Below are 55,649 nucleotides of genomic sequence, written 5' to 3' on the forward strand. Positions count from 1 at the left end.
GCCGACGGCGAACGCGGTGACGAAGACCCGTCCGCGTTCCCGCCCCGCACAGCACCAGCCCACGGCGACGGTGGCGACGAGCGCGGCGGCATCGGTCCGGCACCCCCCTTCGTCGGAACGGGCCCCATGCGATCAGGAGGACCGCGTGCTCATACCACGATGGCGAGGGGCCGCGGTCGCCGCGGTAGCCATATCGACATCCCTCGCCGCCATCGCCACCGGGCCCGCCGCGGCCCGCCCCTCCGCCACGCCCTCGGTCACCGTGTCCGATGGCCGTACCCAGCCGGTGTTCTCCTACCAGGACGCCATCCGGGAACACGTCATGGTCCAGACCCCCGTCGACAGCGACGGCGACGGCGCCAAGGACCGTGTGGCCGTGGACATCATCCGGCCCCGGGAGACCGAGCAGGGTCTCAAGGTCCCGGCCATCATGCTGGCCAGCCCGTACAACGACACCGTCGGCCGGGGCTTCGAGGCGGAGAAGAAGGCCTACGACGCCGCTGGCGCCCCGGCCACGTTCCCTCTCTTCTACGACAACTACTTCGTGCCCCGCGGCTACGCCGTCGTCGACGTCGACGTGACCGGCACCGGGAGATCCGACGGCTGCCCGACCATCGGCGGCGAGGCCGATGTCGCCGCCGCCACCTCGGCGATCGACTGGCTGAACGGCCGGGCCACCGCCTACCGGGCCGATGGCAGCGAGGCGAAGGCCACGTGGTCGAGCGGCAAGACCGGAATGATCGGCCACTCCTATGAGGGGACCCTGGCGAACGCCGTGGCGGGCACCGGGGTGAAGGGGCTGGAGACGATCGTCCCGATCTCCGGGATCAGCTCGTGGTACGAGTTCGCCCGGACGAACGGCGCCAAGCACTGGAATGGGTTCGGCCCCTGGCTGGCCGGTTCGCTGGACTCCGACCCGCCCGCCACATGCCAGGCGGTGCGCGACGCACTGGGCGCGGGCGAGGACGACGCCACCGGCAACTACAACGCCCACTGGAAGGAGCGCGACTACCTCGCGCCACCGGCTCCCCAGGTGAACAAGGTGCGGGCCAGCGTCTTCGCCGTCCACGACCTCAGCGACCCCAACGTGCGGATCGACCAATTCGCCGACTGGTGGGCCCCGCTGGCCGAGCGCGACGTACCGCGCAAGCTGTGGCTCGGACGCTACGGCCACACCGACCCGTTCGACTGGCCCGGGCGGCGCGCCCGCTGGGTCGACACCGTGCACCGCTGGTTCGACCACTGGCTGCACGGCATCCGCAACGGCATCATGACCGAGCCCCGGGTCGACCTGCAGACCGGTCCGGACACCTGGACCACCCAGGCCGACTGGCCCGCCCGCACCTCCCCGGCCTCCCTGCACCCGGTGGCCGACGGCTCGCTGGCGCTCCGTCCCGCCACCGGCACCGGGACCTTCACCGATCTCAAGCTGAGCGAGGCGGACCTCACCGCCGACCCGGCCACCGCCCGGCCCGGCCGGCTCGCGTTCCTCACCGAGCCGCTGCGCCCCGGCACACGGATCTCGGGCACCCCCACCGTGGATCTGAAGGTCACGCTCGACAAGCCGACGTCGAACCTCACCGCGCTGCTGGTCGACTACGGCGAGGACGAACGGATCGACTGGGCGCGCAACGATCCCCTGAACGGTATCCACGACGGACTGCGCGGGCTCACCGAGGAGTCCTGCCACGGTGAGAGCACCGAAGCGGACGACGCGTGCTACAAGAAGACGGCCAATGTGACGGTGCGCGCCCCCTCCGAGGTGATCGCCCGTGGCTGGATGGACGCGCAGAACCGCCACTCGCTGACCACACCAGAGCCACTGACCCCGGGTGCGTCCTACCGCGTCGCCTGGCAGACCCTGCCAGGCGACTACCAGGTCAAGCCCGGCCACCGGCTCGGCCTCGTCCTCGCGGGCACCGACGCCGACTTCCTCTACTTCGAGGACCCCACCGGGGCGAAGGTGACCGTCGATCTGGCCGCCAGCCGGGTCACCGTGCCGATGGCCGCACGGCGTGGATGAGATGCGCGCCCACCCCCGCTGACGGATCCCCCGCGCCACCCCCGTACCGGGCGGCCAGCTCGCCGTAGCGGATGTCCTCCGCGACGGCCAGCCCCAGGCCGCCCGCCAGGGTGGCGATCTCACCGGGCGTGAAGTGGCTGAGAAAGGGCTCACCCGCCTCAGCGGCCCAGGCGGCGCGGGCCTCGTGGATGGCGCGCTGCTCCGGTGGCAGCGCGCTCGGCGGCTCCCCGTAGTCGAACACCACTCCGGAGCCGCCGGGCAGGGCCGCGACGAAGCCGAGGGTGTCGAGCACCGCCGCCCGGGTCAGATACGGGACGACACCGAGCCAGCTGACGAACGCCGGGCGGCCCGGGTCGAACCCCGCCGCCGCCAGGCCGTCGGCCAGGCCCTGGCGTTCGAAGTCGACCGGGGCGAAGGTCAGCGAGGGCGGTATGGCGATCCCGGCGGCGGCCAGCCGGTCGCGCTTCCACTCCTGGGTGGCGGGGTGGTCCACCTCGAACACCCGTAATCCTGCGGCCTGTTGGGGTGCGCGGCAGCCGTAGGTGTCCAGCCCGGCTCCCAGCATCACCACCTGTCGTACGCCGCGTCCGACCGCGGCCGCCACCGCGTCCTCGGCGAAGCGCGCCCGGGCGGCCACGCCCAGCCGGATCGCCTCCCGCCCGGGGTCGAACGCCGCCGCGAGGACCGGATTGTCGGCGTCCGGGCCGAGGATGCGCAGGGCCAGCGGATCGCTGAACACTCTGCCGCCCTCCAGCCGCTGGTGTGCCGCGCGGAACGCGGCGGCGGCGCGGGCGGTGATGCTGGGTTCGCCGACCTGCATGGAGCGTCCCTCCCCAGGGTTCCGCCGCGGCGCGCACGGGACGCGCTCCGCCGCGCGGGGACCCATCGTCCCACCGCGGACGCCTCCCCGACGAGTGCGCCCGCCCCGCGATGTCACGTCGATCTCATGTCCGTACCGCAAGGGTTCGAGAGGGCTCATCGGGTGCTTCCGGTCTGCCGTTCCGGTGAAGCTCGGCACCGCTCCGCTGGGTGATCTTTTGTCGTGCATATAAATACGACAATCCACCCATTTGCCCCTCGTGAGTGCGGAGTGCAACGTGTTCCCTCCCCGACGTCACCGAACGGCGATATTCGCGGCCATCCTGCTCGCCACCGCCGCCGCCACCGCATGCGGCAGTGGTGACGGCCCCGCCACCACCGGCCACGCCGAGCAGAAGCCCTCCGAGACAGCGGGTGCGGCACGCGCCGAGCCGCAGAAGAAGTTCACCCTGGTGGCCACCGGTGATCTCCTCGCCCACGCCTCCGTCATCCGCCAGGCCCGCGCGGACTCGGGCGGTGAGGGCTACGACTTCCATCGCATGCTGGTCGGTGCGGCGCCCGTGGTCGCCCGGGCCGATCTGGCGATCTGCCACATGGAGACCGTGTACGGCGCGTCCGGCGGACCGTTCACCGGATACCCGACGTTCAAGACCCCGCCCCAGATCGCCGACGCGATCAGGAAGCTCGGTTACGACTCCTGCTCCACGGCCTCCAACCACACACTGGACGCCGGGACGGACGGCGTGACCCGCACCCTCGACGCCCTGGACAAGGCCGGTGTCCAGCACACCGGATCGGGCCGGTCCGCCCGGGAGAGCACCACCCCGGCCCTCATGGACGCCGGTGGCGCCAAGGTGGCCCAGCTCGCCTACGCGTACGGCACCAATGGCATCCCGGTGCCCGAGGGGAAGCCCTGGCTCGTCAACCTCATCGACGCCGAGCGCATCATCAAGGACGCCCGGGCCGCCCGCCGTGCCGGGGCGGATGTGGTCGTGGTGTCCACACACTGGGGCACCGAGTGGCAGCAGGCACCGGACAAGCTCCAGCTGTCCCTGGCCAAGAAGCTCACCGCGTCCCGGAGCCACGGCCGCCGCGACATCGACCTCATCATCGGCACCCACGCCCATGTGCCCCAGGCGTACGAGAAGGTCAACGGCACCTGGGTGGTCTACGGCATGGGTGACCAGGTCGCGGGCATCATGCCGGACGAGCGCGGGCAGATGGGCTCGGCGGCCCGCTTCACGTTCACCCCGCCCACCGCCGAGGGCAAGCAATGGGAAGTGGCGAAGGCGGAGTTCGTTCCGCACGCCGTGGACAACGACCCGATCTCCGTGGTCAACCTCCCCCGGGCGCTGCAGAAGAGCCCCGGAAACAGCCACTACACCCACGCCCTGTCCACCATCCGGGAAGCGGTCCTCAGCCGGGGCGCGCGGAAGGACGGCCTCACCATGGGGCGCTGACGCTCAGGACCACCTGACGGTCACGTGGCCGCGGGCTCCTGCTCGATGTGGAACGCCAACGCGTCGTTCTCCACGTCGACTTCGACCGGGCTGTGCGGCCGCAGTTCGCCGCCGAGCAGCATCCGGGAGAGCGGGTTGTCGACCTCACGCTGGATCGTACGGCGCAGCGGGCGGGCGCCGTACTCCGGCTGATGGCCGTGGCGGGCCAGCCAGTCGACCGCGGCGGGGGTGAAGTCGAGGGGGATGTCCTGGGCGCGCATCCGGCGGCGGGTCTCCTCCAGCAGCACATCGGTGATCTGGCGCAGCTGTTCGTCGGCGAGCCTGCGGAAGATCACGATCTCGTCGATGCGGTTCAAGAACTCGGGCCGGAAGTGTTCCCGCAGCGGGCGCAGCACCCGCTCGCGGCGGCCGGCCTCGTCGGTCTCGGCGTCGCCACCGCCGAAGCCGAGGACGGCGCCGCGCCCGGTGATGGCCTCGGAGCCGAGGTTGCTGGTCATGACGATGACGGTGTTCTTGAAGTCGATGGTGCGGCCCTGGGCGTCGGTCAGCCTGCCGTCGTCGAGCACCTGGAGCAGGATGTTGAACACGTCCGCGTGGGCCTTTTCCACCTCGTCCATGAGCAGCAGCGCGTACGGCTGTCTGCGCACCGCCTCGGTCAGCTGTCCGGCCTCCTCGTGGCCGACGTATCCGGGTGGCGCGCCGACGAGGCGGCTGACGGTGTGCTTCTCCTGGTATTCGCTCATGTCGAGCCGGACCATCCGGTCCTCGCTGCCGAAGAGCGCCTCGGCCAGGGCGCGGGCGAGTTCGGTCTTGCCGACGCCGGTGGGGCCGAGGAAGAGGAAGCTGCCGCTGGGGCGGTGGGGGTCGGACAGTCCGGCCCGGGAGCGCAGTACGGCGTCGGAGACGGCGGCGACGGCCTCCTCCTGGCCGATGACCCGCTTGTGGAGGTGTTCTTCCAGGCCGAGCAGCCGCTCGCGCTCCTCCTGGGTGAGGCTGCTGACGGGGATGCCGGTCTGCCGGGAGACGATGTCGGCGATGTCCTCGACGGTGACCTCGGAGACCCGGGAGCCGTGGAACTGGGCGCCGGATCCCTCGGTGATACGGGCGCCGAGTTCGGCGATGCGGTCGCGCAGCGAGGTGGCGCGCTCGTACTGCTCGGCGGCGACGGCCTGGTCCTTGTCGCGGGTCAGCTGTTCGACCTCGCGCTCCAGGGCGCGCAGATCGGTGCCACGGGCGCTGGAGCGCAGCCGTACCCGGGCCCCGGCCTGGTCCATCAGGTCGATGGCCTTGTCCGGGAGGAAGCGGTCGGTGAGGTAGCGGTCGGCGAGTTCGACGGCCGCGAACAGCGCTTCGTCGGTGTAGCGGACCTGGTGGTGTGCCTCGTGGCGGTCGCGGAGTCCGTGCAGGATGGAGACGGCGGCCGTGGGGGTGGGTTCGGGGACCATGATGGGCTGGAAGCGGCGGGCGAGGGCCGCGTCCTTCTCGATGTACTGGCGGTACTCCTGGAGTGTGCTGGCGCCGATGACGTGCAGCTCACCACGGGCGAGGGCGGGCTTGAGCAGGTTTCCGGCGTCCATGGTGCCGCCCTCGGAGCCGCCGCCCGCGCCGACGACGGTGTGCAGTTCGTCGATGAAGACGATGAGTTCGTCGGAGTGGGCGCGGATCTCGTCGATGATGGCGGTGAGGCGCTGTTCGAAGTCGCCTCGGTAGCGGGTCCCGGCCACGACGCCCGCGAAGTCGAGCTGGATGACGCGGCGGCCGAGGAGGATGTCCGGCACGTCGGCGTCGGCGATGCGCTGGGCCAGCCCTTCGACGACGGCGGTCTTGCCGACGCCCGCCTCGCCGAGCAGGACGGGGTTGTTCTTGCCGCGCCGGGCCAGGATCTCGATGCTCTGCTCGATCTCCTCGTCGCGGCCGATCACCGGGTCGACGCGGCCCTCCCGGGCCAGGTCGGTCAGATCGCGGCCGTACCGGTCGAGGGTCGGGGTGCCACGGCGGTCAGCCACCGGCCGCTGGTCGGCGCCGGGGACCGGGGCGGGACGGCCCGCCGGGGGCCCGCTGCGGGGTTCGAAGTGGGCGGCGTGGAGGATCTGCCCGGCGGTGGAGTCCCGGTTGGCGGCGAGGGCGATCAGTACGTGTTCGGGGCCGATGTACGAGGAGCCACGGGCCCGGGCGATCTCGTGGGCGTCGAGCAGCGCCCGCTTGACGGCGGGGGTGACGGCGACCGAGCCGCGTGGCGGGCCGTCCCCCGCCTGCCGGTCGATCTCGGCGGCGAGCCGGTCGGGGTCGGCCCCGGCGCGGGAAACCATGGTCCGGGTCGGTTCGGCGCTGAGCGCCGCCCGCAGGAGGTGTTCGGTGTCGAGGTCGGTGCTGCCGTGTTCGGCGGCGTACGACGCGGCGGAGGAGACGAGGTGGCGTGCGGTCTCGCTCATGAGCCGGCCGAAGTCGACATGGCGGTCGGACCGCTGCCCGCCGGGCCCGGTTCCGAGGAAACGTGCGAGGAAGTCGCCGAGTGGGTCTGGCCCGAAGTCGTCAGGGCCATCGTTCCCGCTGCCCATATCACTACTTTAGCGGTGGTTCGCGCGATGCTCAGCTTTCCGGGTGGCGGCGTTCGAGGACGACCAGGGCCGCGTCGTCGCCCTGGTGGCCTCCGATGTGGGCGAGCAGGTCGCGCCGCAGGTGGTCCACGAACCCCCGGGGGCCGTCGCCGTCCCAGGTCTGGAGCCGTTCTGTGAGCGGGTAGAAGGTGCCGTCGGCGTCGCGTGCCTCGATCACACCGTCGGTGTACAGGAGCAGCAGATCGCCCGGTTCGAACGGGTAGTCCTCGACCCGGTAGCGGCCGGCCGCCAGGTGGCCGAGGCCCAGCGGCAGGGCGGGGGCGCGGCCTTCGAGGGCCTTGACGGTGGCGTCGCGCAGCAGGAACGGCGGCGGGTGTCCGCAGTTGACCATCCGTACCACCGGCTGGTCGTCGGGGATCTCCAGGACGGCGGCGGTGACGAACGACTCCCCTGCCCCGGGCGCCCGGTCGGTGGGTTCGGTGCGCTCCGCGGACAGGGCGGCGTCCAGGTGTGAGACGAGTTCGGGCAGCGGTACGGGCCAGTGGGCGATGGCACGGAAGGCGCCGAGCACCAGGGAGGCGTCCGCGACGGCGGTGAGCCCGCTGCCGCGCACATCGCCGATGATCAGGCGGGTGCCGTACGAGGTGCGGGCCGCCGCGTACAGGTCGCCGCCTATCTCCGCGCCCGGCTCCGCGGCCAGGTACACGGAGGCGATGCGCAACGGTCCGACGCGGTCGGGCAGCGGGCGCAGCAGGACCTTCTGCGCCACGTCGGCCACCGCCCGGACCCGGCTCAGCTCGCGGGCGTGGCGGTCGAGCACGGTGCGGAAGAGCACGATGAGGGCGGAGACGAGGATCAGGGTGAAGAGTTCGGCCATCCGGTTGGGCGCGGTCAGCCGGTCCTGCCCGGCGTTGATGCCGATCTGGGCGCCCACCGCCACCAGGCCGATACTGCCGGTGAGCAGCGGTCCGGCGAAGGACGCGGTCATGGCGGGCGCGGCGATCAGCAACGGGCTGAGCCGGACGCTCGCGGGGCCGAACACGTCGCCCAGCACGATCAGGACGATGAGTGCCAGGGGGATCGCGACCAGGGCACGTCTGCCCGTCTGCCCTGGCCGGCCGAGTTCCGGGGGACCCTGCCGAATATCCACATCTACTACTTACGCCTCTCCCGGCCTCCCGCGCCACCCCCGTTTCGTCACACGTCCCTCGGTCACCGGATGCCGAGGCGGCGGCGGGCGATGGCCACGGCGGCCAGGCTGAGGGCCGCGAGAGCGGTCAAATACCAGGTGACGGCGAGCTTGTCGCCGGTGACATCGACGAGCCAGACGATCACTACGGGGGTGGTTCCGCCGAAGAGCATCACACCGAGGTTGTAACTGATCGACATCCCGGTGGCGCGGCTGGAGCGGGGAAACAGGTCGGACAGCAGCGCGGGCAGCGCCCCGAAGTATCCGGCCTTCAGCAGGCCGATCAGGAACATCACGGTGAGCATCACGCCGAATCCGGGGTGTGCCACCAGGAAGGCGAACACGGGACGGATCAGCAGCAGGATCAGCACGGCGGAGGTGGCCATGACGCGGATCCGGCCGGTCTTGTCGGAGAGGTGGCCGACCAGGGGTGTCACGACGGTGAGGACGGCGCCGGTGACCATGGTGGCGGCGAATCCGGTGGAGGCGGGCAGGTCGAGTTCCTTGACGGCGAAGACCGGCATGTAGGTGATCAGGTAGGTGATCGCGGTGGAGACGGCGAGGGCGGCGATGGCCAGCAGGACCCGCCCCTTGTGGTGGCGCAGCACCTCCGTCACCGGGTCGTTTCCGGTCCCGGTGTCCTCGGCGGGGGCGGGGGCTTCGTCCACGTAGCGCCGGATGAAGTAGCCGACGGGCCCGATGAGCAGGCCGAAGAAGAACGGCACCCGCCAGCCCCAGGACTCCAGCTGCCCTGGCTCAAGGGTGCTGGTGAGCACGGTGCCGAAGGTGGCGGCGAGCAGGGTGCTGACGCCCTGGCTGGCGAACTGCCAGCTGGACATGAAGCCGCGCATCCGGGGCGCGTGCTCGACCAGGAACGCGGTGGCGCTGCCGAATTCGCCGCCCGCCGAGAAGCCCTGGATGAGCCTGGCGAGCAGGATGCCGAGCGGTGCGGTCAGGCCGATGGTCGCGTACGTGGGCATGACCGCGATGAGCAGGGTGCCGAGCATCATCAGCTTGATCGACAGCATCAGCGCGGCCTTGCGGCCGACCCGGTCCGCGTACCGGCCGAGGACGACGGCGCCGAGCGGGCGTACCAGGTACGAGATGCCGAAGGTGCCGAATGCCAGCAGCAGCGAGACGGTGTCGTCCGTGGACGGGAAGAACAGCTTGGCGATGGTGGCGGCGAAGAATCCGTAGATCGCGACGTCGAACCATTCGAGCGCGTTGCCGACCGACGCGGCGATGATGACGCGATGCGGCCGGAACGGGGTGTCGGGACCGGCGGGGCCAGTGGGAGGTGTCGCCTCGGAGGCTGCGGTGGTGCCGGGGTTCGTCGCTTCCAAGGCGGGCTCCAGGGTGTGCGCGGTGTCGGGTCCGGTGGTGTCGGGTCCGGGTGGTGTCGGGTCCGGTGGTGTCAGGTCCGGGTGGTGTCAGGCTCGGTCCGTGTCCCCGAGGTCCCAGAACAGGCCTGCCATGATCTGGAGCGCTTCGCGGGCGAGTGGCGCGAGCAGGTGCTCGTCGGGCGCGTGCTGCGCGCAGGCGGGGTAGGAGTGCGGCACCCATACGGTGCACAGGCCCAGCTCGTCGGCGAACGCGTCGTTCGGGATGGTGCCGCCGAGGTTGGGCAGGATCGCGGGCGGGGCGCCGGTGGTGCGCTCCACCGAGCCCGCGGCCCAGCGCACCCAGGAGTGGTCGGGGTCGGTGCGGGTGGCGGCCATGGTTCGGCCCACCTCGACGTCGACCATGGGGTAGCCGTGCTGGTCGAGGTGGTCGCGCAGGACCTTGCCGAGGTCGGCCACGTCGGTGCCGACCACGAACCGCAGCTGGCAGTGGGCGACGGCGGCCCCGGGGATGGCGCCCACGGGGGCGTCCGGGTTTCCGGCGCCGAGCGAGAGCACCTCGAACGTGTTCCAGCCGACGAGCCGCTCGGCCGGGGTCAGCCCGGGCTCGCCCCAGCCCTCGTCGATGGCCGGGTCCTCGGCGCCACCGCCGACCGGGATGTCGGCCAGCGCCCGCCGCACGGCGTCCGGGATGGCGGGCGGCAGCAGCGCGGGGACCAGGATGCGGCCGCGGCCGTCCACGATGGTGGCCAGCGCGCCCGCGAGGACGGTGGCGGGGTTGCGCAGCAGCCCGCCCCAGTTGCCGGAGTGGTGGGCGCCCTCGCGCAGGTTCACCCGCAGGGTGAGGTTGGCGCCGCCGCGTGAGCCGAGGAACAGCGTCGGGCGCTCCGCATGGACCCGGGGGCCGTCGGAGGCGATCAGCAGATCGGCGGCGAGGTCGTCGCGCAGATCGGCGCAGAGGGCGCGCAGCCCCGGGGAGCCGACTTCCTCGCCGGTTTCGATGAGCACCTTGAGGTTGAAGCCCAGGTGGCCGCCGCGGGCGCGCAGGACGTGTTCCAGGGCCGCCAGGTTGACAGTGTGCTGGCCCTTGTTGTCGGCGGAGCCGCGGCCGTACCAGCGCTCGCCCTCCACCACCAGGCGCCACGGGTGGAGGCCGGTGCGCCACCGGTCCGGCTCGGCGGGGACGACGTCGGCGTGTCCGTAGGTGAGGACGGTCGGCAGGCCCTCGCCCTCGTGGCGTTCGGCCACCAGGAAGGGGCCGTGGCCGGGAGCCGGGTTGTCGACGATGCGGGCGGTGGCGCCCAGTCGTTCGACGGCCGGGACGATTTCCTCTTCGAGATACGTCCGCAAAGGGCGGAGTGACGCCGGATCGCCGCTTTCGGTGGGGAGGGCGACCCGTCGTGACACATCCGCGAGAAACGTACCGGAGTCGAAGTAGTCGCAGGCGTGCTGAATTGCCGCTGAACGCGTCACCGAGGGCCTTCCTGTCGCGGGGTTCACTTGGTGGGGTTCACCTGACGGGGAAATGAATTCCGGCAGGACACCGGTATGCCGACAGAAGGCTAGTGAGGCCGCTTCGGGGGCACAATTGTCGGTCCGAGAAGGCAGCGTTGCCCGCGCGGCAAGGCGGCCCCTGACCTCGCCGGTGCGCGGCCGGGCGGGTAAGGTCACCCGGCATGCACCTGTCCGGGACCTCGCTGCGCTGTTTCCTGGAGGTCGCGCACACCGGTTCCATCAGCCAGGCGTCGGCGCGGCTGCATGTGGCGGCCTCCGCCATCAGCCGCCGGATCGCCCGGCTGGAGCACGACATCGGGGTCCCGCTGTTCGAGCGGCAGCCGCGCGGCATGGTGCTCAGCGAGGCCGGTGAGCTGCTCGCCGCGTACGCCCGGCGCAGTCGTCTGGAGTCCGAGCAGATCGTCGCCGACCTGCGCGGACTCGGCGGTCCTTACCGCAGCACCATCCGGCTGGCCGGGTCCGAGGGCTTCGGCCGGGACGTCCTGCCGGAGGCGGTCGTCACGTTCCGCGAAAGCCATCCCGGGGTGCGGTTCCGGCTCCGGGTCACCTCGCCGTCGGGCGCCACCCAGGAGGTCCGGGACGGGGCCGCCGATCTCGCCCTCACGTATTCGCTGGGCCCCGAGGAGGGCATCAGGGTGGAATACGCGCAAACGCATCCGATCCACGCCCTGATGCCCGCCGGTCATCCGCTGGCGGATCGGGACGAGATCGCGCTCGCCGATCTGCTGCCCTATCCGCTGGCGCTCATGGAACAGGGCACGACGGTCCGGCAGCTCTTCGATATCTGCGTCGCCGCGGAAGGCCTGGAATTCGAGCCCGCCTTCATCAGCAATTACTCCGGGGCGCTGGACGGATTCGTCCGCAAAAACGGCGGTGTGACGCTCGCCGGATATCTGACCTACCGGGGCAGGCTGGAGGCCGACGGGCTGGCCGCGGTGCCGCTGTCCAACCCCGAGCTGTCACGGCGCAGCGTGCAGATCCAGTCCATGGCCCGCCGCACCCTGCCCGCCGCCGTCTCCGCCTTCCTCGACCATCTGGTCGGGCGGCTGGAGACGGCGTGACCGACAAGCTCGCCTAGAACGGGTAGTGGGCGTGCTGGGTGGCCAGGGTGATCCAGCGGGTGTCGGAGAACGCCTCGATGCCCCAGCGGCCGCCGAAGCGCCCGTACCCGGACTGCTTGATGCCGCCGAACGGAACCTGTGGCTCGTCCGCCACCGACTGGTCGTTGATGTGCACGATGCCGGTACGGATACGGCGCGCCACCCGCAGCCCGTGGGTGCCGTTCTCGGTGATGATGCCGCAGGTCAGCCCGTGGTCGGTGGCGTTGGCCAGGGCGATGGCCTGGTCGTCGTCCGTGAAGGTGGCGACCACGCACACCGGGCCGAAGGCCTCGGTGTGGTAGAGGTCCATGTCCTCGGTGACCCCGCTCAGCACGGTGGCCGGGTGGACGGACCCCTCGGGGGCTGTGCCGCCCGTGAGCACGGCCGCACCCTTGGCCACCGCGTCCTTGACGAGCGCCGCCACCCGCTGCGCCGCCTCGGGGCGGACCAGCGGGCCGACCACGGTGGTCGGATCGGCGGGGTCGCCGCAGGGCAGCGCGGCGACCTTGGCGGTGAACTTCGCGGTGAACTCCTCGGCGAGGCTTTCGTGGACGAGGACGCGGTCGCCGGACATGCAGATCTGGCCGGAGTTCATGAACACGCCGAAGGCGGCGGCGTCCACCGCGTAGTCGACGTCGGCGTCGTCCAGCACGATGATGGCGTTCTTGCCGCCCAACTCCAGGATGGCGGGCTTGAGATGGCGTGCGGCGTGGGCGCCGATGACGCGGCCGACGCCGGTGGATCCGGTGAAGTTCACCATCCGTACCCGCTCGTCGGCGATCAGGGCCTCGGCCACCTCGGCGGCGTCCTCGGGGGCGTTGGTGACCACGTTGAGCACCCCGTCGGGCAGCCCGGCGTCGCGCAGGACGTCGGCGACGAAGAGCCCGCAGGCGAGCGGCGCGTCCTCGCTCGGCTTCATGACCACGGTGTTGCCCGCCGCGAGCGGCGCCGCCACCGAGCGGACACCGAGGATGACCGGCGCGTTCCACGGGGCGAAGGCGGCGACGACACCCATCGGTTCCCGCACGGCCAGGCCCAGCGCCCCGGCCTCCTGGGCGCTGAGCACATCGCCGCGCGGCGCGGTGATGGCGGCGGCGGCCTCGCGCAGGATGTTGGCGGCCAGCGCCACGTTGAAGTGGGCCCAGGGCGCGGTGCCGCCCGCCTCGTGGCGCATGAACTCCGCGGCCTGCGCGGCGCGGGACTCCAGCAGGTCGGCCGCGGTGAGGAAGATCTTCCGGCGCGCGAACGGGGCCATCGCGGCCCAGTCCGGGAAGGCCGCGTCGGCCGCGGCCACCGCGCGAGCCACGTCCTCGGGCCCACCGGCCGCCACGGTGGCGTACACCTCGCCGGTGTAGGGGTTGAGGTCGTCGGCGGTGCGGCCCGAGGCGGCCGGAGTGTCCTTGCCGCCGATGAACAGGTCGCGCGTGATGGTCATTCCGGTGTCCTTCGTGGTCGCGTGCCGAACAGCCTGTGCGCGCAGTGAACTTGGGTTCATCGCGGGTGTGCGCGCCAGTCTCCGCCGCCGTTTCGAGCTATGTCAATCTATGTCAATCGAGCGCGGCCGACCGCCGTTTCCGCCGTCCCGGCCACCGCACTCCCCCGGCCGAGGTGACCGCCACCACCCCGAGCAGGGCGAGCGCGGCGGCCGGGTAGAGCACGGCCCAGGGCGCGCGTTCGGCGTAGGGGTGGTTCTCGGCGAGGAGACGGCCCCACTCGGGGGACGGCGGCTGGGCGCCGAGGCCCAGGAAGCCGAGGGAGGCGAGTGCCAGCGCCACGGCGGGCAGCCGCAGCAGCGCGTGGCGCGCGACCGGTGGCAGCACGGCGGGCAGCAGATGGCGGCGGAGCACGTGGCGGCGGCCCGCGCCGAGCGCGCGGGTGGCGGCGAGGTGGGTGGCGGAGCGCTCCTGGCCCAGCAGGGCCGCGGTGTGCGCGGCCAGCGGCGCCCAGGCGACGGCGCCGACGGCGAGCGCGGGCGTGTACGGACCGGCCCCGGCCGTGCCCGCGACCAGCAGCCCGGCGAGCACGGGCGGGACCGCGTTGGCGGTCTCGACGAGCCCCCCGGACAGCCGGGGCACCATGCCGAGCAGCAGCCCCACGGCCAGCGCGCAGGCGCTCACCGCGGCGGCGATGGCCAGGGTGGTGAGCGCGCCGTGGCCCACCCGGGCCAGCAGATCGCGGCCGAGCGCGTCCGTACCGAACGGGTGCTGCCAGGACGGGGCGTCGAGGCGGGCCATGGGGTCCAGCGCCATCGGGTCGCGGAGCGCGCCGATGGCGACGACGGCGAGCAGGACGGCCCCGTACAGCAGCGGGAGCGCGCGGGCGGGTCGCCCGAACGGCCGGTGGAGGGAGGGCAGTTCGCCGTCGCGCAGCGCCGGGCCGAGCAGCAGCCGGGCCCCGAGCCGCGCCACGCCGCCCACGGCGGTGGCGAACAGGATGAGCACGAGGGTTCCGGTCTGGAGGACCGGCAGGTCCTGGGCGAGGGCCGCCTGGAGGGTGAGCCGCCCGAGCCCGGGGATGTCGAAGACCTGCTCGACGGCGACCGCGCCACCGGTGAAGCCGACCACGAACAGGCCCAGGTTGGGCAGGACTCCGGGAACGGCCCGGCGCAGCGTCTGCCGAGCGATGCGCCCGGCGGGCATGCCGCGCGCGGCGGCGGCCCGCACCCACGGCTCCGCGAAGGCGCCGGGCAGGACATCGTCCAGGATGCGGCCGAGCGCGGCGCCGACGGGCACGCCCATCGCGAGCGCGGGCAGCGGCAGCCAGGGCCATCCGTACCAGCCGACGGCAGGCAGCCAGCCGAGCCGCACCCCGATGACGGCGGCCAGCACGGAGGCGGTCAGGAACTCGGGCAGCGCGGCGAGGAACGCGCCACCACTCCCCGCGCCGCGTGGCAGCGGCAGCCGCCGCGAGCCGAGCCACAGGGTGCGCGCGCACACCGCGCCGGCCGTGGCCACCGCGACCACCAGCGACCCGGCCATCAGCAGCAGGGAACAGCCGAGGGCCTGGGCGACCATGGGGGCCACGTCCGTACCGGAGAGCCAGGACGTCCCCGCGTCGCCGTGGGTCAGGCCGCCGAGCCACCGGCCGAGGAGGTTCAGCGGCCCGGCGTCCAGGCCGATGTCGCGGCGGATGGCGTCCAGCAGCTCGGGGGTGGGATCGCGTTCGGCGCCGCGCGCCTTGAGCACGGTGAGGGCGGGGTCTGTCCGGGACAGCCAGGGCAGCAGGCCGATGCCGCACAGCAGCAGCAGGGCGAGGGCGGTGCGCCACAGCGTGCTGAACGCGGTGGACCGTCCGTTCGGGGTGGTGGCCGCGGTGCGGCGTATGCCGGTCAACGGTGGGTACCGGGGCCGATGAGGGTGCGCTCGTACGGGTCGAGCTCCACTCCCCGTACCGAGGTGCCGACGCCGTGGATGATCCGCTGGTGGACCAGGGGTACGACGGCGTCGGTGCGCATGATGGCGGTCTGGGCGGCGAGCGAGGCGGTGTGCCGCTCGGCGATGTCGGCCTGGGAGTCGGCCTTGGCGACGGCCCGGTCCACGGCCTTGTCGCACAGCCCGGCCAGGTTGTAGCTGCCTTTACAGGTGAAGTCGCTGGCGAGGTACGAGACGGGGTCGCCGGTGTCGAGCATGGTGTTGCGCGCGGCGACGATGGCGTCGAACTTGCCCGCGAGGGCGTCGGCCTCCAGCCGGGAGTACTCCCGGACCTGCAGCTTCACCGTGAATCCGGCCTTCTTCAGCTGCTGTTGCACCACCTGGGCGGCCTCGGGCAGTTCGGGCCGGTTGTCGTAGGTGCCGAGGGTGATCGAGGTGTCCTCGACGCGCGCGGCCGGGGCGCGGCCCGCGGGCGCGGGGTGGTCGCCGGTGGCCCAGGAGAGGGCGGGGCCGAACACGCCCTGCCCGGGGTCGGCGTGGCCCTCGTACACGCCCCGCGCGAACACGCCCGGCTGGGTGGCCTCGCGGACGGCGGCGCGGACCTTCGGGTCGGCGAAGGGGCCGGAGCGGGTGTTGAGGAAGAGGCCGGTGGTGCGGGCGGTGGGGACTTCCCGGACGGTGGGCTTGTCGAGGGTGGCCGCCTGGGAGACCGGAACGGCCTCGGCGATGTCCGCCTCGCCGGTGCGCAGCGCGTTGGTGCGGGCGGTGCCGTCGGCGATGAAGCGGACGTCGAGGCCGGAGACGTGGGCGAGGCCGCCCCAGTAGTCGTCGAAGCGTTTCAGGGTGGCCCGGGCGGTGCCGGTGGACCGGGCGAGGGTGAAGGGTCCGGTGGCGGTGCCCGCCGGGTCGGGGTTGCCCTTCTTCCCGTACGCCTTCGGGGACAGGATGGCCAGGCTCGGGCTGGAGAGCGTGAGCGGCAGCGCGGGGTAGTCGGTCGAGGTGGTGAACCGGACCCGCCGCTTCCCCGCCGCCTTGGCCGTGAGCTTGACCCCGGAGAGCGCGGCGGGCACCGGGTCGGCGTGCGCCGCGCGGTTCAGGGCGTTCGCGACGGCCTTGGGGGTGACGTCGGCGCCGTCTTGGAACTGGGCCTCGCGCAGGGTGAACACCCAGTCGCGGGGGCCCTCCTGGGTCCAGGACTCGGCGAGCGCGGGGGACGCGGAGCCGTTGCCGTCCAGGCGGGTCAGTCCCTCGGTGACGCCGAGCCTGCTGAGCAGGGTGGCGTCGGCGCCGTACGGGGAGAAGCGCTCGGCGGGCGGGAAGGCCATCGCGACCCGCAGCCGTCCGCCGCCTCCGACACCGGAGCCGCCCGTCGCGTCGTAGGCCGTGCCGCCCGGGGAGGCGAAGCAGCCGGTGAGCAGCGGGACGAGCAGCAGGGCGGCGGCCATCCGGCGACGGACAGGGGGCATGGGTCAGCTCCAGGTGCTGCACAGGGAGGGCAAAGAGAGATTACATGATAATCATTTCCAGCAGCCCGATAAGCCCGCACCCTGGAGGCCGGGCCACGAAATCAGGTCATGAGGGCAGGCCGTGGGGTCAGGTCATGAGGTCAGGCCATGGGGTGGTCAGGCCATGGGGACCTCGAAGTGCAGGACCCGGCTGCCCCCGGGCTCCTCCCGCTCGTCGCACACGGCCTTCCCCAGCGACCGCCAGAACGGCTCGGCACCGGGCACGCCCGGGTCGGTGTGCAGATAGACGGCGCGGTATCCGCCCTCGGCCGCGGCGAAGTCGAGCAGCGCGCGCACCATCCGGCGGGCCAGCCCCTGGCGGCGGTACTCGGGCCGCACGTACACCCGGCGCAGCTGGGCGGTCTCCCCCGAGGGATACCGCTCCGCCAGCCACGCGGGGTTGGGAGGATGGGCCGGACCCCGGGAGTCGAGGGCCGCGGTCCCGGCCACCGTCCCGTCCTTCTCGTCCACCGCGACCAGCAGCGTGTGCCGAGGCGAGCGCAGATAGGCGGCGTCGGGGTCGATGATGTCGGCGTGCCAGCGCGGCACATATCCCGTCCCGAAGTCGCGGTAGACGGTATCGAGCATCACGCCACGGGCGGCGTCGAGGTCGGCGGCTGTCGCGGTCCTGATGCTTATTTCATGCACCTGCAGATCGTACGCAATAACCCCCGGGTGCCATCAACCGGCCGGGCCACAGCGCCATGTCGACATCAGGCCCCGGCCCCCTGACCGGTGGCCAGGGTGCCGGGACCGGCGGGGACCGCGTCCGTCAGCGGCAGATCCCCCACACACTGCGCCACGCCATGCGCAGGGCCTCCAGGAACCCGGTGCGCCGCCGCACCGGGCCGGGCGCGGCCGTACGGGACGACAGCGCGGCGCCGGGCGGCGCGGGGTCGTGGGGTGTGGCCACGGGGGCGGCCTCGGGCGGCTCGACCGGGGGTGCGGTGGCGTCGGACTGGGCGGGGACGGCGGACGGGCGCGCGGCTTCGGCGCGCACCAGTGCGCCCATGGCGGCGTAGACGTCGATAGGCATGCGGGGGCTCCTGCGGTGTCGGACGGCGACTGGCTGATCCGGGGCAGGCCGTACCGCACCCGCGCTCCGCCCGTGCGGCGGCACATACGGGAGATGCGGGGAATGCGGGAGGGTTCGGGGGACGCGATACGGCCCGGTCCCCGCTCAGCAGCGCAGGACGACGTCCCGTGCGGGGAGCCGACGAGGCGTGGCCTCGACGGCGGAGCCGGGTACCACGGGGCCCGTCGTACGGTCCGCGGGACGGGCGCGGACGACGGCGACGGCGAAGTGCAGGGGCGCCGTGGGCAGGGAGCGGTGGGAGCCGACCGAGGTGGCGCAGGCGCTCCCGGGATGACCGGCCGGGTGGCGGCCCAGCTCGTGGGCGGCGCGGGCGGCGGGACGCGGGTCGGACGGATCGCCCTCCTCCGGCGACGCGGCCGGTGACAGGACGCCGGGCCCGCAGTGGTTCACGGAGGGCGGCGGCGGATGGACGGCGCCGAGGGAGAGCAGACCGTGCAGCAGGGTGATCGCCAGCAGCGCGACCATCAGGACGGTGCACGGCCGGCCGGGAGTAGCGCGGCGGTTCGTATCGCGGCCGTGCACCATGCGGCCTCCCTCGGTGGTCTCCTTCCAGAGAACCGCGAAGAGCGGAAGGCAGCACTCCGATAGCCCGAAAGAGTCCGGCATTTCACCCGTGTCGGTTACCTCCTCGAACGCACATACCAGCACATTCTGGTGAGGTGCGCCGAGGGAGGCGCGCTCCGGGGAGGCCTCAGTCCGTGGTCGCCGCGCCGGGCTCCGGCAGCGCGTCGAGCAGCGCGTTCGGCGCGGCCTGCCGCCAGGAGTCGACGAGGATGTCCCGCAGCTCGTCGAGGTCTTCCAGGGCGGCGAGCCGCACCCGCACCCAAGCGAAACTCGCCTCGTGGTCGGCGATCCAGAACTTCTCCGGCTCGGCGAGCGCGAGTTCGTCCCGCTCCACCCGGGGACAGCGCACGGCCATCGAGGTCTCGTCCTCGGGAAGCGTGGCGAACATCTTCCCGGCGACCCGGAAGGTGGGCATGGACCAGGCGATCTTCTCGGTCGTCTGCGGCAGCGACAGCGCGACCCGGCGGACATCGTCAGACGTGATCATGGCAATGACGGTAGAGCACCCCACCGACAACGCCACCGGGGCGAGCGGAATCCCAGGAGGGGGCCGCCTAGCTTCCGTACACGTACGGCGTGGTGGTGGTCAGCGTCGCGAAGCCGAGCCGCGCCAGGATCGGGCGGCTCTGGTCGGACGCGTCGACCTGGAGGTAGCGGTAGCCGCGCTCGGCGGCGATCCGGGCGCGGAACGTGATCAGCGCCCGGTAGAGGCCCCGGCCGCGCCACTCCGCCACGGTGCCGCCGCCCCACAGCCCGGCGAAGTCCGTTCCCGGGGTCAGTTCCATCCGCGCGGCGCTCACCGGCCGGTCACCGGCCAGGGCGACGACCGGGACGACCGTGTCCGGTGCCTCGCGCAGCCGGGTGAGCAGCCGGTGCCTGAGGTGATCGCTGTCGGTGCCGAACGCCCGCGCGTGGACGTCCACCATGAGGTCCACCCCCGAGGCGTCGGTGACCTGGAGCAGCCGGACGCCCTCGGGGAGATCGTCGGTGGTGGGCAGCCCCCGCACCGGCGCGACCATCACCGTCTCCTCGGGCTCGGCGGCGAAACCGGCCGCAGTGAGCCGCCCGCCGAGGTCGCCGGGGCCGTCATGGGCGTACAGCTTCCACTCGAAGGCACGCTCCCGGGCGGTGAAGTGCCGGATCTGCGCCGCGATGGCCGCGTCCGCCGTCGATGCGTCCAGATCCGACCAGCGGACACCGTTCCAGTCGTCGGCGGCGCCGGTCTGCCGTACCACCCCGTCCACGCGCTCGAGCAGGGTCCCGGGTCCGTCGGGCCCTGCCCCCTGTCTCAGCTGCCGGTCGAACAGTTCTCGTATCGCCTCAAGGTCCATCCGGTCACCCAACACCGGCGGCCTGGGCCCCGACAACTGGATTACCAACTGGGCCACTGGCGTCAGGAGAGCAGGCCGCCGAGCCGTTCGACCACGGCCGGGGCTTCCCGGCGCAGCGCGGCCAGATCCAGGCCTTCGTCGCCGAGGATCACCAGCAGGGCCTGTTCGCCGACGGCCAGGACGACGCTGTAGCCGCCGTTGCACCGGGTGACCACCTCGCGGAGGCTGCCCAGCCCCACTTCGGCGGCGGAGCGCTTGCCCAGCGCGAGCGAGGCAGCGGAGAGGGCGGCCAGGGACTCCGGCTGCACATCGGCGGTGTCGGCGGCCACCAGCAGCCCGTCGGCGGTGGCGATGATGCTCTCGGAGATGCCCAGGACCTGCCCGCGCAGACCGGTCAGTTCCTTGACGAGGTCGCCGGACTGCGCACCGGCGGCGGGTGGGGGGTTGGTCATGGGAGGGTCCTCCTAGGACTCCGGTGGAACTCCTGAAACCCGCGGTGTTCCCACGGGGAATGGGACCCACGGACGCCCGCGTCCGTGGGAGTTGGTGTCCGTCGACGGATCAGCCGGCGCTCTGCGGCCGCCGGTCGGCCGGGGTGCGTCTGGGCAGTCCGCCGCCGGTGGGGGCCGCCGGGGCGCGCGGCGGTTCCGCGGTGGGGTCGCGGGGCGCGACACGGGGCGCGGTGGCCGGGGGCCGCGGCGCTTCCGGCTGGATGAGCTGGAGCGCCTGCATACGGGAGAGGTCGAGCATCACCGCGTAGACGCCGCGGCCCAGCGCGAACGCGATGTCCCGGGGCGTACGGCGTCCGTCGGCGCTGAGCAGGATGTCGCGGTAGCGGGTGGAGAGCCGCCCGATCCCGGCGGCGGCGCGGGCGGACGGCCGGACCCGCTGCTGGCCGAACTCCCGTGCCGAGCCGAGGGACTTGGCCAGCGTCCGCACCCGTCGGCTGGTCTCCTCGGTGAGCCGCCGGGGGTCGGTGCCCTCCCGGTGGCTGAGCCGGGGGCCCGGGGTGTCCGGGTCCACCTGCCAGTTGTCGGGGGTGCTGAGCGCCATCGCGAAGGCGGCGTCGTAGAGGGCACCCACGCAGAGGACTTCGAGTTCGGCGGCGCCGATGTGGCCCTCTTCGACGAGCGTCGCGTCGAGGTGTCCGCCGGGACCGGCCGCGGTGCAGGCGGCGTCCCACTCCGGTTCGCCGATCCGCCGGGACTTCAGCAGCAGCGCCTCCGCGGTGGGCGCTCCGGGGGTCTCGATCGCCCGGATCGCCCCGTGGTGCAGATGAATCGTTCCGCCGATCGGACCGGAGATGGTCACGGCTCCGCTGAAACGATCCTGCTGGAGCGAAAGCAGCAGGCCGGGGACGTTGCGCGGCGAATTGCGGTGGCTGGTGGTGCCGTCGTTCATGTCAGTACGGCCTTCGCCTGGTCGGCCATGTGCCGCATGGCGAGGGCGAGATTGGTGCGGTCGCGGTCGGCCGACGCGCACAGCAGCAGGGGGTCCTGGCCGCGCGGCACGACCTGGGTGATGTGGTGGAAGCGCGTACTGGTGACGACCACGCTCTCCAATTCGCCCGCCGCACCGGCCTGGTTCAGCCGGTCGCTGATCAGACTGACCGCCTCGGCGAGTTCCTCGCCCTGGCCGACGGTATCGGCGTCCCCCACCGTGGCGTAGTGGAGTCCGGTGACCGCGTCCACCAGACGGACGCCCATCACTCCCGGAGACGCGAGCGCTCCGGAGAGCGCCGCTTCGGCTGCGTTCACCTGTGACCTTTCGCTGCGCACCATCAGGCACGTTAGTTTAAGCATCATCTTGCACAAGTTGGACCACTCGGCTACTAGTTATGGTTCCCGCGCTATCGTCTGGCGACAGCTTTGGTAACAACCGGGACCGGGCCAGCAGCCACGCGAAGGAAGCACATGAACATCGAGAGCGCCCTCAAAGAAGCGATGGCCATCGACGGGGCCCTGGGGGCCGCGCTCGTGGACTACGAGAGCGGCATGTCGCTCGGGTCGATCGGCGGGGGCCAGGAAATCGACCTCGAGATCGCCGCGGCGGGCAACACCGAGGTCGTCCGCGCCAAGGTCCGTACGCTCGCCACGCTCGGCATCACGGACGCCATCGAGGACATCCTGATCACGCTGGGCTCGCAGTACCACCTCATCCGGCTGATCTCCGTCAGCCACGGGTCGCTCTTCCTCTACCTGGCCCTGGACCGGTCCCGGGCCAACCTGGCGCTCGCCCGGCACGGGCTGAAGCGCATCGAGCACGAGCTGAACGTCTGACGTCGCGGCCATGACGGATCTCGACGTACTCAGAGTGTTCTGCGGCCCCCACGGCCACGGCGGCAACGCACTCGGCGTGGTGCGCGACGGCGGCGCCGTGCCCGGTGAGCGGGCGCGGCAGGAGCTGGCCGCCCGGCTGGGCTTCAGCGAGACCGTCTTCGTCGACGATCCAGAACGCGGCGTCGTCGACATCTACACCCCGAGCGTCCGGCTGCCCTTCGCGGGCCATCCGCTGGTGGGCGCCGCCTGGCTGCTGGACCTCCCCGAGCTGCTTCCGCCGGTCGGCGAGGTCCCGGCCCGCCAGGACGGCGAGTTCACGTGGATCGGCGGCCACCCCGCGTGGGCATCCGGGCGGCGCACCCAGCAGTACGCCTCCCCCGCCGAGGTCGACGCCCTGCCCGCCCCTCCGGAGGGCGAGGGCTGGTTGTACGCGTGGGCCTGGCAGGACGAACCGGCGGGCCGGGTGCGCGCCCGCGCCTTCCCGCGCCGCGGCGACGGGATCGTGGAGGACGAGGCCACCGGAGCCGCCGCGCTTATCCTCTCCGGCGAACTGGGCCGCGCCCTCAACATCACGCAGGGCGAGGGCTCCCAGATCCTGACCAGCCCCCAGCCGGACGGCTCCATCGAGATCGGCGGCCGCGTCACCCTCGCCGAGGTCCGCCGCCTGTGATCTGAGGGCGCGGCAGGAGAAGTGGCGCAGCCGCTGTCCTAAGTCAATCCACCGTCAGCGCAGCCTAGTTGGACGCCGCATAGCTGATCGCGATCCGCGCGCCGAGCCGGGCGTTGTTCTTGACGAGCGCGATGTTCGTGCGCAGGCTCTCGCCCTTCGTCAGCTCCACGATGCGGCCCAGCAGATAGGGCGTGGCGTCCTTGCCGCCGATGCCCGCCTCCGTCATCTCCGCGAGGGCCTGGTCGATGATGCCGTCGATCCGTTCGGCGGGGATCTCGTCCGCCTCCGGGACCGGGTTGGCGATGCTCAGCCCGGCCGTCAGGCCCAGGTCCCACTGGGCGCGCATCACGGCGGCGATCTCCTCCGGGGAGTCGGCCCGCAGCGGGGAGGTGAAGCCGCTCACCCGGGAGTAGAACGCGGGGAAGTCGTCGGTGCCGTGGGTGAGCACCGGCACGCCCAGGGTTTCCAGGGTCTCCAGGGTGAGACCGATGTCGAGGATGCTCTTCACCCCGGCGCTGATGACCGCCACCGGGGTGGTGGACAGCTCGGTGAGGTCCGCGCTGATGTCGAAGGACTGCTGCGCCCCGCGGTGCACCCCGCCGATGCCACCGGTGACGAAGGTCCGGATTCCGGCGAGCGCGGCGAGCCGCATCGTGCTCGCCACGGTGGTCGCGCCATGGCCGCCGCGCGCCATGACATGAGCGAGGTCGCGCACGCTGACCTTGCCCACGGACCTGCCGGTGGCGAGCAGTTCCAGATCGGCGCGGTCCAGCCCGATGCGCGGGGTGCCGTGGAGGACGGCGATGGTGGCCGGGACCGCGCCCTCGGCGCGGATGATGGCCTCGACCTCGGTGGCCATCTCGACGTTCTGCGGATACGGCATGCCGTGGCTGATGATCGTGGACTCCAGCGCGACCACGGGCCGTCCGTCGCGCAGCGCCTCCCGGACGTCCTGGGTGAGGGTCAGCCGGGGGTGGGGGGTGGTCATGTCGTCCTCCGCGGTGGGGCGTGTCGCGCGTCGTCGGCGAGACGCGGGGTGAGCGCGTCCTCGACGAGGCGCGGGGTCAGATCGGGCCGTACGGTGGCGGTGGTCGCCACCGTCAGCGCGGCGGCGGCGTGGCCGTAGCGGGCGGCGGCCACCGGGTCCTCGCCGGTGAGCAGGGCGTGGACGAACGCGCCGAGCATCGCGTCACCGGCGCCGGTCACGTCCTGGACCTCGGCCGGGGGCGCGTCCAGGTAGGTGACACCCTCCTCGGCGCCGCTGAGCAGCGAGCCTCGCTCGCCGAGCCGCACCCATACGTACTGGACGCCGCGCTCGTGCAGCGCGGCCGCCGCCTCGGTCAACTCCCCGTCGCCGCCGGTGTCGTAGCCGGTTTCGTGGCCGGTGAGGGCGCCCAGCTCGGCCACGTTCGGGGTGACGGCGAAGACCGGGCGCCCGGCGGCGAGCAGCGGGGCGAGCAGCGCCGCCTTGGGCACGCTCACCGGGTCGATGACGGTCTGCACCCCGGCGGCGCTCGCGATGTCCAGCGCGTAGGCCAGCGCGGCAGAGGAGAGATTTCCGTCGAGGACCAGCATGCTCGCGTTGCCGATGAGTTCGCGCGCGGGCTGCAGATGCTCGGGGCCGAGCCCGTCGGTGGCGGCCATGTCGGCGATGGCCACGGCCAGTTCGCCGTCGGCGTCGAGCACGGCCGTATAGGTGCCGGTGGGGTGCGTACTTCGGTGGACGTGGTCGATCCGTACGCCGGTGGCCTGGGTCTCGGTCAGCAGCCGCTCCCCCGCCGGGTCCTGCCCGACGGCGGCGATGAGATGGGTCGGGGTGCCCAGCCGGGCCAGGTTCTCCGCCACGTTGCGGGCCACGCCACCGGGGCTGGTGTGGGCGTGGCCCGGATTGCTGGTGCGGTACGCGAGCGGCGCCAGGCCGCGCACCTTGACGTCGACGTTGGCGCCGCCGACGACCACCACCGCGTGCTCCTGGCGGAGGATGTAGCCGCGCCCGAGGATGGCGCCCTTCTTGCCCAGGTTGGAGAGGTGGACGTTGACCGCCGCCCGGGTGGTGCCGAGGGTGTCGGCGATGGCCTGGGCTCCGCACAGGGGGTCCCGGCGCAGCAGCGCGAGAACTTCCCGCTCCCGTCGCGTCAGCATCATGTTCAGGACAATAAAGGAAACTTAGCGCGATAAACAGAGGGTGACTGAGGAGCAACCCGGTGGGGCAGGAAATGACGGGAGAACAGGTGATGACATCCTGTGGGTCCACGGCTTGCCGGACCCGCTCGGCGGCAGCCGGGGGATGTGTCCGGTAATGAGGAAGAAGGCCGATGAGACTCTGCTTTCTGGTGGAGGAGCGGTATCGCCGCGACGGCATGCCGCAAGAGGTGATCCATCGGCTCACCGCCTGGGGCCACCAGGTGGACGTCCTGCGGCCCGGCAGCTCCCTGATGCGGATATCCGACGCCGTACAGGCCGGAAGTCATGACGCCTGGGTGCTCAAGACCGTGTCCGGCGGGCCCGGTCTGATGCTGCTGGAGGCCGCGGCCTCGGTCGGGCTCACCACCGTCAACGACGCGCGGTCCATCCGCGGGGTGCGGGACAAGGCGCTGGCCGCGGCGATCGGCCGCAGCCGTGGCCTGCCGGTGCCGGACACCTACGCGGCGGCCCGGCCCGAAGCCCTGGCGGAGATACCGGACGCGGAGTTCCCGCTGGTGGTCAAGCCCGCCGACGGCAGCTCGGGGCGGGCGGTCCGGCTGGTGCCGTCGCCGGACCGGCTGGCGGCGCTCGGCCCCGAACTGGCCCAGGAGGGCATGCTGATCGCCCAGCCCTATGTGCCGAACTCGGGCATCGACCTCAAGGTGTACTGCGTCGGCGGCGAGTTGTACGCGACCGAGCGCGGCTCGCCGCTCGGCCCGGACCCGGAGGCTCGGGGCCGCCGGGTCGCGCTGTCCCCCGAAGTGGCCGCGATCGCCGCCGAGGTCGGCACGGTGTACGGGCTCGATCTGTACGGCGTCGACATCCTGCTGGGTCCGGACGGCCCGGTGGTCGTCGACGTCAACGACTTCCCCAGCTTCAAGGAGGTGCCGGACGCGGCCGCCCGGGTGGGGCGCGCTGTCCTGGAGCTGGCCCGGCGCGGCGGAACCGGCCCCGGCGCGGTGCTCGGCGCCCTGCCCGAATCGGTGCGGGTACCGGTGCAGATGCCCGCGGCGGTCGGGGGCACCGGATGAGGGTCGGTCTCCTCACCGCCGACCCGGACCATCAGCTCCTGGCCGACACGGCGGCCCTGCTGACGCCGTGCCATGAGCTGTTCGCGGTGAGCCCGGAGGCCGTGTCCGTGCCGGGTGCGCTCGCCGACGTCTATCTGCTGAAGGCGCGTACGCCGAAGGCGCTGGCCCTGGCCCGGTCCCTGGAGGAGCGCGGCGCGCCGGTGGTGAACTCCGCCGCGGCCACGGAACTGTGTCAGGACCGGACGGCGATGGCGTCGCTCGCGCGGCAGGCGGGTCTGCCGTTCGCGGAGACCCGTACGGTGTCCGCGCTCGCACGGCTCGACGCGGCGCGACTCGACACGGCGCGGCTCGCGTACCCCGTGGTGGTCAAGAGCCGCCACAGCCGCCGCCACGATCTGGTGGCCCGGGTGGACGGCCCCGAACGGCTGGCGGAGCTGGCCGCCGCATGGCCCGACGAGCCCGTGGTGGTCCAGGACTTCACACCCAACGACGGCTGGGACCACAAGCTGTGGGCCGTCGGGGACACGGTGTTCGCCGCGCTGCGGACCTCCGAGCTGACCGTCGGCAAGGAGGGCCGTCTCACCCTGCCGCTCCCCCTGGACGAACTGCCGCCCGGGTGGCTGGAGCTGGTGCGGCGGGTCGGCTCGGTGTTCGCGCTGGAGGTGTACGGGGTGGATGTGCTGAGCGGGCCGGACGGGCCGGTGATCGTGGACATCAACGCGTTCCCGGGGATACGGGGGCAGGCGGGCGCACCGGAGGCGCTGGCGGCCCTGACGGTGCGCGCGGCCGCCAGCGGGCCCGTACGGGTGCCGCTCCAGAAGCTGTAGGGGCTCCAGAGGCGCTAGGGGCCCCAGGGACCCTAGGGGCAACCCGTCCGGAAAATAGGGGTTGTAGCCATTCGGGGCGACGCGGCAGGGTTGAATCCGTGTGCGTGCGCGCGAGCGCACGTCGTTTTGGACCAGCGGCACGAAAGGACGTCAGGTGACCGCAAACCCCACCGGCACCAGTCTGTGGATCAGGCAGTTCCATCCCGCGCCGGACGCGACGACGCGACTCGTCTGCCTTCCGCACGCCGGCGGATCGGCCTCCTACTACTTCCCCGTGTCGAAGGCGCTCGCGCCGGGCGTGGACGTACTCGCCATCCAGTACCCGGGCCGCCAGGACCGCCGTAACGAGGAGTGTGTCGGCACCATCGGTGAGCTGGCCGACGCGCTGGTGCCCGAGCTGCTGCCGTACACGGACAAGCCGCTCGCGCTCTTCGGGCACAGCATGGGCGCGACGCTCGGCTTCGAGGTGGCGCTGCGCCTGGAGCAGAAGGGCGTGAACCCCGTGGCGCTGTTCGCCTCGGGGCGGCGCGCGCCGTCCGCGCACCGCGACGAGTCGGTGCATCTGCGCGACGACGACGGCCTGATCGCCGAGATGCAGGCGCTCAGCGGCACCGATTCGCAGGTCCTCGGGGACGAGGAGCTGCTGCGGATGGTGCTTCCGGCGATCCGCAGCGACTACAAGGCCGCGGAGACCTACCGGTACACTCCGGGCCCCCCGCTCGCCGCTCCCATCCACGTCCACGTGGGCGACAACGACCCCAAGGCGACGGTCGACGAGGCCCGCAAGTGGAGCGAGCACACCAGCGGCGGGTTCGAGATGCACACGTACGCCGGTGGCCACTTCTACCTCAACAACGAGGCACCTCGGGTCATCGCGTCCATCTCGCAGACGCTGTCCGCGCTGCGGCCCTGACCCGCACGGCACCTTAAGGCGTATCCGCCCGCCGGTCACCCCGGCGGGCGGTTGCCGAGGACGTTGCGGGTGTAGTCCTCGGCGGCGGCTTTCAGGCCCACGTCGCCCTGGCACCGTTCGGCCAGCAGCCAGCGGTGTTCCAGCACCTCGTAGTAGATCTGCGCGATGTCGGCGGAGCCGCGCAGCTCCAGGGGGACGGCGCGCACCGTCGGCCGGAACTTGTCGCGCACCCAGCGGTGGGCCAGTACCTCCGGGCGGGCGCCGAGCGGATCGCCGGGGGCGTAGTCATCCTGGGTGGCCATCCACCCCTCCAGGTCGTTCAGCAGGCTGCGGGCCTGGTTCTCCTCCGCGTCGAGGCCGGTCAGCCGCAGCAGCTGGCGCTGGTGGTGGCCCGCGTCCACGACCTTGGGCAGGAAGGTGACGGTGTCCCCGTCGGGTGAGCGCTCGATCTGCATCTCGGCCACGTCGAAGCCCAGCTCGTTCAGGCGCCGCACCCGCCGGTCGATGTAGCGGCGCTTGGCCACCGGATAGACGGACTGCCGGGTCAGCTCGTGCCACAGCGCGGTGTACCGCTCCTCGATGGCCTGGCCGAACAGCACCGGGTCGACCGAGGGGTGCAGCGAGCCGCTGGCCTCCAGGTCCATCAGCTCCCCGGCGATGTTCACCCGGGCCACCTCCACGTCGTACTCCCGCTGCCCCGTGGTGAGCTTCGGCTGGATCTGCCCGGTCTCGGCGTCCACCAGATACGCGGCGTACGCGCCCGCGTCGCGCCGGAAGAGGGTGTTCGACAGCGAGCAGTCGCCCCAGGCGAAACCGGCCAGATGCAGCCGCACCAGCAGCACGGCCAGCGCGTCGAGCAGCCGCTTGATGGTGCTGGGCCGCATGGTCGTCTCGAACATCGACCGGTACGGCAGCGACCCCACCAGATGCCGGGTGACCAGCACCGGCTCCAGCGGTTCCCCGTCGCTGTCGGTCCGCCCGGTGACCACCGCGAGCGCGTCCACGGCCGGGATGGCGAGCCGGTCCAGGTCACGCAGCAGCCCGTACTCGCGCACCGCCGCCCACTCCCCGACCTCCTTGACGGCGACCACCTCGGCGCCCGCCTGCGCGAACCGCACGACGTGGCGGGAGATACCGCGCGGCAGGGCGACCAGATATTCCTCCGGCCACTTCTCCAGCGGCGTGTTCCACGGCAGATCGAGCAGGGACGCGGGCTGCTCGGGCGAGGTCGCGGTGATCTGGAGCTCCATGGGACAACAGTGTGCGGCACAGATGTGCGACCTCCTCAGGGCGAGGGAGCGTCGTGTCCGATTTCCGCCAGCGCAGCGGGTCGGGATGGCGCACAGTAGGGGTGTGATGAGCGAAGACACGATGTACGAAGCGGTGTGCAGCCGTGACGCGCGCTTCGACGGCGAGTTCTTCTTCGCCGTCGCCACCACCGGGATCTACTGCCGTCCGAGCTGCCCGGCGACCACGCCCCATCGCAAGAACGTGCGCTTCTTCCCGACCGCGGCCGCGGCGCAGGGCGGGGGTTTCCGGGCCTGCCGCCGCTGCCGTCCCGACGCGGTGCCGGGCTCCGCCGAATGGAACGCACGGGCGGACGCCGTCGGGCGGGCCATGCGGATGATCGGGGACGGGGTGGTCGACCGGGAGGGCGTGGCCGGGCTGGCCGCGCGGCTGGGCTACAGCGCCCGTCAGGTGCAGCGGCAGCTGGGCGCGGAGCTGGGGGCCGGGCCGGTCGCGCTGGCCCGCGCGCAGCGCGCCCACACCGCGCGGATCCTGCTGCAGACGACCGGCCTGCAGGCCGCCGAGATCGCCTTCGCGGCGGGGTTCGCCAGTGTGCGGCAGTTCAACGACACCATCCGGGAGATCTACGCCGCCACCCCGACCGAGCTGCGCGCCGCCGGACCGGGCAGGACCGCCCGGTTCGGGGCGGTGGGGCGGCGCGCACCGGGGGCCGCCTCGGCCGGGGTGCCGCTGCGGCTCGCGTACCGCGGTCCGTACGCCACCGCCGAGGTGTTCGGCTATCTCGCCCGCCGCGCCCTCACCGGCGTGGAGGAGGTCGTGGGCGAGCCCGGCGACCGCACCTACCGCCGCACCCTGCGGCTGCCGCACGGCTGCGGTGTCGTGGAGGTCGACGAGCGCCCCGGCGACGGGTGGCTGGAGTGCCGGTTGCACCTGACCGAGCTGCGCGATCTGACCACCGCGAGCCAGCGGATCCGCCGCCTGTTCGACCTGGACGCCGATCCGTACGCGGTCGCCGAGCGGCTGGGCGCCGACCCCGCGCTGGCGCCCCTGGTGGCGGCGCGGCCCGGGCTGCGCTCACCGGGCGCCGCCGACGCGCATGAGCTGGCCGTCCGCGCCGTACTCGGCCAGCAGGTGTCGGTCACCGCGGGGCAGCGGCTGGGCAGCGCCCTGGTCGCCGCGTACGGCACGCCCCTCACCGAGCCCAGCGGCGGGCTCACCCATCTCTTCCCGGGCGCCGACGACCTCGCCGACAGCCCGCTCACCGACCTCGGCATGCCGGAGAGCAGGCGCGCGACCCTGCGCACGCTGGCCACCGCGCTCGCCACCGGGGCGGTACGGCTCGACACCGGGGCCGACCGCGACCGGACCGAGAAGGAGCTGCTGGCGCTGCGCGGCATCGGCCCGTGGACCGCCGGTTATATCCGGATGCGGGCGCTGGACGACCCGGACGTCCTGCTGGAGGGCGACGTGGCGGTACGGGCGGGGGCGCGCCGCGCCGGGGCGTTCCTGGAGGACTCCGAGCGCTGGCGGCCGTGGCGTTCGTACGCCATGCACCACTTCTGGAACGCCCCGGCCGCCCTCGCATGACCTGACTTCATCGTGACCACGCAAGGAAAGGACAGGGCCATGGCCCGCAGCACCACGAACACCACGTACACGACGCTCGACAGCCCCCTGGGCGAATTGCTGCTGGCTGGCACCCCGTCCGCCACCGCCCGCGGCGGCACCGCGCTGGCCTCCCTCTCGGTCCCCCAGCAGACTCGCGGGGCCACCGTGCGGGACGGCTGGCGGCGCGACGACGCGGCGTTCGCCGGGATCGTGGACCAGCTGCGGTCGTACTTCGCGGGCACGCTCACCCGCTTCGACCTGGAATTCGTCCCCGGCGGCACGGAGTTCCAGCAGCGGGTGTGGCGGGCCCTGGAGGGGATTCCGTACGGTACGACGGTCAGTTACGGCCAGATCGCCGAGCAGGCCGGTGCCTCGCGCGCCGCCGTCCGCGCCGTGGGCACCGCCATCGGGCGCAACCCGCTGCTGGTCGTACGGCCCTGCCACCGCGTCATCGGCGCGAACGGCTCGCTGGCGGGGTACGCGGGCGGTCTGGAGCGCAAGGAGCGGCTGCTGCACCTGGAGGGCGCCACGGCCGGGAACCGATGGACGCGCTGATCCCCCGGCCCCGGCTGCGCGTGGCGCCCGGCGCGGTCCATGTCCCCGGCTGGCTCACCCTCGACGAGCAGCGCGAACTCGTGGTGGCATGCCGAGCCTGGGCCACCGGCCCGGTGCCGATCCGGCACACCAGGCTGCCGAACGGCGGGGTGATGTCCGTGCGGACCGTGTGCGTCGGCTGGCACTGGCAGCCGTACCGCTACACCCGCACCGCGGACGATGTGAACGGCGCGCCCGTGGCCCCGTTCCCGGACTGGCTGGTGGCGCTGGGCCGCCGTGCGCTGGGCGACGCGTACGAGGACGAAGTGGCCGGGGGCGGCTACACCCCCGACACCGCGCTGATCAACTTCTATGACGGCCAGGCCAGGATGGGCATGCACCAGGACAAGGACGAGCGGTCCAGCGCGCCCGTCGTCTCGCTCACCATCGGCGACAGCTGCGTCTTCCGGTTCGGCAACACCGAGACCCGTACGAGGCCGTACACCGATGTCGAACTCGCCTCCGGCGATCTGTTCGTCTTCGGCGGCCCGTCCCGCTACGCGTACCACGGGGTGCCGAGGGTCCACCCGGGCACGGGCGACCCGGCGACGGGGCTCGCGACGGGACGGCTGAACATCACTCTGCGGGAGACCGGTCTGCCCGAGGGCGGTGCCTGATCAGGGGGAGTCCGCGTACTGGGCTTCTCCGTAGCCGAAGGACCAGTCGATCGAGGTGTTCTCGGTCAGGGTGATGAACACGTTGCGCGGCTCGGTCCCCGCGTACTCCTGGGCGAGTTCGGCGATCCTCCGGTACAGGGCCTGCTTCTGGGCGGGGGTGCGCCCGGAGCGCATGGTGAGCGCGATGTACACGATGCCCTCGTCGCGGGGCACGCCGAGGTAGTCGTCGTAGCGCAGTGTGCTGCTGATGCCGTCGTGGCTGGTCAGGACCTGGAACCGGTCGTCGGGGCGGCGCCACCCGGGCCGCTGAAGGCCTAGTTCGAGGCCAGGCGGCGGGCCCTGCGCAGGCCCGCGGTGACGTCCGCGAGGGTCGCGCAGTCCGTCACCGCCGCACCGGCTGGCAGGACCAGGTCCGTCGGGGGCCTGCGGGCGGCGACGGCGTCGGCCAGGTCGGACAGACCGGCGCGCAGCCGGGCGATCAGCTCCGCGTCGGGGTACGGCGCGCCCTGGTCGAGCCGGACACCGCACGCGGTGGCGGCGTCGACGATCTCCTCCAGCGCCGAGACCACCGGCGCCCAGGCGGCCAAGTCCCGGCCGAACGGCGGGTGTTCGGCGCTCGCCACCGTCACCGCGCGGCGTGCGTCGGCCAGTGCGCGGTAGGCCTCGCGGCGCAGCCGCAGCCGTTCCGCGTAGGGCGCTTCGGCGGTCAGCACGCGGTCCAGGTGGTCGCGGGTGGCGCGGACGGCGAGGGAGAGCCGGACGGACACCTGGGCGCGCGGGCCGCCGAGTCCGGGCAGGGCGCCCGCGGCGAGCACGACCACGCAGGCGAGCAGGGTGTCCGTGAGCCGGGTGTAGCCGGGGTCGGTGTCGCCGCCGAGGTAGACGAGGGAGAGCAGCAGCGGGGTGAGGACCGCCGTCTGGAGCGCGAAGTGGCGTACGGAGACGGGGATGAGCGCGGCGCACACCGCCGCCACCGCGACCGGCCACAGCCCGGCCACCCCGGTCGTGTGGCCGAGCAGCGTGGCGAGGACACCGAAGACGGCCACGCCCAGCGCCGTGCCGAAGGCGCGGGAGAGGGCGCGCGAGACCAGCGGGCCCATGTCGGGCTTGACCAGGAAGGTGGCGGTGGCGGGGAGCCAGTACCAGTGGTCGCCCGGCAGGGAGCGTGCGAGCACGGTGGACACGCCGACGCACAGGGCGACCCGGGCCGCGTACTCCCGTCCGGCGGCGCCGAGCATCCGGCGCAGCCGCTGCCGGGGGCCGGGTCCGACGGCGCCGACCGGGGGTGCGGGTTCGCCGTCGAAGACGCGGGCGGCGAGCACGATCGCGCGGTGGACGGCGATGCTGCCCGCGGTGCTGGGGACGGGGGCGGGGAGGCGGCCCGGGGGCAGTCCGGTGCGTACCGAGCGGGCGAGCTGGGCGGGGGTGCGGGCGACCCGGTCGGGCACAGGTTCGTTCTCCCACAGCAGGGTCAGCGCGGCTTCGGTCAGCCCTCCGGCCACCGCGAGCCGGTCCCGCAGCCGCCGTTCCTCCTCGTCGGGGCGCTGCCACGGGAGGCGGTGGCCGTAGAGGGCTTCGTACGCGGCGTCGTACGCGGAGGTCAGGCGGCGCCGCGCGGACTGGGCGCCCTCGGTGCCGACGACCGTCATCAGGTCGCCGAGCGCGTCGTACACGGCGGCCACCGCGCCGCGTTCGTCGGGCCCGGAGGCGGCCGCCGGGCGGAACCGGAGAGCCTTGGGCAGCAGTGAGGCCATCACGATGACCCAGGTGGCGCCGACGAGCAGCATGCCCGCGCGCACCGGCGGGGGCTCGGGCAGCGGCATCCCGGCGCCCACCACGGCGAGCACCATCAGCTGTACTCCGGCCGCCGAGCACACCGGCCCGATGGCGCTGAGGGCGCCGGATACGAGTCCGACGGTGGCCAGCGCGAGGGCGATCCACGGGCCGAGCCCGAGCGTGCTGAACGAGGCCCCGGTGAAGAGGCCGAGGGCTCCCGCGAGGGCCGGGAGCCCGATGCGTACGGTGCGGGTGCGGCGGGTGGCCGGGCGGTCGTTGATGTGCGCGAACATGGCGCCGAGGCCCGCGGTCACCCCGGCGGGCGTGTTGCCGGTGGCCACTCCCGCCGCCACCACGGGGCCCACGCCGAGCGCTCCGCGCAGCACCGCCGGCCAGGGCACGGGGCCCCGCAGGGCCCGCACCCCGCGCAGGGGGTGCGTCAGCCAGTCGGGCAGGGCGGGGAGCGCGCGCAAGGATTCTCCGTCTTCCGGTTCGGTGTGATCGGTACGGTCCTCGACGTTACGTGAGCCGAGCGGACGTTGCGTAACCTGTACGTTTCCGCCATGTGAGCCGGGGATGGTTGACAACCGCCGATGCCGGGGCATGTGCCCGCAGGCCGGGCGGCGGAGGCCGGGATCATGGTCCCGGCGCTCGCCGATGACCTGGCACTTTTGGATTTTGACCGGGTTTACTCACAACGCCTACCCACTCGCGCACATGCCAGGCTCATATGTGACCCTCATTGGCCATCTTTGAACTCAGCGTGTTGTGCTGTGCACACAAGGCCAACTAGCCTCCGTGTCGCCGCCTGCAGAACGGTCGTTTACCAACCGGCTCACCCGATGAGCCCGTTGCCCCCTGCTCCGGCAGCCCCCGCATCGCCCGGCCCGACCCCCCAAGCGTGGAGAACTCCGTGCACGTGACGTCAGATCAGGACCGCCCTGCGATCACCCTGGCCACGTCATGAGCACCCCGGGGAACGTGGTCATCGTGGGCGCCTCGGTGGCCGGGCTCACCACCGCCGTCACGCTGCGCTCACTGGGCTACGGCGGGCGGCTCACCCTGATCGGCGACGAGCCGCACACCCCCTACAACCGGCCGCCGCTGTCCAAGCAGATCCTCGCGGGCACCTGGGAGCACGACCGGATCAAACTCCGCACGGACGAGGAACTGGACGCGCTCGACGCGGAGCTGCTGTTCGGCAGGTCCGCCACCGGGCTCGACACCCTCGCGGAGCGGGTGCTGCTGGACGGCGGCGACAGCGTCCCGTACGACACCCTGGTCATCGCCACCGGTGTCACCTCGCGCGGCCTGCCCGACGCCCACCACCTGGCCGGGGTCCATCTGCTGCGCACCCTCGACGACGCGCTCGCCCTGCGCGCCGATCTCCAGCGCAGGCCCACGGTGGCGGTGGTCGGGGCCGGGTTCCTGGGCGCCGAGGCCGCCGCGGCCGCCCGCCGGATGGGGCTGGACGTCACCATGATCGATCCGCGTCCGGTGCCGATGCGCCGCCAGTTCGGCGACCGGATCGCGGGGCTGGTCGGGCAGCTGCACCGGGACAACGGCGTGTCCATGCGCTGCGGCACCGGGGTGACCCGGTTCCTGTCGGCCGGTGGCCATGTCACTGGGCTCGAACTGACCGACGGGACGGCGCTCCGCGCCGATCTCGTCGTGGTCGCCATCGGCGCCGTCCCGGCGGTCGGCTGGCTGGACGGGTCCGGGCTGGCCCTGAACAACGGCGTGGAGTGCGACGCCGCCTGCCGGGCGGCGCCGGGCGTCTACGCGGCCGGTGACGTCGCCTCCTGGTACAACGAACACTTCGGCGCCCGCATGCGGCTGGAGCACCGGCTGAACGCGACCGAGCAGGCCCAGGCCGTCGCCCGTAACCTGCTCGGCGACGACGTGCCGTTCGCCCCCGTACCGCATTTCTGGACCGACCAGTACGACGCCCACATCGAGGCGTACGGCATCTTTCCGGCCGAAGCCGAACTCGCCGTGCTCCACGGCGCACTGGACGACCGCCACTTCGTGGTCGCCTACGGTCACCGGGGGCGGGTAGTCGGGGTGCTGGGCTGGAACAGCCCGTGTGAAGTGCTCGAACTCCGCCAGCTGGTGGCCGACAAGGCGCCCTGGTCGTCGATCGAGCGCAGCGCGCCCCCGGTGGGAGCGCTCGTGGGGGCCTTCGGCCCGGGCGGGTGACGCGGTTCGGGAGGGCCACGCGGCGCGGGCAGGTGCCCGGCTCTGGCGGGTGCCCCGGCCGACACTTCCCGGTCAGCCACCGGTGACCGCGACGTCACGTTTCGGCCATACGTCACGGCAAGTGTGGGGCGGGTGCTGGTCCGTCGTGTTCTCGTCCAAGGTGTCACCATCGCTCCGCACCACTGCCGGCTTCTCGGGTTCGCGGGCTCGGTCGCCCTCGCCGCGGGTGGCGCGACGGCCGGAGCGCTGCCCGTGGGGGATGCCCTCACGCCGGATTCCGGAAGAGCCGCGCTCGGCCTGGTCAGTACCTACTTCGGACTGGTGCTGCTGGTGGCGGCCTGGTGGTGGCTGGGGCGCGAGGTGCGCGGTCCGCGGCCGCCCGGCGTCCGCGGTCTGCTGGTGACGCTCGCCACCTGGGCGGCCCCGCTGCTGCCCACTCCCCCGCTGTTCAGCCGGGACGTGTACAGCTACCTCGCCCAGGGCGCGATGGTGCACGCGAACATCGACGTCTACACCCATGGCCCGGTGCGGCTCGGCGGGCCGATAGCGGCCGAAGTGGCGCCGGTGTGGCAGCACACGCCCACCCCGTACGGCCCGGTCTCGCTGGCCTTCGAGAGCGCGATCGCGCACGCCTCGCGCGCCGAACTGGTCCTGGGCGTCTTCGGGTTGCGGCTGATGGCGCTGGTCGGGGTCGCGCTGATGGTGCTCGCCCTGCCCGTGCTGGCCCGCCGCTGCGGCACCGACCCGGGCGCGGCGCTGTGGCTGGGCGGGCTGAATCCGCTGTTGCTGCTGCACCTGGTGGGCGGGGCCCACAACGACGCGGTGATGCTGGGGCTGCTCGGCGCCGGACTGGTGGCCGCGACCGGCCGGTGGCCCGCCTGTGGCGCCGTCCTGGTCACGCTCGCGGCCCTGGTCAAGGCGCCCGCGGCGCTCGGCCTGCTGGCGGTGGCCTCGCTGTGGGCGCGCCGGATGACGGGCCGGAGGCGACAAGTCGGCGTCTTCCTCGCCACGGCCGCGCTGGCGCTCGTCACCACGGGCGTGGCCACGGCCGTCACCGGCACCGGCTACGGCTGGATCGGGGCCCTTTCCACCCCCGCCTCCGCCGACAACTGGGCGCTGACCAGCGCACTCGGCCGGGCCACCGGCGCCCTGCTGCACGCGGGCGGCAGCGGCCTGGCGCCGCTGGCCACCCCGGTGTGGCAGGCGCTGGGGCTGCTCGCGACCGCGGTGGCGGTGGTGGTCGTCTGGCTGCGGCCACCACGCCGCGGCCCGCTGTACGCACTGGGGCTGAGCCTGACGGCGGTGGCCGTGCTCGGTCCGGCGATCCGGCCCTGGTACCTGCTGTGGGGGCTGTTCCTGATCGCCGCGGCCGCGCCCAGCGGCTGGGTGCGGCGGGCGGTGGCCGGGGTGAGCGGGGTCCTCGCGCTGGCCGTACTGCCCAGCGGCTTCGCCCCGGATTCCCGGCAGCTCACGTTCGCGGTGTGCGGTGGCGCGCTGGCCCTGTGCGTGCTGTGGTGTGCGCGCTGGGCGCCGGGGTTCCCCGCCGGGCCCGGGCTGGCCTCCGCGAAGGGCGCGCACTGGCCGGAGCGTTCGGCATGACGGGGCCCACCACGACCCGCGGACGGCTGCTGCTGGCGACCGGGCTCACCACGGCCGCGGCGCTCTTCCTGGCCTTCGTACCCCTGCACCGGGACTGGTTCGACCTGGGCGTCTACTACGGGGCCGTCGGCCAGTGGCTGCACGACGGCCACATCTACGACTTCACCACGCCCGGCGCCGACGGGGCCGACTACGGCTTCACCTATCCGCCGTTCGCGGCCCTGTGCATGCTGCCGATGACGCTGCTGAGCTGGCCGGCGGCGGTCAGCGTCAGCATGCTCCTCAACGTGGCCGCCTCGGCGGTCATCCTGACCTGGCTGATCGGGCCGGTCGTGCGCCGTCAGGGCTGGAACATGTGGTTCGCGTTCACCGTGGCGAGCGCGCTGTTCTCGCTGCTGGAGCCGGTCCGGGACACCTTCAGCTTCGGGCAGGTCAATCTGCTGCTGCTGGTCCTGGTACTGCTGGACGCCCGGCTGCTGGCCACGGGGAACGGCCGCTTCGCCGGGTTCGGGACCGGTCTCGCCGCCGCCATCAAGCTCACCCCGGCGATCTTCATCGTCTATCTCGTGGTCACCCGGCGGTGGCGGGCCGCCGCCGTCGCCACGGCCACCGCCATCGGCGCCACGCTGCTCGCCGCGGCGGCCGCGCCCGGCGCCTCCCGGGTCTACTGGACCGAGGCGCTGTGGGACACCGACCGCATCGGGGTGCTGTCGTACGTCTCGAACCAGTCGTGGGAGGGCGTGCTGGCGCGGCTCGTGGCCCCGGTGGAGCCCAGTGGCGCCATCTGGGCGGCCGGGGTGGTGGCGCTGCTGGCGGTGTGGGCGTACCGGGTGCGGCAGGCGGCCGCCGTGGGCGACGAACCGGCGGGCTACGCCCTCACCGGGATCGCCGCCTGCCTGGTCAGCCCTATCACCTGGGTGCACCATCTGGTGTGGCTGATCCCGGCGCTCATCGTGCTCGCCGAGTCGGGGATGCGGCCGGGTACGCCACCGCAGCGGCGGCGGACGCTGCTGCGGGTGGCGGCGGTGGTCTATGTGGTCCTCTGCAGCAGCCTGGTGTGGCTGTGGCGGTTCGACGCGACCGGCGTGACCGGCTTCCTCGGCAGCAACGCGTACGTGTGGATCTGTCTCGGGCTGCTGCTGGCGCTGCCGCTGCGGGAGGCGGCGCCCGGTACGGCCCCGGCGCCCGCCCCGGCGCCGCGGTCGGCCTCGACCGGGCGCCCGGCGACGGGATAGGGGGACGAACGATGCAGCCGACAGTGCCCGTCCAGCAGCCGCCACCCCTCCAGCGCACCGCGCCACTTCCCCTGTACCGGCGGCTTCCGCTGCGCCAGCTGCTGTGCCTGCTGCCGCTGGTCGCGGTCGCCGTCTGGGTGGCCCAGCACCGGTCGCTGATCGGTTCCGGTGCCCGTCAGATGTTCACCGCCGACCCGTGGTGGCTGCTGACGGCGGTCGCGACGACGGGTCTTGGCTGGGTCGCGGTGTCGTTCGCCCGGCAGGGCACGGTGCTGGAACGGCTTCCGGCCCGGCGGCTGCTCGCCACCCAGTTCGCGGCGGGCGCCGCCAACCATCTGCTGCCCTCGGGCATCGGGGCGAGCGCGGTCAACATCCGCTTCATGACGGGCTGCGGGCTTCCGCCCGCCCGCTCCTCGGCCGCGCTGGCCCTGTACTTCCTGGCCGAGGCCGTCACCCGGATCCTGCTGCTGCTCGTGCTGCTCGCCGCCTTCCCGGAGGCGCTGCGCATCGGTCCGGTGCTGCCCGAGCGGACCGCCGGGCTGGTGGTGTGGGCGGCCGTGGCGGGGGCGGTGGTCCTGGTGGCGGGGCTGCTGATGGTCGGCCGGGTGCGCCGGGTGATCCGGGACTTCCTGCGCACCGCGCTGGCCGACGCCCGCTCCCTGCATCTGCGGCCGTCCCGGGCGCTGGCCCTGTGGGGCGGTTCGCTGGCGTTCCCGCTGCTGCAGGCGGCCGGTCTGGTGGCGGTGGCGCTCGCGCTGGAGCTGGACGTATGGCCGCCGCATGTGATGCTCGCCTATCTGGCCGCCTCGGCGGTGGCCGCCCTGGTGCCGTCCCCCGGTGGCATCGGCTCGGTCGACGCGGCGCTGGTGATCGCGCTGGTCGCGGCGGGCGCCCCGGTCGAGGCCGCCACCTCCACGGTGCTCGCCTACCGCTTCATCACTCTGTGGCTTCCGCTGGTCCCGGGCGCGCTGGTGCTGGGCGCCCTGGTCCGTTCCAAGGTCCTCTGACCGACCGACGCTGGACGCCGTGCGCGGTGAGCACGTCGTCGCGGCCGAGGGCGATACGGGTGCCCAGGGCGGAGCCGGTACGGCCGAGGGTGCGGGCGAGCCATGCGGCGTCCTCGTGCGGGGCGCGGCGCAGCCGCATCCGGCGGGCCTGGAAGACCACCATCCGCAGGTCCAGGAGCGCGCCGGTGTCCGGCCGCAGCGTGGCGAAGTACAGCAGCCGCAGATCGTCCCGGTACCGCTCGTAGCCGCCGATGCCCTCGTAGTCGTCGATGAGGTCGCCGCAGCCGTAGAGGACCAGCTTGTCGCGGTAGATCTCCAGCGGGCGGGGGTGGTGGGAAGAGTGGCCGTGGACGAGGTCCACGCCGCCGTCGATCAGGGCGTGGGCGAAGCGGATCTGGTCCTCGGGGATGTCGTACCCCCAGTTGGTGCCCCAGTGGATCGAGACCACGACGAGGTCACCGGCCCGCTTGAGCTGCCGTACCCGGCGGGTGAGCGCGGCGGCGTCATCGGCCGTGTGCTCGGACACCAGGTCGACGCCGGAGCGGTCGCCGCGCGCCGCCCAGCCGGGCGGGATGCCGCTGGAGGCGGTCCCGCAGGCGAAGACCAGGACGCGGTGGTGGCTACCTGCCGGGACGGCCGCGGGGCGGCGTGCCGACCTCATGTCCCGGCCCGCGCCCGCCACCTGGATCCCGGCGGCGGCCAGCGAGTCGAGGGTGTCGTCGAGGCCGGGCCGCCCACGGTCCAGCACATGGTTGTTGGCCAGGGCGCAGACATCGGGCCGGGCCACGGCCAGACCGGGGAGGTTGGCGGGGCTCATCCGGTAGTGGATCTCCTTGCCGGGTGCGAACGCGCCGCCACGGGTCACGCTCGTCTCCAGGTTCACCACCCGGACGTCGGGCGCGGCCCGGTCCAGCACCGGCAGCGCCTCTCCCCACGGCCAGGAGAAGCCGACCGGCCTCGGGATGGGGCCGTTCGCCGCCTCCGCCAGCCCGACATAGGCCCGGGAGTCACGGATGTACGGCTCCCGCAGCGCCGGATCGCCGGGGTGGGGCAGGATCTGGTCGACACCACGGCCGAGCATCACATCGCCGCAGAGGGACAGCGTCACCGCGTCGCCGCGCATACTTCCACGTTAATGCGTCGCCTGTCCTGAATGTCATGGCGTCCTGAATGTCGCGGCCACAGTTCAACTAGGCTTTTCCGCCGTTTCTTCCGGGCGCCGTTGTACACGTCAGCCGGGCGGACGACACTGCCCCGGTTGCCCGCGCCACTTCGGACGCCACAGGAGACCGGATTCCCATGACATCGATGGACCGTCGAAGATTCATGCAACTGGCCGGTGCCACCACCGCCCTGCCCCTGCTGTCCGCGAGCATCGCGCGCGCCGCGGAGATACCGGCGAACCGCCGCACCGGCAGCCTGCGGGACGTGGAGCACATCGTCGTCCTGATGCAGGAGAACCGCTCCTTCGACCACTACTTCGGCACGCTGCGCGGGGTGCGGGGATTCGGCGACCCGAGCCCGGTGAGCCTGCCCAGCGGCAAGCCGGTGTGGCACCAGTCCGACGGCACGAAGGACATCCTGCCGTTCCGGCCCGACGCCGACGACCTGGGCCTGCAGTTCCTCCAGGACCTCCCGCACGGCTGGGGCGACACCCACGCCGCGCTCAACGACGGCGCGTACGACAAGTGGGTGCCCGCCAAGTCGGCCACGACGATGGCGTACCTCACCCGCGAGGACATCCCGTTCCACTACGCGCTGGCCGACGCGTTCACCATCTGCGACGCGTACCACTGCTCGTTCATGGGCTCCACCGACCCCAACCGCTACTACATGTGGACCGGTTACACCGGCAACGACGGGGCGGGCGGCGGCCCGGTGCTCGACAACGCGGAGGCCGGGTACGGCTGGACGACGTATCCCGAACGGCTGGAGAAGGCCGGGGTCTCCTGGAAGATCTACCAGGACATCGGCGACGGGCTGGACGCCAAGGGCGGCTGGGGCTGGATCGACGACGCCTTCCGGGGAAACTACGGCGACAACTCGCTGCTGTACTTCAACCAGTACCGGAACGCCGCGCCCGGCAACCCGCTCTACGACAAGGCCCGCACCGGCACCGACGCGCGGAAGGGCGACGGCTACTTCGACCAGCTGAAGGCCGATGTGAAGGCCGGGACCCTGCCCCAGGTGTCCTGGATCGCGGCGCCCGAGGCGTTCACCGAACACCCCAACTGGCCCGCGAACTTCGGCGCCTGGTACGTGGCCCAGGTGCTCGACGCGCTGACCTCGAATCCCGAGGTGTGGAGCCGTACGGCGCTGCTCATCACGTACGACGAGAACGACGGCTTCTTCGACCACGTCGTGCCGCCGTACGCCCCCTCCCCCGGGCGCGGCGCGTCGACCGTGTCCACCTCCGGTGAGCTGTTCCCCGGCTCGTCCGCGCAGGTCGCCGGGGCGTACGGGCTGGGGCAGCGGGTCCCGATGCTCGTGGTGTCGCCGTGGAGCAAGGGCGGCTATGTGTGCTCGCAGACCCTGGACCACACCTCGATCCTGCGGTTCATCGAGCGGCGGTTCGGCGTCCGGGAGCCCCAGATCTCGCCGTGGCGGCGCGCGGTGTGCGGCGATCTGACCTCGGCGTTCGACTTCGGGCGCACCGATCCGAGCATGCCGTCCATGCCGGACACCAGCGGCTACCTGCCGAAGGACCACAACCGGCACCCCGACTACGTGCCCACGGTCCCCGCCGAGCCCGTCCTGCCCCGGCAGGAGTCCGGTCGGCGCCCCACCCGGCCGCTGCCGTACGACCTGGCCGCCGACGCCACCTCGGCGGACGGCACCCTGCGGATCGACTTCGCCAGCCACGGCCGGGCGGGCGCCCACTTCCACGTCACCTCCCGCAGCCATCCGGGCGGCCCGTGGGGGTACACCGTGGAGGCGGGCAAGCGGCTGTCCGGTGAGTGGAGCGCGGTGCCGGGCAAGGACGGCTACGACATGGAGGTGCACGGTCCTGACGGCTTCCTGCGCCGGTTCGCGGGTGCGCTCGATGGCGCGGGCCCGCAGGTGAGCGCGCGGCACGACGGCCGGACCGGGCAGCTCAGGGTGGTCCTCAGCAACCCGGGCCGCACCACGGTGCGGCTCACCGTCCGGGACGGCCACCTGGGCGGGCAGGCGGACACCTACCGGCTGCGCCCGGGCGCGCGGGTGACGCACACCGCGGATCTGCGCCGCAGCCACCAGTGGTACGACGTGACGGTGGTGTCCGACCATGACCGCACCTTCGTACGCCGCCTCGCGGGCCACGTCGAGACGGGACGCTCGGGGCTGAGCGACCCCGCCCTCGCCACCGGCTGAACCGTCCCCCCGCTCCGGGCTCACGGCGGTGAGCCCGGAGCGCCGGGTCAGGGCAAGGTCCAGATCTGGGTCGTCACGACGTAGAACACCACGGCCCAGAACACGGTCACCGCGGCGACGATGCCGAGGCCGATGAGGTTGGTCCTCGCCTTGGGCTGGTCAGGCGACGGCCGCAGCCACCGTTTGAGCAGCCGGTTCACGTAGTAGGGCATCGTGAGGAAGCTCATGATGAAGCTCGACAGCAGGTTCCCCACCAGCAGCCCGAGCCAGAGCGGCAGGTGGAACGGGGACAGGGCGAGGGTCAGCAGCACCACGGTCGGATACAGGCCGACCCACACGGCGATGGCGGTTTTGGTCTCGGAGGGCGGAGGCGCTTCCTTGCCGTTCTCCTCGAAGGCGAACCAGCTGCCGAACGAGTTGTCGATCGTGCGCAGTTCGAAGTCCTTGAACTTCTCGCCTTCCGCGAGGACTTCGCGCCGCTTGGCCGACGTCAGCCAGGCATCGAGGTGCTCGGCGTTGTCGAACCGGTACAGCGTGATCCATTCGTCCTGAAGCCCCTCGATGGGGCGGAAGAGTTCGGTCCCGCGAAATCCCTCGAACTTGCTTTCCTCCTGGTTCAGATGGCGCTGCCATTCGAGGAAGCCGTCGACGTGGTCGGGGTGGACGCGGTGGGTGACCACCACGGTCACCAGCGGATCGGCGGGCTGGGTGCCGCCGCTGATGACCTGCTGGGTTCCGGGACCGTCGAAGTACTCGCGGCCGGAGTTGAGGAAGCTCTGCCTGGTCGCGCCGTTCATCCAGGCCTGCAGATGGGCGATCGAGTCGAAGCGGTAGACGACGACCCAGTCGGACTGCCGGGGTGTCGGCGGGGAGATCTCGGCGCCGAGGTATCCGGCGTAGTCGGCGGCCGCGGTGTTGACCTCCTGCTGCCACGCCTCGTACTCCCGCTCCCGGCCGGGCACGACTTTCTGACCGATGATGACCGTCGCCGCGGCGTCTTCGAGATTCTGGGTGTTCATCGCTCACTCCCTCGGCACCGACGGGTTCTCGCCCAGCCGACGGTAGATGCGTTCCGGGGTCAGCGGCAGGGCGCGATAGCGCACGCCCGTGGCATCGTGGAGCGCGTTCGCCAGCGCGGGGGCCACCGGGTTGATACAGCATTCCGCCATCCCCTTCGACCGCAGGGGCCCGAAGGAATCCGCCGAGTCCACCAGGAGCACATCGGTGCGGGGAATGTCGGCGTAGGCGGGAATGCGATAGTTGCGGAGATTCGGGTTGACCATGGCGCCGTTCTCGTCGAGGTGGTGATTCTCGGTCAGCGCGAAGCCGATCCCCTGGGCGACCCCGCCCTCGACCTGACCCCGGACTTGGGCGGGATTGATGACGACGGCGGCGTCGGCCGCCTGGACGCTGCGGAGGATACGGATCTCGCCCGTCACCTGATGGACCGCGATGCGGAACCCTTGCGCGTTGGAGGTGACGCTCCGCGGTGAGCCGTAGGCCTTGCGTGCCGCGGTGAACCGGATTCCGCGCGCCCGGGCCAGCGCGACGAGTTCGTCCAGCGATATGCGCTGGTCGCCGCAGATGACACCGTCGTCATCCATCGAGCACGCCGCGAGATCGGCGCCGGTGTGCGCGGCGGCGAATTCCAGGACGCGGTCACGGACGGCTTCGGCCGCTCGCAGCACCGCGTTGCCCGCCACGAAGAGTCCCGCACTCGCGAAGGCGCCGGTATCGAATCCGGTGCGGTCGGAATCGGATTGCACCAGACGAATCCGCGACGGCGTCGTGCCGAGCTGGTTGGCCGCGAGCTGGACATGCGCGGTCGACGTGCCCTCACCGAATTCGACGGTACCGACGGCCACCTCGTACACGAGGTCGTCGCCCAGAGCGACCCAGGCCTCGGAGATGTGCTCGGTCGGCGGCGCGGTCTCGTGCAGGGACGCCGCGACGCCGCTCCCGAGGAGCCATCCGGGGCCGGGCCGCGGATCATCGGCGGTACGCGCCAGGGCCTCGCCCACCAGATCGAGGCATTTCACGAGTCCGTCCTCGGTGAACTTCACATCGTCGGGACCCTCGTGCAGGGCGAGGAGTGGATCGCCCGGCCGCACGACATTGCGCCGTCGCAGTTCGAGGGGATCGATGTGCAGCGCGCGGGCCAGTTCGTCCATCGCCGATTCCACGGCGAACGCGGGCTGCGTCATCCCGTATCCGCGCAGCGCCCCGCTCGGCACGGTGTTCGTATAGACGGAGAACGCGTCGTACTTCTTATGCGGGCAGCGGTAGATCATGACGGAGGCGCCGCCCGCGTACAGCGTTTCACCGCCGTGGTTGCCATAAGCGCCCGTATTCGACACATTGCGGACCTGGAGCGCCGTGAGGGTTCCGTCCGCCTTCGCGCCGAGCTTGACCGTCAGCGTCATCGGATGCCGGGGCGACGCCGTGGTGAACTCCTCCTCGCGGGTGTATTCGAGGCTGACGGGCCGTCCGGTGTCCAGGGTGGCGAGCGCGACCAGATCCTCCGAGATCACTTCCTGCTTACCGCCGAAGCCGCCGCCCACGCGCTCACAGAACACGCGGAGCTGGTCGGGGCGCAGCCCGTACAGATAGGCGATTTTGGACTTCGCGATCGACGGCGACTGCGAACTGGTGCGGACGTTGAGGCGGCCGTGTTCCATCCAGGCGATCGCGCCATGGGTCTCCAGGTGGGCGTGTTGCACTCGTGGCGAGGAGTAGGTGCCTTCGTGGGTCACATCGGCTTCGGCGAACCCCGTATCGATGTTCCCGATGTGCGCGTGAATCTCGAACAGAATATTGCGCACGGGGTCACGGATGAACGGATCGTGGGTGCCATGGAGTTGGGGCGACCCCATGGCCATCGCCTCTTCCGGTTCGAAGACCGCCGGGAGCACCTCGTATGCGACGGCGACCTTCCGGCAGCCCTCTTCCGCCGCCCCGACCGTGTCGGCCAGCACCGCGACGACGCGCTGGCCGACGAAGCGCACGGTGTCGTCGAGGACGAAGGTGTCGTCCGGGTCGACGAGATGGTCGGTGTGGATCGCCGTGGTGAACCGCTTGCGCGGCACATCTTCCCAGCTGTAGACGCGATGCACACCGGGAACCGCGAGGGCCGCGGACTTGTCGATCGAGACGATCCGGGCGTGCGCGTGCGGGGAGTGCAGCACCTTGAGGTGCAGCATGCCCTCGATATGGGTGTCCATGGTGAATTCGGCGCTTCCGGTCACCACGGCGTCGGCGGCCGGTGCGCTGACGCTCGTACCGACGGCTCTCCCCGGTGCGGCCCGCTCCACTCCGGCGACGCCCTTCACCGCGTCCTCGATTGCCCGATAGCCGGTGCAGCGGCAGAGGTTGCCCTTCAGCGCCCGTGGCAGATCCTCCTTCTGTTCCTCGGTGAGCGCCGCCGAGGTCATAATCATCCCCGCGGTGCAGAAGCCGCACTGGAATCCCGGTGCGTCGCGGAATCGCCGCTGCATCGGGTGCAGATCGCCGGGTGACCCGAGCCCTTCGATCGTCGTCACCTCGCAGCCGTCCGCGCGGAAGGCGGGGGTGATGCAGCTATGGACCGGATGGCCGTCCAGCCATACCGTGCACGCGCCGCAATCCCCCGCGTCGCAGCCCTTTTTGACCCCGTAGTGCCCGAGGGAGCGGAGAAAGGTACGCAGGCACTGGCCGGGGTCCGGCTCGTCGTCGAAGGCCTTGCCGTTCACGATGAATGTCACACCGGGCCCCCAGCCATGAGTTCGCGGCGTATCTCTTCGGCGAAGTGCCGGGTCAGATGGTGACGGTGATCGGGGGTTCCATTGGGGTCGGCGAACCAGACACCGGCGGGAATGGCGTCGATGCGCTGTCCCAGAGTTCGCGCGTCGGGCATGTCCTCGAAGGCGATGCGCACCGGCCGGGTCGTACCGGCTGTCACCGTGAGCAACAGATCGCTGGTTCCCGGCGTTCGCGTACCGATGAGGAATACCGTCGAACGGCCGAGACGGGTCAGCGTGAAGCGGCGGTGCGCGGCGCGTTTCCGCAGCGCACGTGCCGGAATGTGGACGCGCCGGAGGATTTCACCGGGTGCGAGGATGTTCCGGTGGTCTCCGGTGACGAAGTCGAGCGCGTCGACGGTTCGTACGGATCCGTCACAGGCCCATAGCTCGTACCGCGCCTCCAGGGCGACCGTCAGCGTGATCATTGGTCCGGCGGGCAGGGACATGCAGATATTTCCGCCGACGGTCGCCGCGTTCCAGACTTTGAACGACGACAGGAACGCCTCGCAGCTCTTCGCGAAAAGACCGCCCGCGATCCAGGGATCCGGCGGCGTAAACGCATACAGGTCGCGGATGGTGCACGTGGCACCGATGTCGAGGCCCGCGTCGCCCGGGACAAGCGGGTCCCAGCGCAGCCCGGTCAGGTCGATCAGGCGGCACAGGCCCGGCTGCTCCGCGGAGAACAGCCACGTTCCGCCCGCGAGCCAGGCATCACCTTCTCGCCAGTCGGCGCCTGGCCGGGAGGACGGTCGCCGTACCACTTCGGAGACGGTGGTGAGGTCCATGGGAAGTGATCTCCCTTCTCATCGAGAAAGGACCCCCGGACGCGATTATTACCGTCAAGTATATCGCCGGGAGGTCTCCGGGCCTCCGGAACCCGAGGCCCGGGCCCGGAAGCCCGCCGGGGTCTCGCCCGCCCGGCGGCGGAAGAACTTGGTGAAGACGGTGGCGTCCGGGAAGCCGAGCCGCTCCCCGATGGCGCTGGCGGACAGGGCGGTGTGCACCAGCAGCCGCTTCGCCTCCAGCAGCACCCGGTCGTCGATGAACCGCTTGGCGCCGCACCCGGCGGCCGCGCGGGTGGCCCGGGTCAGGGTTCGGACGCTGTAGCCGAGCTGCGCGGCGTAGTCCTCCACCCGGTGCGCATGAGTGAAGTCGCGCTCCACCGCGCGCCGGAACCGCCGGAACGCCTCGCTGCCCGCGTCGCCGCCGCCGTCCGCGCCCGGCAGATGGGCCAGCCGCAGCACGAGCACGGCCACCAGATGGCGCACCGCCTCGATATGCGCCTCCAGGGGCCCGGCCATCGCCCGGTACTCGCTCTCCAGCAGGTCAAGGACGCCGCGTACGGCGTGGGCGGCGGGGCCCTCGGGGACCAGCGGAAGCTGCCGGGTGTGCCGGTCGAGCCGGGCGGCCGTGGCGGTGGCGGCGTCCAGATAGCCGGGCGGGAAGAGCACGACGGCGCCCTCGGCGGCGGTGAGACCGGTGCGGAACTGGTGGATCTGCCCGGGCCGCACCCACATCCAGCTGCCCTCGGTCAGCTCGTGTTCGGTGAAGTCCACCGAACAGCGCAGCACCCCGGAGCGCACGGTGATCAGCTGGTGGAAGGTGAGCCGCATCGGCGCGGAGACATCGAGGTCATGGCTGCGGGCGCGGGCCAGCAGGCCGGGAAAGTCCAGCACCGCCGCTCCCGGCGGTGCGCCCACGGAGGGCCGGAACGGGACCTCGGTGACCTCGGTGTGTCCGTTTCTGTCCATAGCGCGTCCTCGCTGTACGGCTGGGGTGGCCTGTTCCGAATCTAGCGTGGAGTGCGGACGCGATGGCTCAGCGACGGCCGCTGACCGAAAGAGTCATCCGCCGATTTACCGCCACCGGACGAATCGAGGGAGCGTGCCACCGTGCGACTGATCGTGGGCATGACAGGGGCGACGGGTGCCGTGTTCGGCATCCGGCTGCTGGAGGCGCTGGCCGAACTGCCCGGCGTGGAAACCCATCTGGTGCTCAGCCGCTGGGCCCGGACCACGATCGAGCTGGAAACCGGCCGGTCCGCCCGCGACGTGGCCGCGCTCGCCGATGAGACCCACGCTCCCGAGGACCAGGGCGCCACGATCTCCTCGGGCTCCTTCCGGACCGACGGCATGATCATCGCGCCCTGCTCGATGAAGACACTCGCCGGGATCCGCGCGGGCTACGCCGAAGGGCTGGTCGCCCGGGCCGCCGATGTGGTCCTCAAGGAGCGGCGCAGGCTCGTCCTGCTGCCGCGCGAGACCCCGCTCAGCGACATCCATCTGGAGAACATGCTCGCGCTGTCCCGGATGGGGGTGCGGATGGTGCCGCCCATGCCCGCCTTCTACAACCACCCGCGGTCGGTGGACGACATCGTCGACCACATCACCGCCCGGCTGCTCGACCAGTTCGACCTGCCCGCTCCCGCCGCGAAGCGCTGGGCAGGCATGCGCGCCGGACGTGTCCACCACTCGTAAAGGAGTTCCCATGGCCTACGACGACCTCCGCGGCTTCCTGGCCGCCCTCGAAAAGGAGGGCCAGCTGCTGCGCGTCCCCGACGAGGTGATGCCGGAGCCGGACATCGCCGCCGCCGCCAACGCCGCCCCGCGCCTGGGCGACCACGCCCCCGCGCTGTACTTCGACAACGTCACCGGCTTCACCGATGCCCGCATCGCGCTCAATGTCCACGGCTCCTGGGCCAACCACGCGCTCGCCCTCGGCCTGCCCAAGGAGACCGGCACCAAGGAGCAGGTCGAGGAGTTCATCCGCCGCTGGGACACCTTCCCGGTCGCCCCGGAGTGGCGCGCGAACCCGCTGTGGGCCGAGAACACCCTGGAGGGCGAGGACGCCGACATCTTCCGGGTGCTGCCGCTGATCCGGCTCAACGACGGGGACGGCGGCTTCTACATCGACAAGGCCGCGGTCGTCTCCAAGGACCCCGCCGACCCCGAGCACAGCGGCAAGCAGAACGTGGGCATCTACCGCATCGAGGTCAAGGGCAAGCGGCGGCTCGCGATCCAGCCGGTGCCGATGCACGACATCGCGCAGCACCTCAACACCGCCGAGGAGCGGGGCGAAGACCTGCCGGTGGCCATCACGCTCGGCAACGAACCGGTCATCTCCATCGTCGCCTCCACCCCCATGGAGTACGACCAGAACGAGTACGAGCTGGCCGGTGCCCTGCGCGGCACGCCCGCCCCGCTCGCGACGGCCCCGCTCACCGGGCTGCCCGTGCCGTGGGGCAGCGAGGTGGTCATCGAAGGCGTCATCGAGGGCCGCAAGCGGGAGATCGAGGGCCCGTTCGGCGAGTTCACCGGACACTACTCCGGCGGCCGTGGCATGCCGGTCATCCGCATCGACCGGATCTCGTACCGGACGAACCCGGTCTTCGAACACCTCTACCTCGGCATCCCGTGGACCGAGGTGGACTACCTGATCGCCGCCAACACCTGTGTGCCGCTGTACAAGCAGCTCACCCGGGACTTCCCGGAGGTCCGCGCGGTCAACGCGATGTACACCCACGGGCTCGTCGTCATCGTCTCCACGAAGAAGCGGTACGGCGGTTTCGCCAAGGCCGTCGGCATGCGGGTGCTGACCACCCCGCACGGACTCGGCTACGCCGCCACCGTGATCGTGGTGGACGAGGACGTCGACCCGTTCAACCTGCCGCAGGTGATGTGGGCGCTGTCCACCAAGATGAACCCGGACGGCGATCTGGTGCAGGTGCCGGGCCTCCCGGTTCTCGAACTGGCCCCGCAGGCCCGTACGCCCGGCATCACGGACAAGCTCGTCATCGACGCCACCACCCCCGTCGCTCCCGACAACCGCGGCAACTACGGCACCCAGGTGCGGGATCTGCCGGAGGCCGCCGAGTGGCTGACCCGGCTGCGGAAGCTCGCCGCCGCCCGCTGAACGCCCCCGAAACCCCCCGACCACACGGAAGGACCGAGATGTCCGACACCACTCCCCTGTGCCCGACTCCCCTGTGCCCGCGCTGCGCCCACGAGACGATCGAGCACATCTTCAGCTCGCCCGTACCCGGCGTCTGGGAGGTGCTCCAGTGCGGGCGGTGCCTCTACATGTGGCGCACCAGCGAACCCGCCCGGCGCACCCGGCGCGACGCCTACCCCGAGGCGTTCATGATGACGCCCGAGGACATCGGCGCCGCGCCGCAGGTACCGGCCGTGCCGCCACTGGCGGCGGACTACCAGGTGACCGGGAGCGCGTGGACGCCGTAGATCACCGCGTCGTACTTGAAGGGCACCTTCTCCAGGTCCGTCGCCAGGCGCAGCGTGGGGATGCGGCGCAGCAGGGCCGGGTAGACCACCTGGAGTTCCATGCGGGCCAGCGGCTGGCCGAGGCAGTGGTGGGTGCCCGATCCGAAGGCCTGGTGGCTGCGGGCGTCGCGGGCGATGTCCAGCCGGTCCGGGTCGGGGAAGACGGACGGGTCCCGGTTGGCGAGTTCGCCGAGCAGGATCACGCCCTCACCGGCCCGGATGGTCTTGCCCGCGACCTCGATGTCCGCCAGTGCCGTCCGGCGGCGTCCGAGGTGGACGACGCTGAGGTAGCGCAGCAGTTCCTCCACCGCGGCGGCGATCACCTTGGGGTCGTCGGTGTCACGGACCCGGGCGAGCTGATCGGGGTGTTCGAGCAGCAGCAGCGTCCCCATGGTGATCATGTTCGCGGTGGTCTCGTGTCCGCCGAGGAGCAGCAGCACGCCCATCGCGACCGCTTCGCGGCGGGTCAGTTCTCCGGCCTTGATCTGCTTGCCGAGGCTGGAGAGCAGATCGTCGCCGGGCTCGGCGAGCTTGGCGTCCACGAGCTGGGCCAGGTAGCCGCCCAGATTGCCGTGGGCGGCCTGCCGTTCCTGGGGCGTGGCCACGGCGGAGACGAGGACCTTGCTGTTGGTCTGGAAGAACTCGTGGTCGTCGTAGGGGACGCCGAGCAGTTCGGAGATGACCAGGGACGGGACCGGCAGGGCGAGGGCCTGGACCAGGTCGGCGGGTTTCGGCCCGGCCAGCATGCGGGTGATGAAGTCGTCCACCATCTCCTGCACGACCGGGCGCATCGCCTCGACCCGTTTGATGGTGAACGCTCCGCTGACCATGCGGCGCAGCCGGGCGTGCTCCGGATCGTCCATGCCGACGAAGCTCAGGTCGGTGGCGCCGTGGTCGCCGCCCGAGTGGTCGACGGGGCTCGGAAAGCCGGGGTGGGCGAAGTCCGCGCTCAGCCGGGGGTCGGCGAGCAGCGCCTTCTGCTCGGCGTGGCTGGTCACCACCCAGGGGGTGCTGTCGCCCCAGGACCGGACGCGGGTCAGCGGGCCCCACTGGGCGAGGCCGCGCAGCTCCGGGGACGGGTCGAAGGGGCAGGCGGCGGCCCGCGGCTCGGGGAATCGGGGGATCTCGGCCGACGCGTCGTCGGCCACGGGTGCGGTGGTCATGGTCTTCCTCCGGTGGACGTTCAGGGGTGGCTGGTCACGCGCCGACGGCGAGCGCCGCCACGGGCGGCTCGGCCAGCAGGGCCTGGCGGTGCAGTCGGGTCTGCTTGGGCATGTTCCAGCCGAGGACGCCGGTGACCCGGCCCTGGCGGCGGTACTGGGCGACGAACCGGCGGTCCTCCACCGCGCCCTCCACGACGGTCACCTCGGCGTCGGGCGACGGCCGCCCATGCACATGGATCTTGGCGTCGAACTGGTCGGTCCAGAAGTACGGGACGGGCGTGTACGGCTTCTCCTCGCCGAGGATGTTCCCGGCGACGGCGGCCGCCTGCTCCACCGCGTTGGTCCGGTTCTCCAGCCGCAGCAGGGCTCCGAGGCCCGCGTGGTGCCAGCGCGCCACGTCGCCCACGGCGTAGATCCCGTCCGCGGCCCGGCAGTACGCGTCGCACACCACCCCGTTGTCCAGGGTCAGGCCGCTGCCGGTGAGCCAGCCGGTCTCGGGGACGGCGCCGACCGCGATCACGGCCACGTCGGCGGGCAGCACCTCGCCACCGGCCAGGCGTACGCCGCTGACCCTGCCCCGGTGCTCCGTCAGGCCGTCGACCGGGGTGCCGAGCCGCAGTGTCACGCCGTGTTCGGCGTGGACCTCGGCGAGCAGTTCCGCGACGCGGGGGCCGAACTGGGCTGCCATCGGGGCGGGTTGGGGACCGGCCAGGGTGACGTCCACGCCCATGGTGCGCGCGGTGGCGGCGATCTCGGCGCCGAGCACTCCGTCGCCGACGACCACGGCCCGGGTGGCGGTCAGCAGGTCGGCCCGCAGCGCCGCCGCGTCGTCCAGCGACCGCAGCACATGGACTCCGGCCAGGCCGTCCTGTCCAGGCAGTGTCCGGGGCCGTACTCCGGTGGCGATGACCACGGCGTCCGCCGTCAGGACGCGCCCGGACGCGGTACGGACGGTGCGCGCCGCGACGTCCAGGGCGACGGCCGGGTCGCCGAGGTGGAACTCGGCGTCCAGCGCGTCCAGGGCTTCCGGGGCCCGCAGCCGGGCCCGCTCGGGCGCCCAGGCCCCGGCGAGGACCTGCTTGGACAGCGGCGGCCGGTCGTAGGGCGCATGCGGTTCGGCGCCCAGCACCGTGATCGTTCCCCGGTAGCCCCTGCGCCGCAGCGACTCGGCGGTGCCGAGCCCGGCGGCGGAGGCACCGGCCACCAGCACGCCGGAGGGCTCGTTCATGAGGTGCCGCTCAGGTCTATCGCGAGCGTCGGGCAGACGCCCGCGGCCTCGCGGACGGCGGCGTGGTGCTCCTCGGCGGGCTCGGCGTCGAGCAGGACCACGATGCCGTCCTCGTCGCGCTGGTCGAACACCTCGGGCGCGATCAGCACGCACTGACCCGCCGCACAGCACTTCGCTTCATCAACGGTGATCTTCATGTCTGGTTCTCCTTGGAGGTGGGACGAGGGGGCGTACGGGGTGTGACGGGGGCGAGCAGCATCCCGGTGATGGCGTCGGTCAGGGCGGCGGCCGTGTCCTCCCAGGACCGCTGTCGCGTACTGGCCCCATCGGCGAGGGCGCGCTCGCGTTCGGCGCAGGTATGGGTGATCAACTGGCGGGCCATGTCGCCGCGTTCGGCCCGGGTGTCGGCGGACAGGGAGCCGAGGCAGTCGCCCAGCCCCTGGAGGATTTCCCACAGCGGCTGCCGGGTGAGGGCCTCTTCGGTGACGATCGCGCGCAGCACGGGGTCGGTCATCACCTGTACGGCGAACCGGGCGTGCCAGGAGGGGACGCCCAGGGTGGCCAGGTGCTCGGGGGCGGGCCGCACCAGGCAGGCGACCCAGTCCCGGACCTCGCGGCTGCCGCGGGTCTCATCCAGCATCCGCTGCCGGATGGTGTCGATGGCCGCGGAGTGCTTGCGCATGATGGCGCGCACCAGGTCCGCCCGGGTGCCGAAGTGGTAGCCGACCGCGGCGACGTTGCCCTGCCCGGCCGCCTCGCTGATCTGCCGGTTGGACACCGCGACCAGCCCGTGTTCGGCGTAGAGCCGTTCCGCTGCGGCCATGATGGCCTCGCGGGTGTCGTGGGCTGCGGCCATCGTGGCCTCCTCCTCACTCGATCGTGCTGAGCTGTGGAAGCCACGTTAAAACAGGTGAATTAAATAAATCAACTGATTGAAGTAACTGATCTCCCGGGCGCGGGCGGGCGGCAGCGCAGGGCGGTCAGCGGGCCGGACAGCCGGGTGGGCCCCGCCGCGTACGGAAGGAGTACGGTCTGCCCCTCCGCGATCCCCAGCGGGGGCCCGGACGCGCAGGTCAGCGTCCCGGCGCCGGTGAGGCAGACCAGCACCGAGAAGCCCGCGTCCAGCGTCGTCGCCGGGTCGCCCCGGCACAGCTCGGCGCGGAAGTACGGGTCGGCGTCCGGCGGGAGCACGCTCCCGGTACCTGCCCCAGCACCCGGTCCCCGCAGCCGGTCCAGCGCGGCGGCGGACAGGCCCCGGCGGTCGACACCGCCGAGCGCCAGGTCGAAGCCGAGGCCGAGATGGCCCTCGGCGGCGCCGTCGATCGCGAACCCCTCCCACTCCAGCAGCACGGAGAAGTCGGTCGGCTCCTGGAGTTCCACCAGCAGTACCCCCGCGCCGATCGCGTGGGGCATCCCCGCCGGGCACAGCAGCGCGTCCCCGGGGGCGACCGGCACCCGGTGGACGGCGTCCAGCATCGCGCCCGTGTCCCCGGCCGCGACCCATCCGGCCAGCTCACGGGCGGTGACGTCACGGGCGAAGCCCATCCGGACCTCGGCACCGGGGGCGGCGTCCAGGACGTACCACGCCTCCGTCTTGCCGTGCGCGCTGCCGAGGTGGGCACGGGCGAACGCCCGGTCGGGGTGGGTGTGCAGGGGCAGGCGCTGACCGGCGTCCAGCAGCTTGACCAGCAACCCGGTGTCGGCCCCGTACGCCGCCGTGTGTTCCGGCCCCAGCCAGGCCGCCGGATCGGCGGCCACGGCGTCGGCCAGCCGGACGCCACCGGGCAACGCGGTCAGCCCGGCCGGGGCCCGCGCGAAGCGCGGGGTGGTCGAGGCGACCCAGTCCTCGGGACGAAAGCCGTCGCCGCTCGGCGCGGTGCGCCGGAAGCGGGCGATGGCGCCGGAGTCGCGGTAGAAGGAGCGCGGCTGATTGGGCGTCAGCGGGATGGGTGCGGCGGTCATGCGGGGCGCCTCCCGGTCGGATACGGCCGTACGGATGGGATGTGGCCGGACCGGGAAGCGACGGCCCGGCCCAGCGACGCCCGCCGCGCCGGGGAGCCGCCCAACGGCAGCTTCCCCGCAGCGCGGGCGGCCCCGCGCCCGTCTCCGGGCTCCGTGCGGCGCACCCGGGGTCCCAGCCGGGCCTCCAGCGCGGCCATCTCGGCGACGCCGACCATGGCCACGACACCGCCG

50 protein-coding genes and 1 pseudogene are annotated in these 55,649 nt (G+C 72.4%); 19 read left to right on the top strand and 32 right to left on the bottom strand.

Annotation, left to right across the window (positions count from 1 at the left end):
- Window positions 1-145: 145 nt before the first annotated feature.
- Entirely contained in the window at window positions 146-2,023 is a 1,878-nt protein-coding gene (locus ACWC5C_RS40230; protein ID WP_450884019.1) for a Xaa-Pro dipeptidyl-peptidase, read from the top strand.
- Here ACWC5C_RS40230 and ACWC5C_RS40235 read toward each other — a convergent pair.
- The gene (locus ACWC5C_RS40235) at window positions 1,992-2,843 is read right to left on the bottom strand and encodes a class I SAM-dependent methyltransferase (protein ID WP_450884021.1); all 852 of its coding nucleotides are present in this window, start codon (window positions 2,841-2,843) and stop codon (window positions 1,992-1,994) included. The genes ACWC5C_RS40230 and ACWC5C_RS40235 overlap by 32 nt on opposite strands.
- 277 nt (window positions 2,844-3,120) lie before the next feature.
- On the opposite strand from ACWC5C_RS40235, the gene ACWC5C_RS40240 reads away from it, so the two are divergent.
- Window positions 3,121-4,302 (top strand): CapA family protein, encoded by a 1,182-nt coding sequence (locus ACWC5C_RS40240; protein WP_450884023.1) that lies wholly within the window; start codon window positions 3,121-3,123, stop codon window positions 4,300-4,302.
- 20 nt (window positions 4,303-4,322) lie between these two features.
- On the opposite strand, the gene ACWC5C_RS40245 is transcribed toward ACWC5C_RS40240, so the two are convergent.
- The 4 genes from ACWC5C_RS40245 to ACWC5C_RS40260 form a co-directional block, all read right to left on the bottom strand.
- Window positions 4,323-6,860 carry an ATP-dependent Clp protease ATP-binding subunit gene (locus tag ACWC5C_RS40245; RefSeq protein WP_450884025.1) on the bottom strand — a complete coding sequence of 846 codons (2,538 nt, stop codon included), beginning with the start codon at window positions 6,858-6,860 and terminating at the stop codon, window positions 4,323-4,325.
- A gap of 31 nt (window positions 6,861-6,891) precedes the next feature.
- Window positions 6,892-8,010: a PP2C family protein-serine/threonine phosphatase gene (locus ACWC5C_RS40250; RefSeq protein WP_450884027.1), complete on the bottom strand. Its 1,119-nt coding sequence runs from the start codon at window positions 8,008-8,010 to the stop codon at window positions 6,892-6,894.
- A gap of 62 nt (window positions 8,011-8,072) precedes the next feature.
- Entirely contained in the window at window positions 8,073-9,392 is a 1,320-nt protein-coding gene (locus ACWC5C_RS40255; protein ID WP_450884029.1) for an MFS transporter, read from the bottom strand.
- 87 nt (window positions 9,393-9,479) lie between these two features.
- Entirely contained in the window at window positions 9,480-10,862 is a 1,383-nt protein-coding gene (locus tag ACWC5C_RS40260) for a M20 family metallopeptidase (RefSeq protein ID WP_450884031.1), read from the bottom strand.
- A 203-nt stretch (window positions 10,863-11,065) separates the two neighbouring features.
- On the opposite strand from ACWC5C_RS40260, the gene ACWC5C_RS40265 reads away from it, so the two are divergent.
- A complete protein-coding gene (locus tag ACWC5C_RS40265; protein ID WP_450884033.1) occupies window positions 11,066-11,965 on the top strand; it encodes a LysR family transcriptional regulator in 900 nt (299 codons plus the stop codon).
- Window positions 11,966-11,978: 13 nt separating this feature from the next.
- Here the strand turns inward: ACWC5C_RS40265 and ACWC5C_RS40270 are convergent, their stop codons facing one another.
- From ACWC5C_RS40270 to ACWC5C_RS40320, 11 genes are all read right to left on the bottom strand, one after another.
- Window positions 11,979-13,439 carry an aldehyde dehydrogenase family protein gene (locus ACWC5C_RS40270; protein WP_450884035.1) on the bottom strand — a complete coding sequence of 487 codons (1,461 nt, stop codon included), beginning with the start codon at window positions 13,437-13,439 and terminating at the stop codon, window positions 11,979-11,981.
- A 112-nt stretch (window positions 13,440-13,551) separates the two neighbouring features.
- Entirely contained in the window at window positions 13,552-15,336 is a 1,785-nt protein-coding gene (locus ACWC5C_RS40275; protein WP_450884037.1) for an ABC transporter permease subunit, read from the bottom strand.
- Window positions 15,333-16,841, bottom strand: coding sequence for an ABC transporter substrate-binding protein (locus ACWC5C_RS40280; protein WP_450884039.1), 1,509 nt, complete (start codon window positions 16,839-16,841; stop codon window positions 15,333-15,335). The genes ACWC5C_RS40275 and ACWC5C_RS40280 overlap by 4 nt, the downstream gene beginning before the upstream one ends.
- Before the next feature lie 156 nt (window positions 16,842-16,997).
- Window positions 16,998-17,528 carry a GNAT family N-acetyltransferase gene (locus ACWC5C_RS40285; protein ID WP_450884041.1) on the bottom strand — a complete coding sequence of 177 codons (531 nt, stop codon included), beginning with the start codon at window positions 17,526-17,528 and terminating at the stop codon, window positions 16,998-17,000.
- A gap of 124 nt (window positions 17,529-17,652) precedes the next feature.
- On the bottom strand, window positions 17,653-17,916 hold the full coding sequence (locus ACWC5C_RS40290; protein WP_450884043.1) for a hypothetical protein: 264 nt from the start codon (window positions 17,914-17,916) through the stop codon (window positions 17,653-17,655).
- A gap of 144 nt (window positions 17,917-18,060) precedes the next feature.
- Complete coding sequence (locus tag ACWC5C_RS40295) at window positions 18,061-18,501, bottom strand: hypothetical protein (RefSeq protein ID WP_385441754.1); 441 nt, start codon at window positions 18,499-18,501, stop codon at window positions 18,061-18,063.
- 166 nt (window positions 18,502-18,667) lie between these two features.
- The gene (locus ACWC5C_RS40300; RefSeq protein WP_385441756.1) at window positions 18,668-19,027 is read right to left on the bottom strand and encodes an MmcQ/YjbR family DNA-binding protein; all 360 of its coding nucleotides are present in this window, start codon (window positions 19,025-19,027) and stop codon (window positions 18,668-18,670) included.
- Window positions 19,028-19,094: 67 nt separating this feature from the next.
- Window positions 19,095-19,871 (bottom strand): GNAT family N-acetyltransferase, encoded by a 777-nt coding sequence (locus tag ACWC5C_RS40305; protein WP_450884046.1) that lies wholly within the window; start codon window positions 19,869-19,871, stop codon window positions 19,095-19,097.
- 62 nt (window positions 19,872-19,933) lie between these two features.
- The gene (locus tag ACWC5C_RS40310) at window positions 19,934-20,323 is read right to left on the bottom strand and encodes a roadblock/LC7 domain-containing protein (RefSeq protein WP_385441760.1); all 390 of its coding nucleotides are present in this window, start codon (window positions 20,321-20,323) and stop codon (window positions 19,934-19,936) included.
- Between the two features lie 109 nt (window positions 20,324-20,432).
- Complete coding sequence (locus tag ACWC5C_RS40315) at window positions 20,433-21,272, bottom strand: hypothetical protein (RefSeq protein WP_450884048.1); 840 nt, start codon at window positions 21,270-21,272, stop codon at window positions 20,433-20,435.
- Window positions 21,269-21,628, bottom strand: a complete 360-nt coding sequence (locus tag ACWC5C_RS40320) for a hypothetical protein (RefSeq protein WP_450884050.1) — start codon at window positions 21,626-21,628, stop codon at window positions 21,269-21,271. Before ACWC5C_RS40320 ends, ACWC5C_RS40315 begins: the two co-directional genes overlap by 4 nt.
- A 156-nt stretch (window positions 21,629-21,784) precedes the next feature.
- Here ACWC5C_RS40320 and ACWC5C_RS40325 point away from each other — a divergent pair, with 156 nt between their 5' ends.
- Together ACWC5C_RS40325 and ACWC5C_RS40330 are read left to right on the top strand one after the other, a co-directional pair.
- Window positions 21,785-22,150 (top strand): hypothetical protein, encoded by a 366-nt coding sequence (locus tag ACWC5C_RS40325; protein WP_385441768.1) that lies wholly within the window; start codon window positions 21,785-21,787, stop codon window positions 22,148-22,150.
- Between the two features lie 10 nt (window positions 22,151-22,160).
- Window positions 22,161-22,820, top strand: a complete 660-nt coding sequence (locus ACWC5C_RS40330) for a PhzF family phenazine biosynthesis protein (protein ID WP_450884052.1) — start codon at window positions 22,161-22,163, stop codon at window positions 22,818-22,820.
- Between the two features lie 64 nt (window positions 22,821-22,884).
- On the opposite strand, the gene ACWC5C_RS40335 is transcribed toward ACWC5C_RS40330, so the two are convergent.
- Both ACWC5C_RS40335 and ACWC5C_RS40340 read right to left on the bottom strand, forming a co-directional pair.
- Window positions 22,885-23,808: a pseudouridine-5'-phosphate glycosidase gene (locus tag ACWC5C_RS40335; protein WP_450884054.1), complete on the bottom strand. Its 924-nt coding sequence runs from the start codon at window positions 23,806-23,808 to the stop codon at window positions 22,885-22,887.
- On the bottom strand, window positions 23,805-24,965 hold the full coding sequence (locus tag ACWC5C_RS40340) for a PfkB family carbohydrate kinase (protein WP_450884056.1): 1,161 nt from the start codon (window positions 24,963-24,965) through the stop codon (window positions 23,805-23,807). The genes ACWC5C_RS40335 and ACWC5C_RS40340 overlap by 4 nt, the downstream gene beginning before the upstream one ends.
- Before the next feature lie 170 nt (window positions 24,966-25,135).
- Between ACWC5C_RS40340 and ACWC5C_RS40345 the strand changes: the two genes are divergently transcribed.
- The 3 genes from ACWC5C_RS40345 to ACWC5C_RS40355 all read left to right on the top strand — a co-directional run bounded on the left by ACWC5C_RS40345 (window position 25,136) and on the right by ACWC5C_RS40355 (window position 27,775).
- The gene (locus ACWC5C_RS40345; RefSeq protein WP_450884058.1) at window positions 25,136-26,035 is read left to right on the top strand and encodes an ATP-grasp domain-containing protein; all 900 of its coding nucleotides are present in this window, start codon (window positions 25,136-25,138) and stop codon (window positions 26,033-26,035) included.
- Complete coding sequence (locus ACWC5C_RS40350) at window positions 26,032-26,862, top strand: ATP-grasp domain-containing protein (RefSeq protein WP_450884060.1); 831 nt, start codon at window positions 26,032-26,034, stop codon at window positions 26,860-26,862. The genes ACWC5C_RS40345 and ACWC5C_RS40350 overlap by 4 nt, the downstream gene beginning before the upstream one ends.
- A 154-nt stretch (window positions 26,863-27,016) precedes the next feature.
- Entirely contained in the window at window positions 27,017-27,775 is a 759-nt protein-coding gene (locus ACWC5C_RS40355; protein ID WP_450884062.1) for a thioesterase II family protein, read from the top strand.
- A gap of 35 nt (window positions 27,776-27,810) precedes the next feature.
- Here the strand turns inward: ACWC5C_RS40355 and ACWC5C_RS40360 are convergent, their stop codons facing one another.
- The gene (locus ACWC5C_RS40360; RefSeq protein ID WP_450884064.1) at window positions 27,811-29,025 is read right to left on the bottom strand and encodes a DUF4032 domain-containing protein; all 1,215 of its coding nucleotides are present in this window, start codon (window positions 29,023-29,025) and stop codon (window positions 27,811-27,813) included.
- 106 nt (window positions 29,026-29,131) lie between these two features.
- Here ACWC5C_RS40360 and ACWC5C_RS40365 point away from each other — a divergent pair, with 106 nt between their 5' ends.
- From ACWC5C_RS40365 to ACWC5C_RS40375, 3 genes are read left to right on the top strand one after another with little or no spacing between them, the layout of a single operon-like run.
- On the top strand, window positions 29,132-30,610 hold the full coding sequence (locus tag ACWC5C_RS40365) for an AlkA N-terminal domain-containing protein (protein WP_450884066.1): 1,479 nt from the start codon (window positions 29,132-29,134) through the stop codon (window positions 30,608-30,610).
- Between the two features lie 39 nt (window positions 30,611-30,649).
- Window positions 30,650-31,186: a methylated-DNA--[protein]-cysteine S-methyltransferase gene (locus ACWC5C_RS40370; protein WP_450884068.1), complete on the top strand. Its 537-nt coding sequence runs from the start codon at window positions 30,650-30,652 to the stop codon at window positions 31,184-31,186.
- Window positions 31,174-31,842 (top strand): alpha-ketoglutarate-dependent dioxygenase AlkB family protein, encoded by a 669-nt coding sequence (locus tag ACWC5C_RS40375; RefSeq protein ID WP_450884070.1) that lies wholly within the window; start codon window positions 31,174-31,176, stop codon window positions 31,840-31,842. Before ACWC5C_RS40370 ends, ACWC5C_RS40375 begins: the two co-directional genes overlap by 13 nt.
- Here ACWC5C_RS40375 and ACWC5C_RS40380 read toward each other — a convergent pair.
- A pseudogene (locus ACWC5C_RS40380) lies at window positions 31,843-32,130 on the bottom strand (tautomerase family protein); the annotation flags it as partial.
- Window positions 32,131-32,156: 26 nt separating this feature from the next.
- Complete coding sequence (locus ACWC5C_RS40385) at window positions 32,157-34,091, bottom strand: FUSC family protein (RefSeq protein ID WP_450884072.1); 1,935 nt, start codon at window positions 34,089-34,091, stop codon at window positions 32,157-32,159.
- A 490-nt stretch (window positions 34,092-34,581) separates the two neighbouring features.
- Between ACWC5C_RS40385 and ACWC5C_RS40390 the strand changes: the two genes are divergently transcribed.
- The 4 genes from ACWC5C_RS40390 (at window position 34,582) to ACWC5C_RS40405 (ending at window position 39,658) form a co-directional block, all read left to right on the top strand.
- Window positions 34,582-35,817: an NAD(P)/FAD-dependent oxidoreductase gene (locus ACWC5C_RS40390; protein ID WP_450884074.1), complete on the top strand. Its 1,236-nt coding sequence runs from the start codon at window positions 34,582-34,584 to the stop codon at window positions 35,815-35,817.
- A 132-nt stretch (window positions 35,818-35,949) separates the two neighbouring features.
- Window positions 35,950-37,416: a polyprenol phosphomannose-dependent alpha 1,6 mannosyltransferase MptB gene (gene mptB / locus ACWC5C_RS40395; protein ID WP_450884076.1), complete on the top strand. Its 1,467-nt coding sequence runs from the start codon at window positions 35,950-35,952 to the stop codon at window positions 37,414-37,416.
- Window positions 37,413-38,651: a glycosyltransferase 87 family protein gene (locus ACWC5C_RS40400; RefSeq protein WP_450884078.1), complete on the top strand. Its 1,239-nt coding sequence runs from the start codon at window positions 37,413-37,415 to the stop codon at window positions 38,649-38,651. Before mptB ends, ACWC5C_RS40400 begins: the two co-directional genes overlap by 4 nt.
- An 11-nt stretch (window positions 38,652-38,662) precedes the next feature.
- Complete coding sequence (locus ACWC5C_RS40405; protein WP_450884080.1) at window positions 38,663-39,658, top strand: lysylphosphatidylglycerol synthase transmembrane domain-containing protein; 996 nt, start codon at window positions 38,663-38,665, stop codon at window positions 39,656-39,658.
- Here the strand turns inward: ACWC5C_RS40405 and ACWC5C_RS40410 are convergent.
- On the bottom strand, window positions 39,588-40,781 hold the full coding sequence (locus ACWC5C_RS40410) for a CapA family protein (RefSeq protein WP_450884082.1): 1,194 nt from the start codon (window positions 40,779-40,781) through the stop codon (window positions 39,588-39,590). The two genes, ACWC5C_RS40405 and ACWC5C_RS40410, sit on opposite strands and share 71 nt — an antisense overlap.
- Window positions 40,782-40,957: 176 nt before the next feature.
- Here ACWC5C_RS40410 and ACWC5C_RS40415 point away from each other — a divergent pair, with 176 nt between their 5' ends.
- The gene (locus ACWC5C_RS40415) at window positions 40,958-43,009 is read left to right on the top strand and encodes a phosphocholine-specific phospholipase C (RefSeq protein ID WP_450884084.1); all 2,052 of its coding nucleotides are present in this window, start codon (window positions 40,958-40,960) and stop codon (window positions 43,007-43,009) included.
- A 47-nt stretch (window positions 43,010-43,056) separates the two neighbouring features.
- On the opposite strand, the gene ACWC5C_RS40420 is transcribed toward ACWC5C_RS40415, so the two are convergent.
- Genes ACWC5C_RS40420 through ACWC5C_RS40435 form a run of 4 tightly spaced genes read right to left on the bottom strand, consistent with a single transcriptional unit; the run spans window position 43,057 to window position 48,539 of the window.
- Complete coding sequence (locus ACWC5C_RS40420; protein WP_450884086.1) at window positions 43,057-44,028, bottom strand: antibiotic biosynthesis monooxygenase; 972 nt, start codon at window positions 44,026-44,028, stop codon at window positions 43,057-43,059.
- A gap of 3 nt (window positions 44,029-44,031) precedes the next feature.
- On the bottom strand, window positions 44,032-46,749 hold the full coding sequence (locus tag ACWC5C_RS40425; RefSeq protein WP_450884087.1) for a molybdopterin-dependent oxidoreductase: 2,718 nt from the start codon (window positions 46,747-46,749) through the stop codon (window positions 44,032-44,034).
- Window positions 46,746-47,573, bottom strand: coding sequence for an FAD binding domain-containing protein (locus ACWC5C_RS40430; protein WP_450884089.1), 828 nt, complete (start codon window positions 47,571-47,573; stop codon window positions 46,746-46,748). Before ACWC5C_RS40430 ends, ACWC5C_RS40425 begins: the two co-directional genes overlap by 4 nt.
- Before the next feature lie 54 nt (window positions 47,574-47,627).
- Window positions 47,628-48,539 (bottom strand): AraC family transcriptional regulator, encoded by a 912-nt coding sequence (locus ACWC5C_RS40435; protein WP_450884091.1) that lies wholly within the window; start codon window positions 48,537-48,539, stop codon window positions 47,628-47,630.
- A gap of 141 nt (window positions 48,540-48,680) precedes the next feature.
- Between ACWC5C_RS40435 and ACWC5C_RS40440 the strand changes: the two genes are divergently transcribed.
- The 3 genes from ACWC5C_RS40440 to ACWC5C_RS40450 are packed head-to-tail and all read left to right on the top strand — an operon-like array spanning window position 48,681 to window position 51,026.
- Window positions 48,681-49,265, top strand: a complete 585-nt coding sequence (locus ACWC5C_RS40440; RefSeq protein WP_450884093.1) for a non-oxidative hydroxyarylic acid decarboxylases subunit B — start codon at window positions 48,681-48,683, stop codon at window positions 49,263-49,265.
- A gap of 10 nt (window positions 49,266-49,275) precedes the next feature.
- Entirely contained in the window at window positions 49,276-50,700 is a 1,425-nt protein-coding gene (locus ACWC5C_RS40445) for a non-oxidative hydroxyarylic acid decarboxylases subunit C (RefSeq protein WP_450884095.1), read from the top strand.
- Window positions 50,701-50,738: 38 nt separating this feature from the next.
- Window positions 50,739-51,026: a non-oxidative hydroxyarylic acid decarboxylases subunit D gene (locus ACWC5C_RS40450; RefSeq protein WP_450884097.1), complete on the top strand. Its 288-nt coding sequence runs from the start codon at window positions 50,739-50,741 to the stop codon at window positions 51,024-51,026.
- Here the strand turns inward: ACWC5C_RS40450 and ACWC5C_RS40455 are convergent.
- From ACWC5C_RS40455 to ACWC5C_RS40480, 6 genes are all read right to left on the bottom strand, one after another.
- Window positions 50,993-52,228: a cytochrome P450 gene (locus tag ACWC5C_RS40455; RefSeq protein ID WP_450884099.1), complete on the bottom strand. Its 1,236-nt coding sequence runs from the start codon at window positions 52,226-52,228 to the stop codon at window positions 50,993-50,995. The genes ACWC5C_RS40450 and ACWC5C_RS40455 overlap by 34 nt on opposite strands.
- A gap of 34 nt (window positions 52,229-52,262) precedes the next feature.
- Entirely contained in the window at window positions 52,263-53,456 is a 1,194-nt protein-coding gene (locus ACWC5C_RS40460; RefSeq protein WP_450884101.1) for an NAD(P)/FAD-dependent oxidoreductase, read from the bottom strand.
- On the bottom strand, window positions 53,453-53,653 hold the full coding sequence (locus ACWC5C_RS40465; RefSeq protein ID WP_450884103.1) for a ferredoxin: 201 nt from the start codon (window positions 53,651-53,653) through the stop codon (window positions 53,453-53,455). Before ACWC5C_RS40465 ends, ACWC5C_RS40460 begins: the two co-directional genes overlap by 4 nt.
- Window positions 53,650-54,312, bottom strand: a complete 663-nt coding sequence (locus ACWC5C_RS40470; RefSeq protein WP_450884105.1) for a TetR/AcrR family transcriptional regulator — start codon at window positions 54,310-54,312, stop codon at window positions 53,650-53,652. Before ACWC5C_RS40470 ends, ACWC5C_RS40465 begins: the two co-directional genes overlap by 4 nt.
- Before the next feature lie 68 nt (window positions 54,313-54,380).
- The gene (locus ACWC5C_RS40475; RefSeq protein ID WP_450884107.1) at window positions 54,381-55,418 is read right to left on the bottom strand and encodes a class I mannose-6-phosphate isomerase; all 1,038 of its coding nucleotides are present in this window, start codon (window positions 55,416-55,418) and stop codon (window positions 54,381-54,383) included.
- Window positions 55,415-55,649, bottom strand: a 235-nt coding sequence (locus ACWC5C_RS40480) for a hypothetical protein (RefSeq protein ID WP_450884109.1), incomplete at its 5' end; no start/stop codon positions are given. The genes ACWC5C_RS40480 and ACWC5C_RS40475, both read right to left, overlap by 4 nt.

The sequence above is a fragment of the Streptomyces sp. NPDC001700 genome (assembly GCF_053596435.1).

Coding starts and splice junctions, on each gene's coding strand:
- ACWC5C_RS40345 (WP_450884058.1), top strand. CDS start 25,136: ATGAGACTCTGCTTTCTGGTGGAGGAGCGGTATCGCCGCGACGGCATG.
- ACWC5C_RS40420 (WP_450884086.1), bottom strand. CDS start 44,028: ATGAACACCCAGAATCTCGAAGACGCCGCGGCGACGGTCATCATCGGT.
- ACWC5C_RS40430 (WP_450884089.1), bottom strand. CDS start 47,573: ATGGACCTCACCACCGTCTCCGAAGTGGTACGGCGACCGTCCTCCCGG.
- ACWC5C_RS40290 (WP_450884043.1), bottom strand. CDS start 17,916: ATGCCTATCGACGTCTACGCCGCCATGGGCGCACTGGTGCGCGCCGAA.
- ACWC5C_RS40350 (WP_450884060.1), top strand. CDS start 26,032: ATGAGGGTCGGTCTCCTCACCGCCGACCCGGACCATCAGCTCCTGGCC.
- ACWC5C_RS40325 (WP_385441768.1), top strand. CDS start 21,785: ATGAACATCGAGAGCGCCCTCAAAGAAGCGATGGCCATCGACGGGGCC.
- ACWC5C_RS40295 (WP_385441754.1), bottom strand. CDS start 18,501: ATGGTGCACGGCCGCGATACGAACCGCCGCGCTACTCCCGGCCGGCCG.
- ACWC5C_RS40400 (WP_450884078.1), top strand. CDS start 37,413: ATGACGGGGCCCACCACGACCCGCGGACGGCTGCTGCTGGCGACCGGG.
- ACWC5C_RS40405 (WP_450884080.1), top strand. CDS start 38,663: ATGCAGCCGACAGTGCCCGTCCAGCAGCCGCCACCCCTCCAGCGCACC.
- ACWC5C_RS40310 (WP_385441760.1), bottom strand. CDS start 20,323: ATGACCAACCCCCCACCCGCCGCCGGTGCGCAGTCCGGCGACCTCGTC.
- ACWC5C_RS40390 (WP_450884074.1), top strand. CDS start 34,582: ATGAGCACCCCGGGGAACGTGGTCATCGTGGGCGCCTCGGTGGCCGGG.
- ACWC5C_RS40265 (WP_450884033.1), top strand. CDS start 11,066: ATGCACCTGTCCGGGACCTCGCTGCGCTGTTTCCTGGAGGTCGCGCAC.
- ACWC5C_RS40270 (WP_450884035.1), bottom strand. CDS start 13,439: ATGACCATCACGCGCGACCTGTTCATCGGCGGCAAGGACACTCCGGCC.
- ACWC5C_RS40235 (WP_450884021.1), bottom strand. CDS start 2,843: ATGCAGGTCGGCGAACCCAGCATCACCGCCCGCGCCGCCGCCGCGTTC.
- ACWC5C_RS40445 (WP_450884095.1), top strand. CDS start 49,276: ATGGCCTACGACGACCTCCGCGGCTTCCTGGCCGCCCTCGAAAAGGAG.
- ACWC5C_RS40315 (WP_450884048.1), bottom strand. CDS start 21,272: ATGAACGACGGCACCACCAGCCACCGCAATTCGCCGCGCAACGTCCCC.
- ACWC5C_RS40415 (WP_450884084.1), top strand. CDS start 40,958: ATGACATCGATGGACCGTCGAAGATTCATGCAACTGGCCGGTGCCACC.
- ACWC5C_RS40330 (WP_450884052.1), top strand. CDS start 22,161: ATGACGGATCTCGACGTACTCAGAGTGTTCTGCGGCCCCCACGGCCAC.
- ACWC5C_RS40360 (WP_450884064.1), bottom strand. CDS start 29,025: ATGGAGCTCCAGATCACCGCGACCTCGCCCGAGCAGCCCGCGTCCCTG.
- ACWC5C_RS40340 (WP_450884056.1), bottom strand. CDS start 24,965: ATGATGCTGACGCGACGGGAGCGGGAAGTTCTCGCGCTGCTGCGCCGG.
- ACWC5C_RS40470 (WP_450884105.1), bottom strand. CDS start 54,312: ATGGCCGCAGCCCACGACACCCGCGAGGCCATCATGGCCGCAGCGGAA.
- ACWC5C_RS40455 (WP_450884099.1), bottom strand. CDS start 52,228: ATGACCACCGCACCCGTGGCCGACGACGCGTCGGCCGAGATCCCCCGA.
- ACWC5C_RS40460 (WP_450884101.1), bottom strand. CDS start 53,456: ATGAACGAGCCCTCCGGCGTGCTGGTGGCCGGTGCCTCCGCCGCCGGG.
- ACWC5C_RS40300 (WP_385441756.1), bottom strand. CDS start 19,027: ATGATCACGTCTGACGATGTCCGCCGGGTCGCGCTGTCGCTGCCGCAG.
- ACWC5C_RS40280 (WP_450884039.1), bottom strand. CDS start 16,841: ATGCCCCCTGTCCGTCGCCGGATGGCCGCCGCCCTGCTGCTCGTCCCG.
- ACWC5C_RS40245 (WP_450884025.1), bottom strand. CDS start 6,860: ATGGGCAGCGGGAACGATGGCCCTGACGACTTCGGGCCAGACCCACTC.
- ACWC5C_RS40435 (WP_450884091.1), bottom strand. CDS start 48,539: ATGGACAGAAACGGACACACCGAGGTCACCGAGGTCCCGTTCCGGCCC.
- ACWC5C_RS40365 (WP_450884066.1), top strand. CDS start 29,132: ATGAGCGAAGACACGATGTACGAAGCGGTGTGCAGCCGTGACGCGCGC.
- ACWC5C_RS40475 (WP_450884107.1), bottom strand. CDS start 55,418: ATGACCGCCGCACCCATCCCGCTGACGCCCAATCAGCCGCGCTCCTTC.
- ACWC5C_RS40335 (WP_450884054.1), bottom strand. CDS start 23,808: ATGACCACCCCCCACCCCCGGCTGACCCTCACCCAGGACGTCCGGGAG.
- ACWC5C_RS40410 (WP_450884082.1), bottom strand. CDS start 40,781: ATGCGCGGCGACGCGGTGACGCTGTCCCTCTGCGGCGATGTGATGCTC.
- ACWC5C_RS40305 (WP_450884046.1), bottom strand. CDS start 19,871: ATGGACCTTGAGGCGATACGAGAACTGTTCGACCGGCAGCTGAGACAG.
- ACWC5C_RS40465 (WP_450884103.1), bottom strand. CDS start 53,653: ATGAAGATCACCGTTGATGAAGCGAAGTGCTGTGCGGCGGGTCAGTGC.
- ACWC5C_RS40375 (WP_450884070.1), top strand. CDS start 31,174: ATGGACGCGCTGATCCCCCGGCCCCGGCTGCGCGTGGCGCCCGGCGCG.
- ACWC5C_RS40450 (WP_450884097.1), top strand. CDS start 50,739: ATGTCCGACACCACTCCCCTGTGCCCGACTCCCCTGTGCCCGCGCTGC.
- ACWC5C_RS40370 (WP_450884068.1), top strand. CDS start 30,650: ATGGCCCGCAGCACCACGAACACCACGTACACGACGCTCGACAGCCCC.